Source organism: Cernens ardua (genome assembly GCF_051251085.1).
Lineage (GTDB): Bacteria > Pseudomonadota > Gammaproteobacteria > Pseudomonadales > Halomonadaceae > Cernens > Cernens ardua.
The window spans coordinates 575,017-632,687 of record NZ_JBPCZH010000001.1 but is presented as its reverse complement, the minus strand read 5'-3'; the positions used below and the strand labels follow the sequence as shown (position 1 = coordinate 632,687).

General features: G+C 49.6%; 50 protein-coding genes, 4 tRNA genes and 1 pseudogene (2 of these 55 only partly in view). 27 read left to right on the top strand and 28 right to left on the bottom strand.

From position 1 onward, the window contains the following. Positions 1 to 572, bottom strand: the beginning of a protein-coding gene (locus LMG33818_RS02805; RefSeq protein ID WP_442321826.1) for a cation diffusion facilitator family transporter. Its footprint begins 622 nt before the window's first position; 572 of the gene's 1,194 nt are visible here — the first part of the coding sequence; its start codon is at positions 570 to 572; the stop codon falls past the left edge of the window. Positions 573 to 938: 366 nt separating this feature from the next. Between LMG33818_RS02805 and LMG33818_RS02800 the strand changes: the two genes are divergently transcribed. Then, a complete protein-coding gene (locus LMG33818_RS02800) occupies positions 939 to 2,441 on the top strand; it encodes a TrkH family potassium uptake protein (RefSeq protein WP_442321825.1) in 1,503 nt (500 codons plus the stop codon). A 108-nt stretch (positions 2,442 to 2,549) separates the two neighbouring features. Here the strand turns inward: LMG33818_RS02800 and LMG33818_RS02795 are convergent, their stop codons facing one another. Together LMG33818_RS02795 and LMG33818_RS02790 are read right to left on the bottom strand one after the other, a co-directional pair. Beyond that, positions 2,550 to 3,734: a 1-acyl-sn-glycerol-3-phosphate acyltransferase gene (locus tag LMG33818_RS02795; protein WP_442321824.1), complete on the bottom strand. Its 1,185-nt coding sequence runs from the start codon at positions 3,732 to 3,734 to the stop codon at positions 2,550 to 2,552. A 188-nt stretch (positions 3,735 to 3,922) separates the two neighbouring features. Then, positions 3,923 to 4,855, bottom strand: a complete 933-nt coding sequence (locus tag LMG33818_RS02790; RefSeq protein WP_442321823.1) for a recombination-associated protein RdgC — start codon at positions 4,853 to 4,855, stop codon at positions 3,923 to 3,925. 312 nt (positions 4,856 to 5,167) lie between these two features. Here LMG33818_RS02790 and gyrA point away from each other — a divergent pair, with 312 nt between their 5' ends. The 6 genes from gyrA to rpsA all read left to right on the top strand — a co-directional run bounded on the left by gyrA (position 5,168) and on the right by rpsA (position 15,628). After that, entirely contained in the window at positions 5,168 to 7,978 is a 2,811-nt protein-coding gene (gene gyrA, locus LMG33818_RS02785; RefSeq protein WP_442321822.1) for a DNA gyrase subunit A, read from the top strand. Between the two features lie 436 nt (positions 7,979 to 8,414). Further along, positions 8,415 to 9,494 (top strand): 3-phosphoserine/phosphohydroxythreonine transaminase, encoded by a 1,080-nt coding sequence (gene serC, locus LMG33818_RS02780; protein WP_442321821.1) that lies wholly within the window; start codon positions 8,415 to 8,417, stop codon positions 9,492 to 9,494. 161 nt (positions 9,495 to 9,655) lie between these two features. After that, positions 9,656 to 10,789 (top strand): prephenate dehydratase, encoded by a 1,134-nt coding sequence (gene pheA, locus LMG33818_RS02775; RefSeq protein WP_442321820.1) that lies wholly within the window; start codon positions 9,656 to 9,658, stop codon positions 10,787 to 10,789. Between the two features lie 16 nt (positions 10,790 to 10,805). Beyond that, positions 10,806 to 13,043 (top strand): bifunctional prephenate dehydrogenase/3-phosphoshikimate 1-carboxyvinyltransferase, encoded by a 2,238-nt coding sequence (locus tag LMG33818_RS02770; protein WP_442321819.1) that lies wholly within the window; start codon positions 10,806 to 10,808, stop codon positions 13,041 to 13,043. After that, complete coding sequence (cmk, locus tag LMG33818_RS02765; RefSeq protein WP_442321818.1) at positions 13,040 to 13,717, top strand: (d)CMP kinase; 678 nt, start codon at positions 13,040 to 13,042, stop codon at positions 13,715 to 13,717. The genes LMG33818_RS02770 and cmk overlap by 4 nt, the downstream gene beginning before the upstream one ends. Before the next feature lie 234 nt (positions 13,718 to 13,951). After that, entirely contained in the window at positions 13,952 to 15,628 is a 1,677-nt protein-coding gene (gene rpsA, locus LMG33818_RS02760) for a 30S ribosomal protein S1 (protein WP_442321817.1), read from the top strand. A 135-nt stretch (positions 15,629 to 15,763) separates the two neighbouring features. Here rpsA and LMG33818_RS02755 read toward each other — a convergent pair whose 3' ends face one another. Beyond that, the gene (locus LMG33818_RS02755; protein ID WP_442321816.1) at positions 15,764 to 16,507 is read right to left on the bottom strand and encodes an RNA methyltransferase; all 744 of its coding nucleotides are present in this window, start codon (positions 16,505 to 16,507) and stop codon (positions 15,764 to 15,766) included. A 293-nt stretch (positions 16,508 to 16,800) separates the two neighbouring features. On the opposite strand from LMG33818_RS02755, the gene LMG33818_RS02750 reads away from it, so the two are divergent. Continuing rightward, on the top strand, positions 16,801 to 17,484 hold the full coding sequence (locus LMG33818_RS02750; RefSeq protein ID WP_442321815.1) for a hypothetical protein: 684 nt from the start codon (positions 16,801 to 16,803) through the stop codon (positions 17,482 to 17,484). A 178-nt stretch (positions 17,485 to 17,662) separates the two neighbouring features. Here LMG33818_RS02750 and groL read toward each other — a convergent pair whose 3' ends face one another. From groL to LMG33818_RS02730, 4 genes are all read right to left on the bottom strand, one after another. Continuing rightward, positions 17,663 to 19,300: a chaperonin GroEL gene (gene groL / locus LMG33818_RS02745; RefSeq protein ID WP_442321814.1), complete on the bottom strand. Its 1,638-nt coding sequence runs from the start codon at positions 19,298 to 19,300 to the stop codon at positions 17,663 to 17,665. Positions 19,301 to 19,397: 97 nt separating this feature from the next. Further along, positions 19,398 to 19,691, bottom strand: coding sequence for a co-chaperone GroES (locus LMG33818_RS02740; protein WP_442321813.1), 294 nt, complete (start codon positions 19,689 to 19,691; stop codon positions 19,398 to 19,400). Between the two features lie 334 nt (positions 19,692 to 20,025). Then, positions 20,026 to 20,496, bottom strand: coding sequence for an FxsA family protein (locus LMG33818_RS02735; protein ID WP_442321812.1), 471 nt, complete (start codon positions 20,494 to 20,496; stop codon positions 20,026 to 20,028). A gap of 119 nt (positions 20,497 to 20,615) precedes the next feature. Then, the gene (locus LMG33818_RS02730; protein WP_442321811.1) at positions 20,616 to 21,005 is read right to left on the bottom strand and encodes a ComEA family DNA-binding protein; all 390 of its coding nucleotides are present in this window, start codon (positions 21,003 to 21,005) and stop codon (positions 20,616 to 20,618) included. Positions 21,006 to 21,606: 601 nt separating this feature from the next. Between LMG33818_RS02730 and pyrF the strand changes: the two genes are divergently transcribed. Further along, complete coding sequence (pyrF, locus tag LMG33818_RS02725) at positions 21,607 to 22,305, top strand: orotidine-5'-phosphate decarboxylase (protein ID WP_442321810.1); 699 nt, start codon at positions 21,607 to 21,609, stop codon at positions 22,303 to 22,305. A 258-nt stretch (positions 22,306 to 22,563) separates the two neighbouring features. On the opposite strand, the gene LMG33818_RS02720 is transcribed toward pyrF, so the two are convergent. Beyond that, positions 22,564 to 22,896: a lipopolysaccharide assembly protein LapA domain-containing protein gene (locus LMG33818_RS02720; RefSeq protein ID WP_442321809.1), complete on the bottom strand. Its 333-nt coding sequence runs from the start codon at positions 22,894 to 22,896 to the stop codon at positions 22,564 to 22,566. Between the two features lie 190 nt (positions 22,897 to 23,086). Continuing rightward, complete coding sequence (locus tag LMG33818_RS02715; protein WP_442321808.1) at positions 23,087 to 23,383, bottom strand: integration host factor subunit beta; 297 nt, start codon at positions 23,381 to 23,383, stop codon at positions 23,087 to 23,089. A 213-nt stretch (positions 23,384 to 23,596) separates the two neighbouring features. Here LMG33818_RS02715 and LMG33818_RS02710 point away from each other — a divergent pair, with 213 nt between their 5' ends. Then, positions 23,597 to 23,875, top strand: coding sequence for an FAD assembly factor SdhE (locus LMG33818_RS02710; RefSeq protein ID WP_442321807.1), 279 nt, complete (start codon positions 23,597 to 23,599; stop codon positions 23,873 to 23,875). A gap of 25 nt (positions 23,876 to 23,900) precedes the next feature. Continuing rightward, on the top strand, positions 23,901 to 24,227 hold the full coding sequence (locus LMG33818_RS02705; RefSeq protein WP_442321806.1) for a hypothetical protein: 327 nt from the start codon (positions 23,901 to 23,903) through the stop codon (positions 24,225 to 24,227). 326 nt (positions 24,228 to 24,553) lie between these two features. On the opposite strand, the gene LMG33818_RS02700 is transcribed toward LMG33818_RS02705, so the two are convergent. Further along, entirely contained in the window at positions 24,554 to 25,696 is a 1,143-nt protein-coding gene (locus LMG33818_RS02700) for an FUSC family protein (protein ID WP_442321805.1), read from the bottom strand. 329 nt (positions 25,697 to 26,025) lie between these two features. Then, a complete protein-coding gene (locus LMG33818_RS02695; RefSeq protein ID WP_442321804.1) occupies positions 26,026 to 26,943 on the bottom strand; it encodes an LD-carboxypeptidase in 918 nt (305 codons plus the stop codon). A gap of 225 nt (positions 26,944 to 27,168) precedes the next feature. Here LMG33818_RS02695 and LMG33818_RS02690 point away from each other — a divergent pair, with 225 nt between their 5' ends. Continuing rightward, complete coding sequence (locus LMG33818_RS02690) at positions 27,169 to 27,420, top strand: hypothetical protein (RefSeq protein WP_442321803.1); 252 nt, start codon at positions 27,169 to 27,171, stop codon at positions 27,418 to 27,420. 9 nt (positions 27,421 to 27,429) lie between these two features. Here the strand turns inward: LMG33818_RS02690 and LMG33818_RS02685 are convergent, their stop codons facing one another. Then, the gene (locus LMG33818_RS02685; RefSeq protein ID WP_442321802.1) at positions 27,430 to 27,636 is read right to left on the bottom strand and encodes a hypothetical protein; all 207 of its coding nucleotides are present in this window, start codon (positions 27,634 to 27,636) and stop codon (positions 27,430 to 27,432) included. Between the two features lie 348 nt (positions 27,637 to 27,984). Beyond that, on the bottom strand, positions 27,985 to 28,551 hold the full coding sequence (locus tag LMG33818_RS02680) for an isochorismatase family protein (RefSeq protein ID WP_442321801.1): 567 nt from the start codon (positions 28,549 to 28,551) through the stop codon (positions 27,985 to 27,987). 732 nt (positions 28,552 to 29,283) lie between these two features. On the opposite strand from LMG33818_RS02680, the gene LMG33818_RS02675 reads away from it, so the two are divergent. Then, positions 29,284 to 29,724, top strand: a complete 441-nt coding sequence (locus LMG33818_RS02675) for a GNAT family N-acetyltransferase (RefSeq protein WP_442322172.1) — start codon at positions 29,284 to 29,286, stop codon at positions 29,722 to 29,724. A 587-nt stretch (positions 29,725 to 30,311) separates the two neighbouring features. On the opposite strand, the gene LMG33818_RS02670 is transcribed toward LMG33818_RS02675, so the two are convergent. From LMG33818_RS02670 to uvrC, 5 genes are all read right to left on the bottom strand, one after another. Beyond that, positions 30,312 to 30,398: transfer RNA gene (locus LMG33818_RS02670), tRNA-Leu, on the bottom strand. A gap of 18 nt (positions 30,399 to 30,416) precedes the next feature. Continuing rightward, positions 30,417 to 30,490 (bottom strand) — tRNA-Cys (locus LMG33818_RS02665). A gap of 38 nt (positions 30,491 to 30,528) precedes the next feature. Next, positions 30,529 to 30,604, bottom strand: a tRNA-Gly gene (locus tag LMG33818_RS02660). An 80-nt stretch (positions 30,605 to 30,684) separates the two neighbouring features. Continuing rightward, positions 30,685 to 31,233, bottom strand: a complete 549-nt coding sequence (gene pgsA / locus LMG33818_RS02655) for a CDP-diacylglycerol--glycerol-3-phosphate 3-phosphatidyltransferase (RefSeq protein WP_442321800.1) — start codon at positions 31,231 to 31,233, stop codon at positions 30,685 to 30,687. A 156-nt stretch (positions 31,234 to 31,389) separates the two neighbouring features. Beyond that, a complete protein-coding gene (gene uvrC, locus LMG33818_RS02650; protein WP_442322171.1) occupies positions 31,390 to 33,240 on the bottom strand; it encodes an excinuclease ABC subunit UvrC in 1,851 nt (616 codons plus the stop codon). Positions 33,241 to 33,630: 390 nt separating this feature from the next. On the opposite strand from uvrC, the gene LMG33818_RS02645 reads away from it, so the two are divergent. The 3 genes from LMG33818_RS02645 (at position 33,631) to LMG33818_RS02635 (ending at position 36,530) form a co-directional block, all read left to right on the top strand. Next, entirely contained in the window at positions 33,631 to 34,317 is a 687-nt protein-coding gene (locus LMG33818_RS02645) for a hypothetical protein (RefSeq protein WP_442321799.1), read from the top strand. 467 nt (positions 34,318 to 34,784) lie between these two features. Beyond that, the gene (locus tag LMG33818_RS02640) at positions 34,785 to 36,131 is read left to right on the top strand and encodes a hypothetical protein (protein WP_442321798.1); all 1,347 of its coding nucleotides are present in this window, start codon (positions 34,785 to 34,787) and stop codon (positions 36,129 to 36,131) included. A 323-nt stretch (positions 36,132 to 36,454) separates the two neighbouring features. Next, positions 36,455 to 36,530, top strand: a tRNA-Ala gene (locus LMG33818_RS02635). Positions 36,531 to 36,654: 124 nt separating this feature from the next. Here the strand turns inward: LMG33818_RS02635 and sseA are convergent. Beyond that, on the bottom strand, positions 36,655 to 37,518 hold the full coding sequence (sseA, locus tag LMG33818_RS02630; protein WP_442321797.1) for a 3-mercaptopyruvate sulfurtransferase: 864 nt from the start codon (positions 37,516 to 37,518) through the stop codon (positions 36,655 to 36,657). Between the two features lie 171 nt (positions 37,519 to 37,689). On the opposite strand from sseA, the gene LMG33818_RS02625 reads away from it, so the two are divergent. From LMG33818_RS02625 to grxD, 3 genes are all read left to right on the top strand, one after another. Next, the gene (locus tag LMG33818_RS02625; protein WP_442321796.1) at positions 37,690 to 38,142 is read left to right on the top strand and encodes a LexA family protein; all 453 of its coding nucleotides are present in this window, start codon (positions 37,690 to 37,692) and stop codon (positions 38,140 to 38,142) included. Beyond that, positions 38,142 to 39,428 carry a Y-family DNA polymerase gene (locus LMG33818_RS02620; protein ID WP_442321795.1) on the top strand — a complete coding sequence of 429 codons (1,287 nt, stop codon included), beginning with the start codon at positions 38,142 to 38,144 and terminating at the stop codon, positions 39,426 to 39,428. The genes LMG33818_RS02625 and LMG33818_RS02620 overlap by 1 nt, the downstream gene beginning before the upstream one ends. A 154-nt stretch (positions 39,429 to 39,582) precedes the next feature. Next, positions 39,583 to 39,927: a Grx4 family monothiol glutaredoxin gene (grxD, locus tag LMG33818_RS02615; protein ID WP_442321794.1), complete on the top strand. Its 345-nt coding sequence runs from the start codon at positions 39,583 to 39,585 to the stop codon at positions 39,925 to 39,927. 238 nt (positions 39,928 to 40,165) lie between these two features. Here the strand turns inward: grxD and rnt are convergent, their stop codons facing one another. Further along, complete coding sequence (gene rnt / locus LMG33818_RS02610) at positions 40,166 to 40,843, bottom strand: ribonuclease T (RefSeq protein ID WP_442321793.1); 678 nt, start codon at positions 40,841 to 40,843, stop codon at positions 40,166 to 40,168. Between the two features lie 192 nt (positions 40,844 to 41,035). On the opposite strand from rnt, the gene LMG33818_RS02605 reads away from it, so the two are divergent. Together LMG33818_RS02605 and LMG33818_RS02600 are read left to right on the top strand one after the other, a co-directional pair. After that, a complete protein-coding gene (locus LMG33818_RS02605) occupies positions 41,036 to 41,332 on the top strand; it encodes an HlyU family transcriptional regulator (RefSeq protein ID WP_442321792.1) in 297 nt (98 codons plus the stop codon). Between the two features lie 240 nt (positions 41,333 to 41,572). Further along, a complete protein-coding gene (locus LMG33818_RS02600; protein WP_442321791.1) occupies positions 41,573 to 44,461 on the top strand; it encodes a TonB-dependent receptor in 2,889 nt (962 codons plus the stop codon). Between the two features lie 239 nt (positions 44,462 to 44,700). On the opposite strand, the gene nth is transcribed toward LMG33818_RS02600, so the two are convergent. From nth to LMG33818_RS02580, 4 genes and pseudogenes are all read right to left on the bottom strand, one after another. Next, a complete protein-coding gene (nth, locus tag LMG33818_RS02595; protein WP_442321790.1) occupies positions 44,701 to 45,333 on the bottom strand; it encodes an endonuclease III in 633 nt (210 codons plus the stop codon). Positions 45,334 to 46,016: 683 nt separating this feature from the next. Continuing rightward, positions 46,017 to 46,439: pseudogene (locus LMG33818_RS02590) on the bottom strand (RnfABCDGE type electron transport complex subunit B); the annotation flags it as partial. Further along, the gene (metG, locus tag LMG33818_RS02585; RefSeq protein ID WP_442321789.1) at positions 46,439 to 48,511 is read right to left on the bottom strand and encodes a methionine--tRNA ligase; all 2,073 of its coding nucleotides are present in this window, start codon (positions 48,509 to 48,511) and stop codon (positions 46,439 to 46,441) included. The pseudogene LMG33818_RS02590 and the gene metG, both read right to left, overlap by 1 nt. Before the next feature lie 169 nt (positions 48,512 to 48,680). Beyond that, positions 48,681 to 49,406 carry an HNH endonuclease gene (locus tag LMG33818_RS02580; RefSeq protein ID WP_442321788.1) on the bottom strand — a complete coding sequence of 242 codons (726 nt, stop codon included), beginning with the start codon at positions 49,404 to 49,406 and terminating at the stop codon, positions 48,681 to 48,683. 89 nt (positions 49,407 to 49,495) lie between these two features. On the opposite strand from LMG33818_RS02580, the gene LMG33818_RS02575 reads away from it, so the two are divergent. From LMG33818_RS02575 to dcd, 3 genes are all read left to right on the top strand, one after another. After that, positions 49,496 to 49,897 carry a (deoxy)nucleoside triphosphate pyrophosphohydrolase gene (locus LMG33818_RS02575; protein ID WP_442321787.1) on the top strand — a complete coding sequence of 134 codons (402 nt, stop codon included), beginning with the start codon at positions 49,496 to 49,498 and terminating at the stop codon, positions 49,895 to 49,897. Between the two features lie 206 nt (positions 49,898 to 50,103). Further along, positions 50,104 to 50,904 carry an iron-sulfur cluster carrier protein ApbC gene (gene apbC / locus LMG33818_RS02570; protein WP_442321786.1) on the top strand — a complete coding sequence of 267 codons (801 nt, stop codon included), beginning with the start codon at positions 50,104 to 50,106 and terminating at the stop codon, positions 50,902 to 50,904. 299 nt (positions 50,905 to 51,203) lie between these two features. After that, complete coding sequence (dcd, locus tag LMG33818_RS02565; RefSeq protein ID WP_442321785.1) at positions 51,204 to 51,770, top strand: dCTP deaminase; 567 nt, start codon at positions 51,204 to 51,206, stop codon at positions 51,768 to 51,770. A gap of 178 nt (positions 51,771 to 51,948) precedes the next feature. Here dcd and purN read toward each other — a convergent pair whose 3' ends face one another. Beyond that, positions 51,949 to 52,662 (bottom strand): phosphoribosylglycinamide formyltransferase, encoded by a 714-nt coding sequence (gene purN, locus LMG33818_RS02560; RefSeq protein ID WP_442321784.1) that lies wholly within the window; start codon positions 52,660 to 52,662, stop codon positions 51,949 to 51,951. After that, the gene (gene purM / locus LMG33818_RS02555) at positions 52,659 to 53,726 is read right to left on the bottom strand and encodes a phosphoribosylformylglycinamidine cyclo-ligase (RefSeq protein WP_442321783.1); all 1,068 of its coding nucleotides are present in this window, start codon (positions 53,724 to 53,726) and stop codon (positions 52,659 to 52,661) included. The genes purN and purM overlap by 4 nt, the downstream gene beginning before the upstream one ends. A 516-nt stretch (positions 53,727 to 54,242) precedes the next feature. Between purM and LMG33818_RS02550 the strand changes: the two genes are divergently transcribed. Further along, positions 54,243 to 55,211 carry an MIP/aquaporin family protein gene (locus LMG33818_RS02550; RefSeq protein ID WP_442321782.1) on the top strand — a complete coding sequence of 323 codons (969 nt, stop codon included), beginning with the start codon at positions 54,243 to 54,245 and terminating at the stop codon, positions 55,209 to 55,211. 233 nt (positions 55,212 to 55,444) lie between these two features. Next, positions 55,445 to 56,143 carry a DnaA regulatory inactivator Hda gene (gene hda, locus LMG33818_RS02545; protein ID WP_442321781.1) on the top strand — a complete coding sequence of 233 codons (699 nt, stop codon included), beginning with the start codon at positions 55,445 to 55,447 and terminating at the stop codon, positions 56,141 to 56,143. Positions 56,144 to 56,185: 42 nt separating this feature from the next. On the opposite strand, the gene LMG33818_RS02540 is transcribed toward hda, so the two are convergent. Continuing rightward, positions 56,186 to 56,605 (bottom strand): secondary thiamine-phosphate synthase enzyme YjbQ, encoded by a 420-nt coding sequence (locus LMG33818_RS02540; RefSeq protein ID WP_442321780.1) that lies wholly within the window; start codon positions 56,603 to 56,605, stop codon positions 56,186 to 56,188. A 438-nt stretch (positions 56,606 to 57,043) separates the two neighbouring features. On the opposite strand from LMG33818_RS02540, the gene LMG33818_RS02535 reads away from it, so the two are divergent. Next, positions 57,044 to 57,671, top strand: the beginning of a protein-coding gene (locus LMG33818_RS02535; RefSeq protein WP_442321779.1) for an amino acid permease. The gene runs 746 nt beyond the window's last position; the window shows 628 of its 1,374 coding nt (coding positions 1–628); it begins with the start codon at positions 57,044 to 57,046; the stop codon falls past the right edge of the window.

Genomic DNA, 57,671 nt, shown 5'->3' with positions numbered 1-57,671 from the left:
GCGGCCAGAGGGTCCAGCCATGTCCAGCCGAACCAGGTGCCTACCAGGCCCACCAGGACGATGAGGGAGGAGGCTGAGTCAGTACGCGAATGCCAGGCGCTCGCCTTGAGCAGCGGTGAGTTTTGGCGAATGGCAATATGCATTGTCCAGTGATATAGCCCTTCTTTCACAGCAAGGGCGATCAATGTGATGACAATAGCCCAGATGCTGGCTTCCTGAGCAATATGCCCTTGCAGCAGCTTTTGCAGGCTTTCCCAGATCATGGCGCCGGCAACGACAGCCAATACGACGCCGAGCCACAAGCTTGCCATGGTTTCGATACGACCGTGACCATAAGGGTGGTCCTCGTCCGGAGCGCGTCGACCATAATGCGTGGCAGCCAGTATGATCATATCGGTCAACAGATCTGCCAATGAGTGTACACCATCAGCAATCAGGGCATTTGAGGCAGTCATGATGCCCACGATCAGTTTTGCGATTGCCAACAGGCCATCCGCCAGGGAGACGGTTTTATTGACACGTTGCGCTTCACGCTGGTGTTCGGCGGTATCTATAGTCTGAGTATCGGACATTGCATTCTTCAATTGATAAGGTGAAATAACGTGTACGCTATAAAGTGCTGAAAATCATGCGCATAATGCACTCATTTTAGACTCGATTTTGAACATATTGGCGAATAAATCAAACGCATCGGGAGTTGAGAATCAATCGTGTTATACAGATGGGGTCGCTATCCTGAAACCATTGCCAATATAATGCCGACTGATCGAACAATGCCGTTTGCTTTATCCACACACCGTAAAGTGATGCTCGAAATAAAACAGGAATGGAACGCTACAGCGAATATATCGTGGAGCACTCTTTCCTGAGCACTGAGTGGGCTACTAACGCTATTGTGGTTTAGAATGAACGGTTTTCTACAGTAAGGAATTTTTTTGGTGTCTTTTTCCACGGTCAAATTGCGTCATATGCTGGCGAATGCCTGTGAGCAGGCGGGGATTGGTCCGGTTTTTCGGATACTCGCCATCCTGCTACTAGTGCTCGTGGCGATGATGACAGCGCCTTTGATCTTCCTGATGGTGCAACATGACTCGGATATGAAAGCGTTCGGGTCGTCGATTCTGATCACGTTGTTTGTATCGGGAACGCTGTTGTTTCTTACCCGACATTCGACGATGCACCTTCGTCCCCGGCAGATGTTTGTACTCACCGTTATGAGTTGGGTGGTATTTGCAGCGTTTGCCAGCTTGCCGATGATATTGGGTTCCTCACGCTTGTCAGTAGCCGATGCCATTTTCGAGTCCGTTTCGGGTGTTACCAGCACGGGAGCAACCGTTATTGTCGACCTTAATCATACGTCAGAAGGTATCAAGCTCTGGCGAGCCATCCTTCAATGGGTGGGAGGGGTCGGAATCATCGTGATGGCGATTGCGATTCTTCCTTTTCTCAAGGTAGGGGGAATGCGGCTTTTCAAGACTGAATCTTCGGCATGGAACGAAAAAATTGTTCCCAGAGCGGGGGGCGCGGCCAAATCCATCGCGGTGGTTTATCTTATTCAAAGCTTTATCGCGATGCTGACCTACTGGCTGCTTGGGATGACGCCCTTTGATGCGATCACCCAGGGGATGACCTCCGTTTCGACGGGGGGATTTGCCAATTATAATGAATCATTTGGTGTTTACGACAATCATCCTGCCATTCTCTGGGCTTCGATTGTATTCATGATGAGTGGTGCATTGCCATTCGTTATCTTTTTGCGAATGTTTACCCAGCACAAATTCGATTTATGGCGGGATCAGCAAGTCCGTGGATTCTTCATTATCGTCTTCGTCGTGATTGTGCTGATGTTTTCCGAGAGAATGCTGCATCACCCTGGGCCGTTCTGGAAGAATCTGACAGAGGTCACCTTTAATGTTGTATCGGTAATCACCACGACTGGCTATGCCACCTCGGATTACAATGGATGGGGAACGTTTGCTGTCAGCCTGTTCTTTTATCTGTTGTTCATTGGTGGCTGTTCGGGCTCTACCACGGGAGGCATCAAGGTTTTCCGCTTTCAGGTAGGTTGGCTCATGCTTGTTAACCAGTTACGCCACCTGGTGCATCCATCTGGTGTCTTCGCCCAGCGCTATAATGGTCGCCCCCTACGGGACGATATCACCCGTGCGGTCGTTGCCTTTACATCTTTCTTTTTCTTTACTGTCGCGGCGCTTTCAGTGGCGTTGTCTGCCCTTGGCCTCAACATGGAGACAGCGCTGAGCGCATCAGTCTCCATGTTAGGGAATACTGGCCCCGGGTTAGGGCAAATGATCGGTCCTGCGGGGAATTACCACAGCATGCCTGAAACGGCCAAGATTCTGCTCTCGGTTGCCATGCTGATGGGGCGTTTGGAAATTCTGACGGTCTTGGTGCTCTTTACACCCACCTTTTGGCGGAGTTAACTGTCATATATAAAAAAGCCCTCGCAAGAGCGCGTTGCTCAATACGAGGACTATTTTCTACCGTTCACTGCCATTCAGTCTGTTGGTCAGCGCCAGGGCTATAATGAGTTACTCTTTTTCCAGCAATTCAGGTGCCTTGCAGTTGAGTACAGGGTTCGCATATTCGAGCAACCAATAAGGGCGTAATTCTTCCGGCACATTGGCCAGGCGTTCTTCGAAGCGGTTTCGGTCGGCCTCGGTTATACCGGAGAGATCGACCAGCTCGGGATGCGTTCCCAGTTTTTCCAATGCGAGATAATGGGACGGATAGAGCTGATATCCCGAAAGCACCTGACGATCGATTTCCTGTGCCAGCTCTTCAGCCGAATCAAAATGAAACTCGGTGAGCGGCGTGCCGAAGCGCAGCTTGACACGGCCTTTCTCCCCGACAATGCCAGTCGCAATGGAGTGCATGTCCTCGAATTCAATCTTTTTGTAGCTTTCCCCATTTTCTTTCGCATGCAGCTCGCGAGCCTTGTTCACATCGCAGGGATCATATTCGTAACTGATGGACACCGGTACGATATGCAGCTTGCTGAAAATATCGGAAATGGGTACTTCCTTGTTTTTTGAGCGCTCGGCCATGCTGAGCATTTTGATAATGCCCGGGTCGGTGCGATCAATACCATCCTTGGCTCTGCCCTGACGCTGTGCCAGCCAGATCGGATGGTTCTCATCACAAATCGAGAACTGGATGTACTCCGATAATAACTGAAACGCTTTTAGCATCTCCCGTTTACCCGCGGACGAACGGGGTACGACGAAACTTTTGTTCAGGCGCATCAACGAGGAAACGTAGGGCTTCTCGAGCAGATTATCTCCGATTGCAATCCTTACTGTACTGCGTTTTTTCATGTGCAGCACATAATTGACGAACGCCGGATCGAGCGAAATGTCACGATGGTTGCTGATGAAAAGATATGCTTGATTACGTGGCAATTCATCAAGACCTTCTACTGAAAGATCATCAACCGTACGGCTGATCATATTGCGCATGAAGTCGGCAATATGTTGCTGAAAATCATCAATGGTATGCGTATCTTTCAATTTATGGCGAATACCCATGCCAGCCAGCAAACGCGCAAGGCAGGGAAGGGCCTTGTTCAGACGCGGGAACTGATAGCGTGCAATGGCCGCCTGAAATTCGTTGTCGTGAGAAAGCGCTTTAACGACGCCATCGACCTCACTGTCATAGTAAGGCCGCAAGGATGAAAAACGGTCATTCTCTTGCATGGGGGAGTCAGAAGACTTCATGAAATAATCACAACGCTAATCTAGGTAAACAGAGTAATAAATATACTAACTATATAGGCCAAGGCTGGATTTTAACTGAATAAACGAGCGTTATTCATGTCGCTCAATACCGGCCAGAAGTACTGTGTCGGAGTACTGTATGCTAAATACTATCGTGAAGTACTGTTGCGAAGTACTGTTGCGAAGTACTATGCCTGATCCCAGGGGGCACTGCCCGGTGTTGCCTCGCCGCCCAGCCATGTCAGCAATTGACGGGTAAAAGTGCTTAGGGTGGATGACATCAGCGCAAATTCAGTTTCCATGCGAACCAGTGCATCACCGTCCTGTGTGTCTTCATCGGCATCTTCGATCAAACGATCATCGAATTTGATGTTTTTGATGGCCAGGTCATCCAGTAGTGTGAACGCAAGCTCGCCTTCCACCGCCAGTGACAGTTTGCTGACCAATCGGCCGGACGCCAGTGCACTCTGGATTTCATCACTTTCCGGGTCGATAGCGCGTGCTCTCAGCACACTGTCATCTTCACCCCTTAATTCTACATCAATCCCGATCTCAAGATTATCCGGCCGTGAGGAGGGCTCTTTCAACCATTGTGTCATCGAACGGCTGACAGGCTGACGGGTTGCCAACGGTGTAACCTTGAGTGACCCCAATGCCTCGCGCAACTGATCCAGTACTTCTTCACAACGCTTGCGACTGGAATTGGCCACGCCGATCAATGCGTTTTCGATATCCCACCAGATGTCTACATGAGAATGACGAGTAAAGGCCTGTGGCAAAAGCTCTTCGACAATCTTTTCCTTCATAGCCTGCTTTTCACGGCGTGCAGGGGGGGTGCCATGTGCCGCTTCGTAGGCTTCGCAGCGCTCTTCCAGCTCGTCATTCACGACGGTTGTGGGCAAAATACGCTCCTGACGACGCAAGCGAAGCAGACGATGCCCCATGATTTCATGCACAAGTTGTTCACTATGGCGACCAGCCGGTGCGCTGAAACCAACGCGCCGCGCTTCATGTTTACCTACCGGTATGAAGCGGTGTTCACCCAGAAGTGTTTCCAGTGCATCCGTATCAAGAGTCGGCTGCTGATGTAATCGAAAAAGGTGTAAATGCTTGAACCACATAACTCTGTCCATCTGAAAAGTCGGCGTATTATGGCGAAATGCGGCGTGTGATTCCAGTTGACGCTTAAAGTAATCCTGTTTGTTACCTGGATTTACACTTTATAGTCGATTTATAGGGGGTAGCTCGAATCGAGATATGGTATACTTTATTCCCTTTTCAACAAGTTGCCTGAATGTTCTTTCCGCCAGTGTTTGTGGTTGATGTTCCGCCTCTTCGGGAGTGCTCTTCACGGTTTTCATTTGATGGAGCGCAACGTAGGCGTCAGGTAATACAAGCAACGTTTGTCTAGATCAGATCGGGATTTTTGCTCCATGGGTGATATCGCCAGAGAGATTCTGCCAGTCAATATTGAGGATGAGCTCAAGCAGTCCTACCTCGACTATGCCATGAGCGTCATTATCGGCCGCGCGCTGCCTGATGTACGTGATGGTCTCAAACCGGTTCACCGCCGTGTTCTTTTTGCTCAGAATGAGCTGAACAACGCATGGAATCGCTCTTATCTCAAGTCTGCCCGCGTAGTGGGGGACGTCATCGGTAAATATCACCCTCATGGTGATAGCGCCGTTTACGATACGATCGTGCGCCTGGCACAGGATTTCTCCATGCGCTACCCGTTGATCGACGGGCAGGGTAACTTCGGTTCCATCGATGGCGATAGCGCTGCGGCGATGCGTTACACCGAGGTGCGCATGGCGCGTCTGGCTCATGAGCTGCTGGCTGATCTCGACAAGGATACCGTGGACTGGGTCGATAACTACGACGGCACCCAGCAGATCCCTGAAGTCCTGCCCACCAAAGTGCCCAATTTGCTGGTGAATGGGGCTGCCGGTATCGCGGTAGGGATGGCTACCAACGTGCCGCCTCATAATATGGGGGAGGTGATCGACGCCAGTCTGGCATTGATCGACAATCGTGATCTCACCATTGATGATCTCATGGAGTACATCCCCGGCCCGGATTTCCCGACGTCCGGCATCATCAATGGGCGTGCGGGTATCGTTGAAGCCTATCGTACGGGGCGTGGTCGTATCTATATCCGTGCCCGTCATACGGTTGAACACGATGACAAGAGCGGTCGCGATCACATCATCATCACTGAATTGCCCTATCAGGTGAACAAGGCACGCTTGATCGAAAAAATCGCCGAGCTGGTCAAGGAAAAACGCATCGAGGGCATTGCCGAGCTGCGTGACGAATCCGACAAGGACGGCTTGCGTGTCGTGATCGAGACCAAGCGTGGCGAGTCCGGCGATGTCGTGATCAATAATCTGTTTGCGCAGACTCAGCTCGAAAACGTGTTCGGTATCAATATTGTTGCGCTGGATAATGGTCAACCCCGCACGCTGAACCTCAAGGAAGTGCTGGAAGCCTTCCTGCGCCACCGTCGCGAAGTGGTCACTCGCCGTACCCTGTATGAGCTTAATAAAGCGAAAGAACGTGGCCACGTATTGGAAGGCTTGACGGTTGCCATCTCCAATATTGATGAAGTGATCGAGCTGATCCGCGCCTCCAGCAGTGCACAGCATGCTCGTGAGCGTTTGCTGGATCGTAGCTGGCGCCCCGGGCAGGTCATTGACATGCTGGAGCGCGCAGGTGCCTTCAGTTGCCAGCCGGAAGATGTGGGTGAAGGCTATGGTTTAAGTGAGGACCGCAAGGAGTATCGCCTTACCGAACAGCAGGCACAGGCTATTCTTGACTTGCGCCTGCATCGCCTGACAGGCCTCGAAACCGAAAAGCTGCTGTCCGATTACAACGAAATCCTGGAAAAAATTGCTGAGCTTTCCGCTATTCTGGCCTCGCCCGAGCTGCTGATGGATGTTATTCGCAGTGAGCTCAACCAGATTCGCGAACAATATAATGATGAACGCCGCACCGAAATTCAGGTAAGCCGTCGTGACCTGACGGTCGAAGATTTGATTGCGCCTGAAGAGATGGTCGTCACGATCTCCCGCACCGGATACGCAAAATCACAGCCATTGTCAGATTATCAGGCACAAAAACGTGGTGGTCGTGGTAAATCGGCGACCACCATGAAGGATGAAGATGTCATCGAGCATCTGCTGGTGGCCTCAACGCATGACACCGTGTTGCTGTTCTCTGATCGCGGCAAAGTGTATTGGCTGAAAGTCTACGAAGTGCCAGTGGCGAGCCGTGGTGCGCGCGGGCGTCCGCTGGTCAATCTGATCAATCTGGATGAAGGCGAGTGGGTAACGGCGATTCTGCCGGTCAAAGAGTACCGTGACGACAGCTTTATCTTCTTTGCTACCGCCAACGGAACGGTCAAGCGTACATCACTGGATCAGTTCTCCCGCCCACGTTCAGCCGGCCTGATCGCGCTGGATCTGGATGAAGGCGATCAGTTGGTAGGAGCCGCCATTACACACGGTAATGACCACGCCATTCTCGTATCGTCCAACGGCAAGGCCATTCGTTTCGATGAAACAGTTGTGCGCTCAATGGGGCGTACGGCAAGAGGTGTCCGCGGTATGCGCCTGCTGGATGACTCAAAAGTGATCAGTCTGATCATTCCGCGCACTAAAGTTATCGATGCGGCGGCCGATATTGAAGTGGAAGAGGGCGAAGGTGTTGAAGAAGCCGTTGCGGTGGAAGAGGTAACGGATGAGCAGATCTACATCCTGACATCTTCCCAAAATGGCTATGGTAAACGTACTCGCCTTGAAGAGTTCCCACTGCGTGGTCGTGGTGGTCAGGGTGTTATTGCGATGCAGACGACCGCGCGTAATGGTGATCTTGTTGCCGCCATTCAGGTTTCTGATGCAGATGAAATGATGTTGATTACGGATCGCGGAACTTTGGTACGTACCCGCGTGGAAGAAGTGTCCTGTAGCTCGCGTAATACGCAAGGTGTACGTCTCATCAAGACGGCTGAGGGTGAAACGCTCGTGGCTACCGTGCGTCTTGATGAAGAAGCGATTGCTGGAGATGCTGCGGATAGTGTGGAAGGTGCTGAAGAGGAAAGTGTTGAAGTAGACATTCCAGAATCTGGTGCCGACGCTGATGCTGCTTCCGAGGCAAATGCCAATGCTTCTGAAAGCGATGTTTCTGAAAGCAATGCTTCTGAAGAGGATGGCACTGACGTATCCGGGGATGACGAAGACTAGGTGTCTTGGCGCTGTGGATCCTTGAGTGGCTGCTGGGTCTCAGGGTGAACAGCGCCAATCCATCGTTACTATTTATCGAAACTACACATGTTATCGAATCGCGCCACATTTATATGGCGCTGATTCTTTTTCCTGTTATATGATTTTCTACTCTTCATGAAAAAGAGTGATTTGTTTCATGGATCAGGTGAATGACAACGGTATTATGCTCACATGCATGGGGAGCCGATGCAGCGTCGCCTCTTTAGCCACTCTGCGTCGTTTCTCCTCCACGACATGAGGTTTATGTGGGGTCATATGCGATGTTTTTCACGCTGCCTGTTACAGGTCCAGTCAGCTTGGATTATACAAGAGCAGGTCGGGTCAGTTCAGGCCTGATCAGTTCAGATCTAAAGTCAGTTCAGGTTCAATCAGGATAATAAGGTAAGCTCCTCTCATGCCACGATATTTCAATTTCTGCTCTGGTCCCGCTACTCTTCCGCTCCCCGTACTGGAGCGCGCCCGTGATGAACTTGTGGATTATAACGGCAAGGGGCTTTCCGTCATGGAAATGAGCCACCGTGGCAAGGATTTCGTTGAAATTGCACAGCGTGCCGAACGTAACCTTCGTACGCTGATGAATATTCCTGATCATTATCGCGTATTGTTCATGCAGGGGGGCGCAACCTCCCAGTTTTCTGCTGTTCCGCTGAATCTGCTCGGTAAAGGCGGTACAGGCAACTATCTGGATAGTGGTGTATGGTCGGTCAAGGCGTTTGATGAAGCGAACCGTCTAGGCAAGGCACAGATCATTGCGTCTACAGCGGAAGAAGGATATCGCCGTGTACCTGATATCAGGCATTTGTCACTGACCAGTGATGCCACCTATCTGCACATGACTGATAATGAAACGATCGGTGGAGTGGCTTACCATGAACTGCCTGAGGTGGATGTCCCGTTGGTAAGTGACATGTCATCCTCCATTCTTGGGCATGAAGTGGACGTGAGCCAGTACGGTATCATTTATGCAGGTGCACAGAAGAATATCGGCCCCGCTGGCCTGACGGTCGTGATTATTCGTGAAGACCTGTTGGAACAGGCGGTCGAGCCCGTGCCCACCATGCTGAACTATCAGGTGATGGCGAAGAAAGACTCCATGCTCAACACCCCCCCCACCTATGCCTGGTACCTCTGTGGTCTCGTGTTCGAGTGGCTGCTGGAACAGGGCGGTGTCGCTGCTATCGAAAAAGTCAATCGTCGCAAGGCTGCCAAACTGTATGCTGCCATAGACGAAAGTGATTTTTACACCAACCCGATCGAGGTGGGAAGCCGTTCGATCATGAACATCCCTTTCCGCCTAAAGGATGAAGCATTGAATAGTGCTTTCCTCGAGGAGTCGAAAAAAGCGGGTTTGCTGACACTCAACGGTCACCGTAGCGTCGGTGGTATGCGCGCCAGTATCTACAATGCCATGCCGGAAGAGGGTGTGAATGCATTGATTGACTTCATGCAGGATTTCGCCCAACGCAACGGGTAAGTATCGGTACAGTTTGATAGTAGCGTATTTATCAGTAAGTGACTGGCAGCACATCCGATGTGTATTGCTCGTTAGCAGCATACAGTACGCTTTGGAAACATCGATAAGAATACAGTTGTGGTAACGACAGATTAATTGACAGGCATGATGGATTTTCCCTGATGGCAGATAAAAACAAGCCGCATGTGACAACGTTAAGTGAGGGCATAGGTGAGCTGGAAGACTTGCCTCTGCTCCGTGAGCGCATTGACCAAATTGACGCCGAACTGATTGCGCTGATCAGCGCTCGTGCACAATGCGCCCAGCAAGTAGGTAAAGTGAAGCTTAAGGAAGATCCTGAGGCCGTTTTTTATCGCCCCGAGCGTGAAGCGCAGGTACTGCGTCGCATCATGGCATTGAACAAGGGTCCATTGCCGGATGAAGAAATTGCGCGTCTGTTTCGCGAAGTCATGTCTGCATGTCTGGCCCTTGAGCGTCCCATTCGTGTTGCTTTTCTGGGGCCTGAAGCGACCTTCACACAACAGGCTGCATACAAGCATTTTGGGGATTCTGCCAAAACATCGCCGATGCCATCCATCGATGATGTCTTTCGTGAGGTTGAGGCCGGTTCGGTCGATTATGGTGTTGTGCCGGTTGAAAACTCTACGGAAGGGGTCGTCAATCACACGCTGGATTCCTTTATTCAGTCCAATATCAAAATCTGTGGTGAAGTGGTGTTACGTATCCATCACAACCTGATGGTGGGCGAAAATACCCGGCCCGAGAAAATCTCACGTATCTATTCCCACCCACAATCTTTGGCACAGTGTCGTCAGTGGCTGGATACCCACTTCCCGATGGCCGAGCGTGTTGCGGTCGCGTCCAATGCGGAAGCGGCTCGCATGGTCAAGGGGGAGTGGCATAGTGCCGCCATTGCAGGTGATATGGCCGCCAAGCATTACGGGTTGAATATTCTTTTTGAGAAAATTGAAGACAAACCGGATAACTCCACGCGCTTTCTGATTATCGCCAATAGCGATGTTCCCCCCAGTGGCGATGACAAAACATCGATTGTGGTGTCCATGCGTAACCAACCCGGTGCGCTTTATGCACTGATTGAGCCGTTGGAGCGCTATTCTGTTGACATGACGCGGCTGGAGACACGCCCTTCCCGCAACGGTGTCTGGAATTATGTCTTCTTTATCGATTTGAAAGGGCATCGTGACGACCCGACAATCGCTGAGGCACTTGAGGACGTACGCCAGAAAGCCTCTGACATGAAACTACTGGGTTCCTATCCGGTAGGTGTGCTGTAATGGCAGGTGTATTGTAATGGCGGAAGAGGCGCTTTTACCGACTACGATTGGATTGATCGGTGTTGGACTGATTGGTGGTTCGCTGGTCTCTGGCCTGAAAGAGGCTGGATGGCAAGGGCAGGTACTGGGCTATGATCTAAAACCGGGGGAGCTCAAACAGGCACTTGCTCTGGGCGTCATTGATGAAGCAGTGGATGTTGATCAAATAGCACGTACGGCTGAGCTGATTGTGCTGGCGGTCCCTGTTCAGGCCATAGGGACCGTCATGCGAGAAATGGCCCCCGTTTTACAGCAGCGAAATACCCCCTTTGTGGTGACAGACGTTGCCAGTGTGAAGTGTGCTGTCCAGGATGCGGTAATCGCCGCAATGGGCGACATGCCCCCATGGTTTGTGCCCGGCCATCCAATTGCTGGTGCCGAGCGTAGTGGAGTGGCTGCGTCTCGGCCTGACCTTTATCGCGGGCGTAAAGTGATTCTGACGCCTGAAGAACAGACGTCCCCAGATGCCATCATGCAAGTCAGTGCAGTGTGGGAAAAGGTAGGGGCAGAAATCCTTACCCTTGGGGTAAAGTGTCATGATGAGGTACTGGCACGCACCAGTCATCTACCCCATATGCTGGCATTTTCGCTGGTGGATACGCTGGCACAACAGGATGAGCGTCTCGAAATCTTTCGTTATGCCGCAGGTGGCTTCCGTGATTTTACACGTATTGCTGCCTCTGACCCGATTATGTGGCGGGATATCTTCCTGACCAACAAGGACGCCTTGCTTCATGCCTTTGATGAATTTGAGCAGGGCGCCAAAGCCATGCGCCGGATGATCGAGCAGGGCGATGCCGATGCGATGGTCACCACGTTTTCACGTGCGCAGCATGCACGGCAATATTTTCAATCGTTACTTAATCGTTCCAGTTTTCAAGCGAGTTATCATTCTATGGAACCACGCAACATTCGTTTCAAGGCTGCCCATGGCGGGCAAGTGGTGGGTAAAATCCGTGTTCCTGGCGACAAGTCCATCTCTCATCGTTCCATTATGCTCGGTGCGATTGCAGAAGGTACTACCCATGTCGAAGGGTTTCTGGAAGGTGAAGATAGCCTGGCTACTTTGCAGGCATTCCGCGATATGGGGGTGACAATAGAAGGCCCTAACAGTGGCGAGGTAACGATCCATGGTGTTGGCCTGCATGGGCTGCGGAAGCCGACCAGCGCGCTCTATCTGGGCAATTCCGGTACAGGCATGCGACTATTCAGTGGTCTACTCGCCGGTCAGGCCTTCGATACGGAGCTCACCGGTGATGAATCCCTGAGCAAGCGCCCAATGAACCGTGTAGCCGACCCACTGCGCCTGATGGGAGCGAATATTGAGACTGCTGAAGGCGGTCGGCCTCCGCTGAATATTCATGGCGGTCAGTCGCTCGAAGGGATCGATTACACACTCCCTATGGCCAGTGCGCAGGTGAAGTCCTGCCTATTGTTGGCCGGTCTCTATGCGCGAGGGGAAACCCGAGTCACAGAACCTGCACCGACGCGTGACCACACGGAGCGTATGTTGCAGGGCTTTGGCTATCCAGTAACGCGTGAGGGTGCTGTGGCGTGCCTGAAAGGGGGCGGCAAGCTGGTAGGGACGAATATTGATGTGCCAGCGGATATCTCCTCGGCAGCCTTCTTCCTTGTTGCTGCTTCTATCACTCCGGGGTCAGATCTGGTGCTGGAGCATGTTGGCATTAACCCGACCCGCGTAGGCGTAATCAATATTCTGCAACAGATGGGTGCGAATATTCGAATTGAAAACGAACATGAAGTGGGTGGCGAGCCGGTTGCGGACTTGCATGTGCGTTATGCGCCATTGAAAGGTATTGATATTCCTGAAGATCAGGTGCCCTTGGCCATTGATGAATTCCCTGTTCTCTTTATTGCGGCTGCCAATGCAGAGGGGACGACCCGATTGCGTGGCGCTGCTGAATTACGCGTAAAAGAGTCCGACCGTATTCTGGCCATGGCTAATGGTTTGACGGCATTGGGTGTTGAAAATACCGTTCATGAAGACGGAATCGATATCATTGCCGGTCCTTATGGAGGCGGTGAAGTGGATAGCCTTGGGGATCACCGTATTGCGATGGCGTTCACCGTTGCTGCCTTGCGTGCTTCGGGTGATATTCTGATTGATAACTGTGCCAACGTGGCGACCTCTTTCCCCAACTTTGAAGCACTGGCGAATCAGGTCGGCATGCATGTGGAGAGCGAAACCCTATGAGTAAAGCACCTGTTATCACGATCGATGGCCCCGGTGGGGCTGGAAAAGGGACAGTATCCGCCTTGCTGTGTGAGGGCCTGGGCTGGCATTTGCTGGATTCCGGTGCACTCTATCGCCTCACCGCGCTGGCCGCACAGCGTCACCGTGTCCCCTTCGAAGATGAAGCAGGTGTTGCCGCACTGGCACAAACGTTGCCAGTGGAGTTTCTAGTGACAGAGGGCCAGCCTCGGATCGAGTTGAATGGTGATGTCGTGACCGATGCCATTCGTACGGAAGAGGTGGGCGCCAATGCGTCGATTGTGGCTGCGCATCCCGCTGTGCGCCAAGCACTGCTTAAGCGCCAGCGTGATTTTCTCAAGCCGCCCGGTCTGATCGCGGATGGTCGTGATATGGGCACAGTGGTATTCGAGGATGCGCCACTCAAGATATTCCTGACAGCCAGTGCCGAAGAACGCGCGCAAAGGCGTTATGCCCAGTTGCTTGACAAAGGGATGTCTGCTAACATAAATGACCTTTTAGAAGAGATCAACGCCCGTGACAAACGTGATCAGGAGCGCTCGGTATCGCCGCTAAGGCCTGCCGAGGATGCCATCACGATTGATAGTACAGCGTTGTCGATTGAGGCAGTTGTGGCACATATTCGTTCCCTTGCTGCTGAAAAAAACCTGTTTTAGGCCGGAAGGATCACCTTTTTCCCTACTGTGGGGAGGGGGTTCTTTGGCTTTAACCTGTTTTCAGGGTGCTTCATTCTCGCGTCATGATGCAGATTTGCCGTTATTCAATCAGGCAAGGCAAATTTCATCGAACCAGCGTTAACGCCTTTGAAGCGCATTATATTGGCCCATACTTGCTGGTGGTATGGAGATCGCGGCGATTTTGCCGATTAACGTAGATCACGTAGGAATAACATGAGCGAAAGCTTTGCAGATCTGTTTGAACAGTCCCTTAATGATATCAACATGGAACCGGGTGCGATTGTCACCGCGACTATCGTTGACGTTGATGGTGACTGGATCACCGTAAATGCTGGTCTTAAATCCGAAGGCCAGATTCCCGCTGCTCAGTTCAAGAATGATGCTGGCGAGCTGACTGTTAAGGTTGGTGACGAAGTAAGCGTTGCGCTGGAAGCCGTAGAAGATGGCTTCGGTGAAACTCGCCTGTCTCGCGAAAAAGCGAAACGCGCTGAGGCGTGGAAAGAACTCGAGAAAGCCTTCGAAGATGAAGAAATCGTCAAAGGCGTGATCAACGGCAAGGTCAAGGGTGGCTTTACTGTTGACGTAAATTCCATCCGCGCATTCCTGCCAGGTTCACTGGTAGATGTGCGTCCCGTCCGCGATACGACTCACCTTGAAAACAAGGAACTTGACTTCAAGGTCATCAAGCTGGACGCAAAACGCAACAACGTTGTCGTTTCCCGTCGTGCCGTTCTCGAAGCCGAGAACAGCGCTGAGCGTGAAGCACTGCTGGCTACCCTGCAGGAAGGTCAGCAGGTTAAAGGTATCGTCAAGAACCTTACCGATTACGGCGCGTTCGTCGACCTCGGTGGTGTTGATGGCCTGTTGCACATTACGGACATGGCTTGGAAACGCATCAAGCATCCTTCCGAAATCGTCTCTGTTGGTGATGAAATCAACGTTAAAGTGCTCAAGTTCGACCGCGAGCGCAACCGTGTTTCTCTTGGCCTGAAACAGCTGGGTGAAGATCCGTGGATCAACATCAAGGCACGTTATCCGGAAAACACTGTCGTTAACGCCAAAATCACTAATCTTACCGACTACGGCTGCTTCGCCGAGCTGGAAGAGGGTGTTGAAGGTCTGGTACACGTCTCCGAAATGGACTGGACCAACAAAAACATCCATCCTTCCAAGGTTGTACAGGTAGGTGAAGACGTTAAAGTGATGGTTCTGGATATCGACGAAGATCGTCGTCGTATCTCTCTGGGTATCAAGCAGACAACTGCTAACCCCTGGGAAGAGTTCAGCTCCAACTACAACAAGGGTGACCGCGTTTCCGGTACCATCAAGTCAATCACTGACTTCGGTATCTTCATTGGCCTGAAAGGTGGCATCGACGGTTTGGTTCACCTGTCTGACATCTCCTGGTCTGAGACTGGCGAAGAAGCAGTTCGTCACTATAAGAAAGGTGATGAAGCTGAAGCCGTTATCCTGTCAATTGATCCTGAGCGTGAGCGTATCTCCCTTGGTATCAAACAGCTCGAAAACGATCCGGTTTCCGAATTCCTGGCGGTTAACGACAAGGGCGCGCTCGTTACTGGTCGCGTAACTGAAGTTGATGCCAAGGAAGCACTTGTTGAGCTGGCAACTGACGTCGTTGCTGTACTGAAAGCATCAGAAATCTCTGATGAGCGCGTTGAAGATGCGCGTACAGCCTTGAACGTAGGTGATACTGTTGAAGGTCGCATCGTTGGTGTTGATCGCAAGAATCGTTTGATCAACATCTCTATTCGTGCGAAAGATCAGGCTGATACTCGTCGCGCAATGAAAGATTTGCGTAACGAAGAGCCTGAGTCTGAAGGTCCTACCACTATTGGTGACCTGATCAAACAGCAGCTCGGTCAGGAGTAATCTCCGGCTAACAGGAAGCACTCATGATTGATTGCTTCCTGTAATGAAAAAGCCCCGCAGCCATTATGGCGAGCGGGGCTTTTTTGTATCTTGGCTATTATAGCTGGCGCTCTCACTTGCTTATCACCGTCCACATTATTCTCCGGACAGCGCCTTGACCATTCCAATCAATATCGACAGCTCTCGCTGATTAGGCTCTGCTCTGCGGAAGAGAGCGCGTAAACGTTCTTCAGTACGCGCATGGGGTTGATTAAGAAAACCACTTTTAGTCAATCGGTCATGTAAAAGAGCATCGAAGTATTCCAACTGCTGAACATCCGGATGTTTTTCCCCATCAGACGCTTGTGTTAGTGCGGTAGTATCCATTTTTTGCCAGGCCGTCCTGACATCATAGCAGGCGATCTGTACGGCTTGTGCCAGGTTGAGGATGCCGTATTCAGGATCAGTAGGAAAGCTCAGCTGATGCGTGCAAAGTGCGATTTCTTCATTGGTCAGACCAAAGCGTTCACGTCCGAAAACGAGTGCAATATCTCCCCCTGTGGCAGCTTCTTTTATGACTGCATTGGCCATGGACTCACCCTTATCGAAACAAGGGAGTGCTAATTCACGCAAGCGTGCACTGGCACCGATAACAAGTGAGCAGCCTTTGATGGCTTCGCTCAGGTGAGAATAGGTCTTGGCATTGTCCAATACATCGCTGGAGGCACCCGCTGCCATTTTACTGGCTTCTTCAGAAGGGAAGTCGCGTGGATTGATCAGGCGTAGGTCTTTAATTCCCATTGTGCGCATAGCACGCGCTGAGGCACCAATATTGCCCGGATGAAAGGTGTGTACGAGAACAATTCGAATATGTGAAAGCAAAGAAGTCGTATGTGCCATAAAAACAATAGATAAGATGGGGGGAGCAAGTAGGGTAAATCGTAGTGTACAGCTGGAATTATTGCACGGATATCTTCAGCGGCGTGTACAACATAAAAGATGGTTAGAATACCATTTATTTTTGCATCAGGTTTACATGTTTTAAGGATATATCATTGAGTGCGCTCTCCGGAAAACCTGTTCTCCCATTATTATAAAAATGTGAATCTGGAATCACTGCTGGATAAAGAATGAATACAGCAGGTGAGGGCGATGTCATCCAATAATAGCTATTAAACTGGGCGTGTTATCCAATGAAAAAATTCTTCTCAGTGGTAACGATCATACTGGGGGTTTCCGCGGCTTATAATACATGGGCAGATGATTCATCTACCTGCGGTTATTCATTTACGCACAAGCCTTTTATCAGCCCGATGATTATTGCAGATTTGGAAACATGGGAAAGTGATAATGGAGAACAGATCGTTTCGATCAATCTACCTGAATCCATGGGGACCAATCGGTATTTTGGGGACTATAAAGCCTCAGGAGTAACAAAATTTGATCCTGCTCCTACTGTGACATATGAAGATGATTCATGTACTGAAGATAATGGAGGGTGTATGGCGCCCCCTTATAACTCTTATATGTTACTTGGAAAAACGGCGGATAATGTTTATGCCCTCTATACCTCGGATGGCGGTGGCGGTACCGGTGAATTTGAAAACCTGTTACTGGTCACATTCGAAAAGAGCAGAGGTTTTAAATATGATGCTACTCATCAAACATTCACCAATGATCGACCGCGGTGTCTAATAACACGGTTAAGCGAAATTCCGTTGGGTGACCGTTCTGTGGGTGATATTGCAATGAAGGGGAATATCATCACGATTCATACGACAAAGGACTTTGGTATTTGGGTGTTTTCAACACGTGAAAATGAAGTGACAGAGCATATCCGCGTGCCAGCATTGGATGATCTTCATGGTGGTGAATAATACAATTCTCTGGATTGGATATATTACGCTTACGCTATTCGTATGTTCATTTCAGCATTTTTATTAATAATATATTTGATTATATGAGACCTATATAAAAAGCCCTCCCTGGAGTACCAAGGAGGGCTTTATTTACTCACCTGATATTATCAGATGAAGATAATAGTGCGTATGATGATTACATCATGCCGCCCATTCCACCCATGCCGCCCATGTCAGGTGCAGCAGGAGCCTGTTCTTCAGGATCGTCAGTCACCATAGCTTCAGTGGTGATCATCAGACCACCGATAGAGCCAGCAGACTGAAGTGCAGTACGGGTGACTTTAGCGGGGTCAACAACACCGGCTTCCAGCAAATCGCCGAACTCACCAGTAGCCGCGTTGTAACCGTAGTTACCTTCACCCGCCTTGACCTGGTTAACGATGACAGAAGCTTCTTCACCCGCGTTGGTAACGATCTGACGTAGAGGTGCTTCGAAAGCACGCAGTGCCAGCTGGATACCGTGAGTCTGATCTTCGTTGTCGCCTTTGAGGTCGACAAGTTTGGTCAGCGCACGAATCAGGGCAGTACCGCCACCAGGTACGACACCTTCTTCAACAGCAGCGCGAGTAGAGTGCAGCGCATCTTCAACACGTGCTTTCTTCTCTTTCATCTCGACTTCAGTGGCTGCGCCCACACGGATTACGGCAACACCACCCGCCAGTTTGGCAACACGTTCCTGAAGTTTTTCACGATCGTAATCGGAAGAGGTTTCTTCGATCTGAGCACGGATCTGGCTAACACGTGCTTCGATGTCTGCCTCAACACCAGAACCATCGATGACAGTGGTATTTTCCTTGCTCATGGTCACACGACGAGCATTACCCAGATTTTCAACAGTCGCCTGTTCCAGAGAAAGGCCGACTTCTTCGGAAATTACCGTGCCGCCTGTCAGGATAGCGATATCCTGCAGCATGGCTTTACGGCGGTCACCGAAACCAGGTGCCTTGGCAGCGGCTACCTTGACGATACCACGCATGTTGTTAACAACGAGGGTCGCCAGTGCTTCGCCTTCGATGTCTTCCGCGATGATAACCAGTGGTTTACCTGCTTTGGCAACACCTTCCAATACCGGGAGAAGCTCACGGATATTGGAGATTTTCTTGTCAACCAGAAGAATGTAGGGATCTTCAAGTTCGACAGACATAGTGTCCTGATTGGTGACGAAGTAGGGCGATAGGTAGCCGCGGTCAAACTGCATACCTTCAACAACTTCAAGCTCGTCTTCGAAACCACGGCCTTCATCAACAGTGATAACGCCTTCCTTGCCGACTTTTTCCATTGCTTCCGCAATGATAGAGCCGATAGTGGAATCACCATTCGCAGAGATAGTACCTACCTGAGCGATCGCCTTGGAGTCCTTGGTAGGAACAGCCAGTTTCTTGACTTCTTCAACAGCGGCAGCGATTGCTTTATCGATACCGCGTTTCAGATCCATGGGGTTCATGCCGGCGATAACGCCTTTCAGGCCTTCATTCACGATTGCCTGGGCAAGAACGGTTGCGGTAGTGGTACCGTCACCTGCAACATCAGAGGTTTTGGAAGCCACTTCCTTCACCATCTGCGCGCCCATGTTTTCGAACTTGTCTTTCAGTTCGATTTCCTTGGCGACAGAAACACCATCCTTGGTGACAGTAGGAGCACCAAAGGATTTGTCCAGTACCACGTTACGACCTTTAGGGCCCAGCGTGGTTTTAACTGCGTCAGCCAGAATGTTGACACCACGCGCCATTTGTTTGCGTGCGTCGTCACCGAATTTAATCTGTTTGCCTGCCATTTTTAGCAATACCTCTAGTGAATCTGATATGAGTATTTCAAGAAGTTATCAAGCGTGAAGGGGCCACGACACGATAGGATGTGGCCTGGCTTGCCTGTTACGCTTCGAGCACACCGAGAATGTCGGATTCACTCATGATCAGGACTTCTTCACCATCAATTTTCTGTTTTTCGACGCCGAAACCTTCCTTGAAGATCACCTTGTCGCCAACTTTGACATCGAGAGGACGAACGTCGCCGTTCTCGAGAATACGACCGTTACCCACGGCCAGGATTTCACCATGTGTCGGCTTTTCCTGAGCGTTTCCGGGCAAAACAATGCCGCCCGCTGTCTTTTGTTCCTGCTCCAGACGACGAACGACGACACGTTCGTGCAAGGGACGAATTTTCATTGCTGATTCTCTCCTGAGATTTCTTCGTTCCTGAAATTTATCGAAAATGAAAATTTCATTGATTACTTGGTTTATGTTGCTAGCTATGAGCGCCACCCGCCGGTTGGTCGGCCAGTGGAATGGGCATATTGCCCATGATCAGTCATGTTGCCATTTGTACTTTCTATATGGAGTCGTACGGAAGGTTTTCAAGGGCTTCAAGCCAAATTTTTTTGGCTTATTTTCGGATCTATTGATATCTGATGAGCAGGGGGCAAAAACGCCAGTATGAACAGCATGCTGGCGTTTTTGTCGTCTACTTCTTACATGTTTCATTTCTTGGTTATACGCCCCATCAACGGCGGTCAGGGGTATCGTGCTCAATGACTTCCCCTTCAATCGTCGTACCTTCACGTGAAGTATGGTTTTCATCCCTTGTCGCTGAACTATCAAATGTCCGCGCATTGGGATCGAATCCGGGGTGGTAAGGTTCAACATCATCCTTGCGTACCTTGCGATTCAGCATGGGGATCAGGCAGATCAATCCCAGCAGGTCACTGATTGGCCCGGGAAGAAACAGAAGAAAACCGGAGATCACTGATGAGCTGCCCAGCAATAGCTCACGTTTATTAACTTGGCCCTGCATCATGCTGATCTGAACCTTTCGCAAGGCATGAACCCCCTCTGTCTTGATCAACCTGATACCTGCAATACCGGTAACAAGAATAAGCAGGAGTGTGGGGAGTACACCGACCAGATGCCCCAGTAGAAGCAGGGCGATCAGATCGGCTAAAACATACAGTACAAACAATATAAAAATAGGCATGGAGATTTCCACGGTAAACAATATGAGTAGGTTAGATTGTAACACCTGTCGAAAATTTCAATGTGCCAAATAAAAAAAGTTTGGGCCAGCGTTCAACTTGTCAGGGGTTGAAGGCTATTTCAACGGTTAAAGGATATTTTGCCCTTGAGTTTCTCTGCTGTAGCACGGCCTATGCCTTTTACCCTTTCAAGATCCGATGAATCGATGAAAGGCCCATGCTGATTACGTTCATCGATAATCGCGTGCGCACGGGTTCTACCTATCCCAGGCAATCTCATCAACTCCTCCAGAGACGCGCTATTGACGCTGATTAATGTCTGCCCAATATATGGAGGCTCCGTTGCCAATGGCGATAATTCTGTGGCTTTTGCTTGTGCACCTTCGATATGAAAAGGTATCAAGGCCAGTAATAATACGATGATGCCTTTGTGCAGTCGTTGATTACACTTCTGCTGCCAATGATGTGCAGATACACGCCACCATGGGCACATGGATGGAACGTCCAGCATGTCTTTACCCTCCGGGTTATCTAAAATTGATTTTCAACGTGTTTTAACGGCTACGTAATGGTGTGGAACCCCAGTGGTTTTAAACATGAAGATTTTTAAAACATGGATGTTTTCGGCCGACGACTTCTTTTTTTGAATGTTATTTTCGCCACGATCGCGCCATCTTAAGCAATGCATAAACTTGCTCTATTAAAATGGCATTCTCTTTTAACCCATTGGAGATGCAGTATGCTCGGCTCGCACCGGCGCTTCAGTGCCCCGAGTCGCCGTTGCAAAGGTATTTGCAGACGTAGTCGCAGATAGCGATATGAATATAAACGAATATAAATATAGAAGTGGATGTAGCCGAACCTGCAAAAATGTGGATATAGCCGCTGCCGAACTTGATTTCTCCATGGCGGGGGTGGGAGCAAAACAAACGTGGAGCGGAAGAACGCTGGATAAAATGCGGCAGCGTTCTGTAAAGTGGACGTAGGCGGGCAAAATCATGATGTGTTATAGGGGAAGGTAAACGGGCTTTTTGCCAATTTGTTGATTTTTATCTGCTAACTCACTGATTTATGAAATAATAGAGAGAACATAATAGTCTCAAGGAACATGTATGCACACACCGCTAATTATTGCGCTGGATTACCCTACGCTGGATGAGGCGCTGGCGACTGCTGATTTGTTGGACCCGACCAAGTGTAGGGTCAAGGTGGGCAAAGAGCTATTTACCCGGGAAGGACCACTGGTTCTGAGAGCACTGCACAACCGTGGTTTTGAAGTGTTTCTGGATCTGAAATTTCATGATATTCCAAACACGGTGGCGAATGCTGTTGATGCAGCAGCTGACCAAGGCGTCTGGATGCTGAATGTTCATGCCCTGGGTGGTCGTCGGATGATGGAAGCTGCCGCCCGTGTGATTTCCAAACATCAGTTCGATACTCACCTGATTGCCGTTACTGTGTTGACCAGTCTGGCGGGAAGTGAGCTGGATGAAGTGGGCATTACACCGACGCTGGATGAAGAGGTAGAAAAGCTTTCCCAATTGGCTCAATCCTCTGGTATGGAAGGCGTCGTATGTTCAGCGCGTGAAGCGAAACGTGTAAGGCAAGTGTGTGGTGATGAATTCCTGAAAGTGACTCCGGGTATACGGCCGGCTTTTGCCACTGCAGATGACCAGCAGAGAATTACTACTCCCAGCCAGGCACTTCGAGACGGGAGTACCCACTTGGTAATCGGTCGGCCAGTGACTCAGGCAGAGAACCCTCGGGAGGCTCTGGATGCTATTCTGGATGAAATTAGCCCCTGGCTTTAATCGGTAATGTAAAAGGAAGATAGTGATAACGCTTTCATCTTTTTAAATGGGTAGCATGTGTTTCAGTAGCGCCTCCTTGGGGAGTAAGCAGACACTTTGCATTATATTAGCTGCCCATTATGTGCGAGCGACGTTTGGCTTTATTCTCGTCTTCCTGACAAATCACATAAAAAAAGCGCTGAAATGCATCAGCGCTTTTTTACTACCTGATTACCCGCTTTTATCCAAACGGATTTGGCACAATGTCCGACACGTATTTCAGCGTTGAACGCCTTCATTTGGGGCTGGCTGAACCTGCCTGGAGTCATTGGCCTTGAGTTGATCAATTTCTGACTGTTTGTGCTTGATCTCCTTATTGGCACGGTGAATGCGGGCACGTAGGCGGATATAAAGGCCGCTCATGGCCAGCATGCCAATAATGACACCAATCACCAGACAGGCGAGTAACCAAAGGGCGAGGGAGGCCGCCGGTAGCTTCGTCCAGATAACATCCAGAGGCACGGTTTCCTGATTACGAATGACAAACAGAATGCCGATAACCAGTACAATGATGGCCACGACAATGGAGAACAGTCCTTTGATCAAGCGCATGAGTGACAATATCCTAAGGGCAATATGAAGTGACGGTGGTGGAATTCATGCTTCACACAATGCCGCCAACACGAATGATGCCAATTCTTGTGCATCCTCTATGACCGTATAGCATGAGAACGGTCTTGAATATCAGCAGTGTACCATCATTATGCAACAAATTTGATAGGCTGAAATCAATCCAAAAGGCTCAATATCCCAAAGCACGACTCTCGTTTACCTGTTCTCGCAATTCTTTACCGGGTTTGAAATGTGGAACAAATTTGCCTTCCAATGAGACAGTATCGCCGGTTTTAGGGTTCCGACCAATGCGTGGTTCGCGGTAGTGAAGGGAGAAACTTCCAAACCCCCGGATTTCAACGCGCCCACCGCTCGACAGTGTTTCAGTGATATCATCAAGAATCAGACGTACCGCTGTTTCTACGTCACGCAATGATAAATTGGGGTGCTGCGCAGCAATCTGCTCAATCAACTCGGACTTCGTCATTACAAGGATCTCCAAGCGAGGCTAATTCGTGAAAACCTTCTGTTTATTTGTTGTACAGCATTGATTGTCTTACCTCAGCATAGCGGTGCTGTCTAAGAAAAACAATTATTTAAAAAACAATCGATTAGCCCATAATGTTGAAATTGTAGTAAAAAGATCAGTATAGAGGCCGATATACCTATTGAAACACATTGGAAATGAAGGAATCTGGATATGATGGACGAACGTGCACACAGCCGATTACGCTGGCATTCGCGCCGAGGTATGTGGGAACTCGACATGATGCTGATGCCGTTTTTTGATAACCGTTTTAGTCAGTTGGATGATGCTTCCCAACAGGCTTATCAACGTTTGATTGATTTCGAAGATCAGGATCTTTTCGGATGGTTGATGCGTAGGGAACCCGTAGTTGATCCCTCTTTACAGCCCATTGCAAATCAAATCATCGAGTATGCACGCTATCGTGACGAAGTTAACGTTCGTCCGGTCTAATAGTGCCCTTTGTGCGCACATCCTAATGGCCGCAGTTATCCTTGTGTGTACTGTTCTGTTGGCAGGTATCGAATGGGGCGTACTGGTATTGGCAGCTGTTCTTCCTTTTGTTTGGATGGACGGGCGTACCCGTATTCCTGCGCTATGGTGGGATGCAATATCTGATTGTTGGTATGACGCGGACCAAAATGCGATCAATGTATCGGCATTTCGTTTGGCGCCAGGCATTGTTGGCATGAGGCTGGGAAGCAAAAACAGCGGCGTAAAAAATTACTGGGTATGGCCCGATAGTGCGGATGCCCAAACGTTATGGATGCTTCGCCGTGCACTGATGGGTACTGAGCTTAGGTGATGCCCATCAAAAGCAGGGCATCGGTCAATTATCTATTTGCCTTGTAAACGCCATGGTGCGCTAGCGAGTATAGTGATGCCCCATGCGGCTAGCCCAACATGGCAGATACCCACTCATATGTATAAGTCGATGTGAACCTTTCAAGCGTTGAATATGCCTCCGAAAAGGAATATGGCCTATCCTGATGGGATTGTGTCTTGCTCCATAGTATCTTTTAACGCCTTGTTCTTGAGTGAAGAAAATAGTGGAGAAGTATAGTGATGAAGCCATTCAGGTGAAGCCATGGGCTATCCAACGGCGGTATTGGGGGAACTGCCGCCGTGCTTCTAATCCGGATCATCCGGTTTTTTGTGTTCAATGCGAAGAATGTCACTGATGAGGGATTCATGCTCGGCTTTTTGCCTCAAACGGCGGCTGGGTAGGCGTTGAATATCTCCCAGAATAGCGATCATTTTTTGCGTTTGAAGTGCTAGCTCATGGTTCAACCAGAGGTAGCCGCTCGGGCTGAATAGCCAGCGTCCATCCTTGGCATGCGCATTCATGGCTTTTTCCGCATACTGTTGAAGGGAAAAACGGGCAATCTCCAAATCAATGGTCTGGCCCGTTCGTAGTTGGTAGGCGAGTGTCCCTATTTCAGTACTTAATCGATGCTGTTCTTCATTCAGTCCTTCCAACCCCTCGATAAGCCGATTCCCTTCCCGAGTATCCCAGTGCGTATCCAATAGCAGTTCTGTTGTGGAAATCATCTGGCGCTCAATACCGATCACTTGCATCAACACGGCTCGGCTTATTCTTTTTTCCTGATTGACAGCCTCTACCAGTCCCAACTGCTTGATATATTGCGCACTGATAGTCTTCGTCAGATTCTGCTTCAACACCTCATCCAAATGATCCGCGGTAATATTGGCATTATAAAGACGATTTATCTTGTCGAGATTGTCAGATAGCAGGAAGCGGAATACATCGGTAGATTTTTGAGGAAGAATAACCAGCGTCACCACGATAGCGGTGGTCGTTCCAAAAATAACGTTAATTGAACGCCATAAACCGGTGGAAAGTTCGGGGTTACCGTCCCCGACGACCATTAGAATGGTAATACCGAAAACAAGCGCGCTATACCCGTATCGTGTCCGGAAGGTGGCGTACAAGGCCCATGCAATACCCGCTAGGGTCATCAGATCACTGATAATCAGTGAATGGATAGGCAGGGAGAGTAACAACAGGCCATATATGGCACCTAATATGGTACCGAGCAAACGTTGTGCTCCCTTGATGACGACACCCCCTACGTGAGGTAGCGTCCCCATTACCATCAATGCACTGATCAGTGCCCAACTACCATGGGGAATGCCCAGCACTCCAATGATCAGGAAAATGAGCCCCAGGGACACAATTGAGCGAAGCACATGAATGCGCTGGCGGTGTAAATGAATAAAGTAAGGGTCTCGAAGCGCGGATATCAGACGCATGGGTTCACAGTGTCTAAGATTGGATGATCAGTGCACATGAAAGGCTGAATATAACCATTGGTAAGCGCGGAGCCTACCGAGCATACAATTTATCATACTTTAGTATCATGACTCTCGTTTTATTATCCACCCTCATTTGTATGCCGTGCATCCCTTTGTCATGAGAGGATGTACATGTATGCCTTTTCCTGCCGAGCTTCTTATAGCAACGTATTTTTCTAGCCATGCATCCGAGCACTCGTGGCCTGAAAATCTCTTCCGAGGAAAACAATCATACGCTTATTGGTAATATCTTCCGGATCAACGCTATGTTGCGATGTGCATTCAGATCATGACATCCATCGCAGCATGTTTTGTTCAATCGTCCCGAAAGCACCATAGTGCCAAGCGTGGTTACGTTGCCCATGACCTATAGGTAGCCCCTCAAACATGGGGATATGCGCACCCTTTATCCAATCCGCAAAGAGATCCTTGATGGTCAGCGACTTGTCAGGATCATCACAGCCCACGAATTCCCCCAAGCCAATACCCTTGATCAAGGATTTATCCAGGCTTTCGATAAGTTGAAAGAAAGATCGTTCCAAGTGATAAAAAGCTTCGTTAACATCTTCAATCAGAAGAAAATAGTCTGAAGAGGGCTGTAGCGCTCCTTGAGTCCCACATAGGCTGGCGAGTACGGTTAGATTACCTCCCAATAGGGGAGTGGGTGTGGTGATCTTCAGTGAGTCTCGAGTTGGCAAGATACCCTGGTGCTGATTCAGCACTTCCCCCACTGAAGCCAGTGATTGCCAACCCTCCGACTGAACCAGTGCTTCATCGGAAAGCTCAAAATCCAGTTTGTTGACTTCATTGGCAACGGGGCCATGTATGGCTTTCAACCCATGTTTATGAAATGCAATCAATAGCGCTGTAATATCCGAATAGCCGATAAGGGGAATATCCTTTGCACGTGACAAGCGCTGCCAATCGATGTGTGAAATCAATTGTGCGGAGCCATATCCACCCCGTACACACCAGACGGCATCTATATCATCCCGTTCGAAGGCCGTATAAAGATCTTCCAATCGATCTTCGATACTGCCCGCCAAATAACGACGTTTACGGGCGCCCACATGTGCCGATGGAAATGCGCTGACCCCAAGTTGTTCAAGCCGGTGTAGCGTTTTCTGCAATTTTTCTGGCGGTGTTGCTCCTGCTGGAGAAACAAGCGCTACAGTTTTTGGTGTTTTCCATAAAGACGGCATCATATGTGTTCATATCCTGGGTAATAACGTATGACATGTGTCCATTCTGTAGATGGAATGGATTTATAAATTTGCCTGGCTGTTGAGTACAAGCCTGCTCAGCTACTCATAATCACACTGTATGCTACCTGGTGCGATGTCTACCCTTGTGCCACATCCTTTAGCGTACAAGAAGCCTCACTTTCTGATAATCTTCCGTATATTCATGAAGCGTTTGGTGAACATAAAATGAGTACACAGGATTACGATACAACGGACAGTGCCCGCATTGCAGCTCTTCAGGTCGGGTTTGTTTCTCTACTTGAGCTTTTGGGACAAGAGAGCAATGAAATCAAATTGCGGGTTCGAGAATGCCTCCGACAAACTGCCGAAATGCCTGAAAACGCCCCTTTTCGTAACGGCTTTTTCGAGCTGGAGCACATGATCGAACAGGTATCACAAACGCCAGAAGCACCCGAGGCTACTTCTTCAGATGCATAAAAATTCTGTTTAACTGGCAGCAAAGCGTAGTAATGCAATTCCTCCCAAGGCGGGAATTAACGCAACAAGACACAACAGAAGAAGAGGGCGTCCCTGTAGGGGACGTTTTAACCGAATCTGTTGTATTACCGACAATACTAAAATAGCGAAAGTAGCCGCCAACGGCACAATTACCATTAGCATTCCAAGAGTGTAATAAAAATGTGTCAGGGACATGGGGCATCCGCTAAAAATGACGGTTAATGGATAATGATTGATTTCAGGTTTGCAATAACGTGTTGAACCAATAGCACCGCCAATATAACGATACTGCCTACGCGGCTGCCTGGTCTTATTACATTGAAGGCATCATACCGGGCACCGACATACCAGGGATAATGACATCGGGATGTTATCCTTCAATTACTTCCAGTGTATCCTGTTGTTTTCAAAAAGTATTGTCCAGTGCAGGTGGTGCTTAATGGGCACCCTCCTGCACGGAAGTCTATTAATAAATTACGTCAGGTGAATCCATACACCTCGTCGTAACTCATGTATCACTATTTGACAAAGACTGATGTTTGATCAGTTTTCCTGACCCTCATTGGCTGCCATTGTTTCCAGCAGGGTTTCGGTATCAATGATATGACCGCCATCTGCTTCAATGCAGGACAACGCAATGCCATAAGCCATATCAGCAGAGATACCACGATCATGGAAACCAAAGCCAATCACAGCATCCGATACCACATCTACCTTGTATTCCATATCCATGGCAGTGGGGACAGTGTGCAGGATGGAGGAGTGCAGATCTGAACCAATGAGGAACAGTTCGGATATTCCCTTTTCTTTTAGCAGCTGGTTAATCGCTGTCGAAGAGAAAATGGACGCAGTGTGTTTTACAAAGACATGCTCCTGATCCTCTGCCATGGTGTCCTGAATGGGAGGGTAACCCTCGGCATCGACATGCAGTGGCAAATGAGGAGCCTTGTCTTCATGAAGTACATGGATAACGTCCAACGAGGCTTCGCGGAATGCTTCAATGATTCTTGGCGCATTTGCCATTGCCTTGTGGTGCTTGTAGTCCGCTCCGCCCTGAATACGATTCAAAACATGTTGCTGCATACCGATTACGATCAATGCCTTGGTCATTTCAATTACCTCTATTCAGCCTGATTTCAGGCCTGTTTCATGGAATACCTTCAAAAAGTGCCCCATCCGGGATGCCTGTAATCAATTTTTTGTCGGGAACAAACAGAAATTCTGCTCTATCCCTCCATTCCAGACTCTTTCAGATAACAAGACTCTGTTTGATACAGCACCTTGGGCATAGATGTTATCGGCGGGAAGAAGTAAAAATTTCCTAATTTAAACTTAAAATTACTGATATGAGGTACCACAGTACGGTGTTAGCTGACTTTTAGACGAGCACTTGAAGGGTATTTATAGAAAGGAACCATCGGTCACGTTGTGGCGAGATGGATGAAAAGGAGGAACTCCATTTACTATGTGAAAGGGAAATTGGGAAAGGGATATGATGATGATTAACCACGCAAAAAAATACCCGGCCAAAGCCGGGGTATCAAAATAAGGATCATTGCAAGGGATCACTTTTTAAGAGTCTTGAATCACGGATTAGTTCCTGAAGAAGTGTTTTTCTTATTTACTCTGTTCCTCGGGTATCTTTTTATAGCATGTAAGCTATTGTTTTATTAGGAAATATCTTTGTTAGCCATTGTCTGAAATATTCACGATATGCCTTTTGTGTTCAGGCTTTAAATGCCCATGTATCTGCACTGGTGTCATGAAATAGTGACAAATTGGCTCTTCCTACGTTGATTTTTAGGGTAGAAATAAGAAGAAAGCGTAAGGAGAGTGTCTGTGATGGTATATCAAATACGCCGATTGATGATGCGTGATTATAGTGAATGGCATGCATTGTGGACGGCTTATCTGGATTTTTATTCCACCACTGTTCCAGAAGCCGTATATACCACGACTTTTGGCCGATACCTTGACCCTCATGTTACGGATCAACAAGCATTCGTAGATGAAGAAGAGGAAAGGCTCATAGGTCTGGTCCATATCATTTATCATCCCCACCACTGGCGGATTGAAAAGGTATGCTATCTGCAGGATCTTTTTGTTATACCCGAATCAAGCGGCAAGGGTGTCGCGACTGCGTTGAGAAAAGCTGTATATGAAGCGGCTGATATGAATGGAACACCTTTTGTTTATTGGATGACGCAAGCATTCAATCATACAGCGCGCCGCTTATTTGACAACATAGTGAATCTAGCGCCATTTATTAAATATCAGCGGTAAAAGTTTGTTATGTTTCTATATACTAAATCCGAGAAATTTGCTTCCCGTTTACCGGATAACTTGGTTTATTTAGCGGATTGAATAAGTGCAATATGACTAGCTGTTCACGGGGATAAAATACCCCCTGCCTTTTGCTATGATCTGTATCACATACCCTAACTGCGAGAATCAAAATGATAGCCACACTGAGTTATGGTGGAAGCAAACAAAAGAAGATATACCGAATTGCTATCAGACGGTCAGATAGAGAAGTCTTCAAGGGCTTCGATTACGTCACTATTCGTATTGATGGAATCGCATCTGATTACCGAATCAAGCCGAGCTTTTGGAATAGCTGCAACCATGTTGACGACACATCCAACAATAGGGCCATAGAAGAATGGGGGACAAAAAATGGCCTAATACCATGGAACAAAGGAAAGCCACCCAAAGTAAATCTTGTGCCTGTCGGACATGGCGTATTTGAGCTGTCGTTGCTCTGAAAGATGTAAAGAGAAGCGAGATTATACAATCTTAAGATCGATGCGGATAGATTGCGACCACGACGGGGAGGGGGAAGAGCTAAACGTATAACCCATTGATTTCAATGGTGCCCGAAGCCGGAATCGAACCGGCACGACCTTACGGTCGAGAGATTTTAAGTCTCTTGCGTCTACCTATTCCGCCATTCGGGCTACGGGGAAAATTCTGAGTGGAGGCTGGAGTCGGAATCGAACCGGCGTACACGGAGTTGCAGTCCGCTGCATGACCACTCTGCCATCCAGCCTATAACCAGTCATTGACATCACTTTATCAGATCAATGCTGGAGCGGGAAACGAGGCTCGAACTCGCGACCTCCACCTTGGCAAGGTGGCGCTCTACCAACTGAGCTATTCCCGCTTGAACACGAGGGCGCATTATACTTGGCGCAGGCGTGGTGTCAATTGGAACCTATTGCTTTTTGGGGAAATTTTTACGATTTACATATCCCGAACAAGATCAGGCCACGCTGCACGTAAATATTGAAGCATTGACCATAGCGTCAAAATCGCTGCTGCATAAAGCATGAGCTGAGCGATAAATGCCACGATTGTGCCTGGTATTGCGCCCAACAAAATGAAAATCGACAGCATCTGTAATGCCGTTTTTACCTTCCCGATATAGGAAACGGCCACATTGGCTCGTTTGCCCAGCTCTGCCATCCATTCACGCAATGCCGAGATAACGATTTCACGTCCGATAATGACAAGGGCTGGCAAGGTCATCCATGCGTTGGAGTAACGCTGAATCAGCAGCGCCAGGGCAACAGCCACGATCAATTTATCCGCTACCGGATCGAGAAATGCGCCAAAAGGCGTGCTTTGATTCCAGCGGCGCGCGAGAAAGCCGTCAAACCAGTCTGTAATGGAGGCCAGGCCAAAGAAAATGGCGCAGATGAAATAACCAATATGCGAGGGCAGATAGAAAGCAATAACCAGAAGCGGAATGAAAATAATACGGATCAGCGTCAAAATATTGGGAATGTTCATTGCTCAGGTTGTTCCTTGCTCGTGGGAAAGCACTGGCTTTCTTTAAAGGTACCGCCTGCTTGCGGCCCTACGGGCCTTATTCTAGGCAAAGAGAACGGTGGCGTCGAGACACTTTCATTCAGTAAGAAGAGGAAAAGGTCCTACGTTACCCTATGCCTAGCTGCCATGGAGTGCTGCGTGGATCTGCGAGGCTAGCTGGCGACTGATGCCCGGTACACGCGCCAAATCATCCTGGCTCGCTTCCTTCACACCTTGAAGGCCACCAAAATAACGGAGTAATTCGCGGCGTCGCTTGGGGCCGACACCGTCAATCTCCTGAAGTGTTGAGGTCCGCCTCGCTTTGTCGCGCCGCTGCCGATGCCCGGTAATGGCAAAGCGGTGTGATTCATCACGAATATGTTGAATCAGGTGAAGCGCAGGGGAGGTCGCATCCACTTCAATGCTGTTATCCGTTGTTTCAAGAAAGAGGGTTTCGAGGCCAGCCTTGCGAGTAACCCCCTTGGCGACTCCCATGACTTTTAGCTCGCCAACACCCTCTATTCCTGCCAGCACCTCGCGTGCCATGTTGAGCTGACCTTTCCCTCCATCGATAATCAGCAGATCAGGGCGTTTACCATCTTCATCCACGATACGCTTGTAACGCCGAGTCAGTGCTTGCTGCATGGCGGCGTAATCATCACCGGGAGTAATCCCATTGATGTTGAATATACGATAATCCGATTTGAGTGGGCCATTCTGGTCAAAGACCACGCAAGAGGCAACGGTGGCTTCACCATGACTATGGCTGATGTCGAAACACTCCAATCGTTTGGGGACTTCTTTCAACCCCAATAAATCACGTAGCCCAATGAAACGTTCCATGATGCGTTGGTGATTGGCCAGCTCAGTCGCCAGATGTTGTTCCGCATTGGTGAGCGCCAATTGCTGCCATTGAGCACGGTGTCCTCTGACCTGATGTGTCAAACGAATATTCCGTTGCGCCCGTTCGCTCAGGGCTTGCTGTAGAACATCTGCATCGTCCACCGCTTCAGACGTAATGACTTCATGGGGAATTTCACGTTCGCCCCCAATATAATATTGCGCGATCATGCCCGAGAGCAGCTCTCCCTGCCCGACATCAAGGCCACTTTTGGGCGTAAAGTGCTGTGCTCCCATGACCCGACCTTGCCGGATGGTCAGTAGCGTGATTACAAAACCACCGGGGCGCTGGACATAGGCGAAGACATCGGTATCTCCATGTTGTACTTCCACGTTTTGCTGGCTTTGCAGACTTCGCAACTGCTGAATCTGGTCGCGTAGCCAGCCGGCCTTTTCAAAAGCGAGGTTTGCCGCCGCCTGTTCCATATCCTGACTGAGCTGTAGCGCCACTTCTTCACTTTTACCTTCTAGACACATGACGGCATGGTCGAGGTCGCGCTTATAGTCTTGCTGTGAAATCAGCCCAACGCAGGGCCCACTACAACGGCCGATCTGATACTGCAGGCAGGGGCGAGAGCGATTGGCGAAAACGCTGTTTTCACAGTTGCGTAACCGGAAAATCTTTTGCAGAAGCGATAGCGTTTCCCTTACCGCCAATGAGCTTGTGAATGGGCCAAAGTAACGGCCATCCTTGCGTTTGTAACGTACTCGACGGAATTCCAGTGCGGGGAAGTCATGCGTGTTGCCAACATAGATATAAGGGTAGGACTTGTCGTCCCGCAATAAAATGTTATACGGCGGTTTGCGGGATTTGATCAGCGTCTGTTCAAGAATCAACGCTTCCGTTTCGTTGTTCGTGTAGGTGAGCTCTATCCGATGAATACGGCCGACCAACGCCTGTGTTTTAATATTCAGGCCAGTCTTGCGAAAGTAGCTCGACAATCGCGCACGCAAACGCTTTGCCTTGCCCACATAAATGGTATCGCCTGCCTCGTTATACATAATATAGACGCCCGGCTTCTGCTGTGTATTCTTGAGGAATTCACTGGCATTGAAGGCAGGCGAAGAAGAGGGCGTTGGCTGTGCGATGGAACCGCTTTCAACCCGTGGTGTATCCGATGATGACAAAGTAATGCCCCAGACAGTCCGGATGAATGAATCAACAGACAATAATGTTGAGGATAGTTTAGCAAATATGGTGGCTATGTAACACGGAAGGCGTCTATACCAGCGACAACCCGGGGAAGAAGACCTTGGTGGCCACTAGCAGCCATCATCGATACGCCATTGAATAAAAAATGGATGGTTTTATTCGGAGAGCGTGTTCGCCATGCAGGGTGGCGAAATATTAAGAAAACGTTACAATAACGATAATTTTTCTTAACATTTTCATCCAATCCCATTCAAATCGGCCGCGTTATACGACCTGAGTCGTCTGTTTATGGGCTCGGTAAGATCGTCCGGCCAATAGGTGTTTGTATGTCCTCTCATTACCCCCCCTTGCCGGCTGGTGTCCAACAGCCCCTTATGACTCCGAAACAGTGTCTTTGGCTATTTGTGCGTATTTGCCTTTATGTATTGCTCTACATGGCCTATAACCATGGCATTTTTTGGGATGCCAGCCGCCATACGGATCTACACTGGAAATTTTCCGAGTGGTCATTTACTGAATTCTCTCAGTCGGTGATCCTGCTGCTTGCCACGGCGGGCCTTTTGTATATCCGACGCAAATTCAATATTTTCCCGGTCGGTACGCTGGTGATGGCGTCCTTCACCTTTGTTTCACTGATTCGCGAAAATGATTACTGGACCGATATGGTGTTGCTGCATGCATGGATGGTGGCTGTTTGGGTCATCATCGTGCTGGCATTGGTCTATGCATACAAACATCGGAAGGCATTTCTGGATGAGATGCGTCTCTATTTTACGACGTTACCGTTTGGCTTGTTTCTGGGCGGTTTTCTGACCACCTATGTCTATTCCCGCCTTTTTGGACGTGCCATTCTGTGGGAAACCTCACTGGCGGGGCATTACATACGCACGGCCAAGGATATGGGTGAAGAGTGTACGGAATCCATCGGCTACCTGCTGATTTTACTGTCCGTGATTGAGCTGTACTTCCTGGCCAAACGGTTGCGTGCCTATTATGGTCAGCGTGAGGAATAATCGTTCATTCCCCCACGGTTACACTTCTCTATTTGCCATCTACTCTTGTCTTTGTCGTGTAAGCGTATCTTGCACGGCAGGATACAGCCTTTCCTCGTTCTTCTTCCTCCCTTTAGGCTTGTACTGTCTTCCCTTGTTTGATGCTCTCTTTTGGCAATATCCGCTTCTATCGTTGTCTCTATGTGTGATGGGCCATATGCCAGGTTTCGACATACGTCTTTTAAAACAACAAACGTTCTTCTTGAGGAAGGATGGGGGAAGTGTAGGGAGATTTGCCGTGTTATTAAGTGATTGAAACCGCTTTTTTTCCTGCTTTTAATGCAGGTATGCCCTTTCTTTTTTTGCTACCCTCTGATGAACGATTATAGAGATGAAGCGTAATAACAAGGCGTCCTTGGTACATCCATTCCGGGCGTTTTAAAGAATGGCGCTATCGAATATTCCGCGAGCAAGGAGTGTTTTCGCGAATGAATGAAAAATACAACAACGAGGCATCAGGGGAAGGTGCATCTCAGGAAAAGATGTCACAGGATAGCCACCGAGCTTCGTCGGATCAGCAAGCCTCCAGGTCATTGGTAGTGGGGTTGATTCCTGCACCCGAACTACCTGAAAAGGTGATCTCCCAAATCGAGGGGGAGCTCCCGGATCTTTTCAAATGGCATGTGGATGGCGAAGTCGACTGGGTGGTGGAAACAGTCACTGATCCTTTGGTGGGGGCAGGGGGCGATGTCCACGAAGTCATCGACCGTGCGGCTGCAATGAAGCAGCGATACGGTTGGCATTATATCGTGTGTATTACGGACATACCGTTGGTATTTGAGCGTCATGTTGTCGTGGCCGAGGGAAGTAAAAAACGGGGTGTAGCGGTAATTTCCCAGCCTACTCTGGGTATTTCACCTTTGCGGGCACGTATGCGAGAGGCCGTGATTCATCTCGTCAACGAACTGCATTACGGTTCTGATCCGGCCGAGCGTGATGTACAGCAACAGCGTATGGATGATCAGGAAGACGCACGTAAGCGACACGGCATCCAAACGACCAGCTCCCGGGAACTGATGGGCTCGCGCTTTTCCGAATTATTGGTTCCCATAAAACGTGCCACCTATGGGGATGATGAACTGGACGTCCGTTTCTTCTTCAGTGCACGCATCCGAGGGTATCTCAAACTATTGGGGGGAATGGTTCGTGCCAATCGTCCCTGGACCATGTTACCAGCTTTCCGACGTATCTACGCTGTCGCATTTGCCACGGGTTCTTATGGTCTGATTTTTACCTCTTTGTGGCTGATGAGCGACCATTATTCTGCGCTTCGTTTTGTCATTATGATGTTGGCAGCAATAGGGTCAATGGTGGCGTGGCTCATTATCGACCATAACCTGTGGGAGCCCAGTTCCTATACGTCATCCCGTATTATTTCGCGTTTATATAATGCAGCTACGGTGGGGACACTGTGTGTCGGGATCAGCATCTATTTCTTTACGCTATTCTGCATGTTCTTTGCAGCCGTACTGGTATTTGTACCTTCGGGGTATATGGCATCTACACTACAACATCATGTTGGTGTTGGGACGACGGCATTGCTGGCCTGGTTAACGACATCCGTGGCTACGTTTGCGGGCGCTCTTGGGGCCAGCCTTGAAAGTGAGGAGGTCGTGCGCAATGCGACCTACGGTTATCGTCAGCAATTACGCCACAATAAAGTGGAAAAGCTTGAAGAAGAAGAGCAGGAAAAACAGAAAGAAGAGGAAGAAAAAGAAGCGCCACAGAAGCATGACGATGCTAATCAAACACATCCGGACAAACCCTCATCGTAAACAGAGGCTGTATTTCCAAAGGGGGCGACATGTACGGGGTGTCGTTATGAAAGCAAAACGTTTTTGTGGAAGCGTCGGGATGGAAGCCTTGATATGGAAACGGTAGGCACAAATATAGTGAAACAATCGGGACTGTTGTCATTAAGGCTGAATATGTCGTAAATACGCCTGTTTTCCATTCAAGGGGCTGCCGATCTTTCTTTCCCGTTTGTACCTGCGCCTCTGTTTATGGATGAGGCTCTGAGTATTTTTGTCGTATGGTTTCTCTTTACAAAAAGGCTTGACCATTCAGCAGGTTGTACGTATAGTACGCCCCAAGTTAAGGGGCCTTAGCTCAGCTGGGAGAGCGCAACACTGGCAGTGTTGAGGTCAGCGGTTCGATCCCGCTAGGCTCCACCAAATTTTGACGGGGAAGATCATTTGATATGGTCTTCCCCGTTTTTTATGCGGCTCAATCTGTCGTGGCTATATAACGATTGTTTTTTATCCTCTGTTAGCAGCCGCTTTCTCCTTCTATTCCTTATTATTCGGTTGCAACAGGTAACGTCTGATCGCCGCCCCATTCTGTCCATGACCCGTCATAAATCGCAATATCCGATTTCCCCAGGGTATTGAGTGCAAAAGCCAATACACAGGCAGTGACACCTGATCCACATGAGCTAATCACCGGCCGTTGCCAATCAAGCCCTGTCGATGTAATGACATGGCGAAGTTGTTCGGGAGGTAATAACCGGCCTGTCTCCGCATTACTCAAGCGATCAAAAGGAATGTTGATACTGCCGGGAATATGGCCTGATCTGACTCCGGGGCGTTTCTCAGGCTCGCTTCCCTTGAAACGACCTTCTCCACGCGCATCGACGATTTGTGCATCTGCCCCTTCGCCTGACTCCACGATCTCCAATATCTGTGTTTTAGTGACCACATCCGTTGCAATGTTGGGGGAGGATGAAGCAGGTACGGGCTGCCAAGAGGGTACCTGATCCGTAACAGGGCGCTCTTCTGCCAACCACTTGCGCAGCCCGCCATCCAGAATACGGACATTGCGAATACCAAAATGACGTAGTGTCCACCATGCCCGTGGTGCGGACATCAGCCCGGGGGTATCGTAAATCACCACCTGGCTATCGGCATTAATACCCAGTTCAGCCAACAACGCCATCCCGCGTTCGGCATCGGGTAGCATATGGGGCAGGGGAGCATTCTCTGTGGCAAATGCATCGATATCAAAGAATCTCGCCGTGGGGATATGCCGCGTCCTGTAAAGCGCTGCGGCGGTGGGCGTCACACCGGGGAGCGTAAAAGTGGCATCCAGCAGGACGATATCCTGATGATCAAGGTGTGTTGCCAATTCATCTGTTGATACAAGGAAAGTGCTGAGGGACATCATACTGTTTCCTATTGATCTCATCCGCATATTGTGGCCTCTCCGATCATGTTGCCACACAGGACATGATCGCGGGTATTGGATGGAATGGCTAGACTGTCTTCGATAAATTCATCTTGCTCATTATGTCCATAAACTGTATAAATATACAGTTTTCGTAAAGGTGAGCTTTGGATGTCATCGTATATGGACGTTATAGCCAAACCAATAGGCAGTGTAGAAACCGAGGTAAGAAAGCTGCCATTCGCTGCGGGGGAGGTGCGGGCAGGGTTTCCGTCTCCTTCGGAGGATTATCTCGAAACGCCGCTGAATCTGGTGGACCATATTGTTCAGCACCCCAGCGCCACATTTTTTGTACGTGCCAAGGGCCATTCAATGGAAGGGGATGGTATCTATGATGGGGATATTCTCGTCGTCGATCGCTCACTTGAGCCCGAACCCGATAATGTCATCATTATTGCCGTGGATGGCGAGCTGACCGTCAAACGATATCAGTTATTGGGTGCACGGCCTTACCTGATCGCCGGTAATACGGAATATCCCCCCATTCCCTTGTCGGGGCATGATTGTCATGTATGGGGTGTTGTTACTCATAATGTACATCGCTTGATCAAGGGGAAACTGTAGTGCGTTCCATTATTGGGTTGGTGGATTGCAATAATTTCTATGTGTCCTGCGAACGTACTTTCGCACCGCATCTGATGGGGCAGCCTGTGGGTGTGCTTTCCAATAATGATGGCTGTGTCATTGCGCGTAGTGAAGAGCTGAAGGCGCTTGGCGTTTCCATGGGCATGCCGACACACAAGATCCCGCGTGAAGTGCGTCGGCGTATCACTCTATGTAGCTCCAATTACGCGCTATACGGGGATATGAGTGCGCGTGTCACCAGCCTGCTGCGTCAACATTGCCACGAAGTGGACGTCTATAGTATTGATGAATCCTTCCTGCACTGGCCTTCGGTACAAGAGGAGGACATTGTCGCGCGTTGCCTACAGATGAAGTACGAAATTCATCGCAATACCGGTATTCCGGTGAGTGTTGGACTTTCTACCAGTCGCACATTGGCAAAAGTCGCCAGTCATTTGGTCAAGAAACAACCGGCTTATGAAGGCGTCTGCTATCTGGACCCAGAAGCGGCATCCACACGTCACCTTCTGGAAAACCTCCCGGTTGATAAAATCTGGGGTGTTTCGAGTCGCTTGAAGGAGCGGCTGGTGCTTGCTGGCATTCATACCGCATGGCAACTGCGTGAGGCCGATCCCAAATGGATTCGTGCGCGTTTTTCGGTTGTGCAGGAAAAGCTGGTTTATGAACTGCGGGGTGTGAGCTGTATTCAGGCTGAAAGCCCGGAGCCCAAGCAGAATATCATGACGTCCCGCAGCTTCGGGCGGCAAACCCGCCGTTATGAAGACGTCAGGGAAGCACTTACCCTGCATGCACAGCATGGGGCAGAAAAATTGCGTCGTCAGGGGAGTGTGGCACAGGCGGTGATGCTTTTTCTGAAAACCAATAAACATAACCTGACACAGCCACAGTATTGCCCCACTCATGTTGTCTCACTGGTATCTCCCACCGATGATACACGCCCTATCATTGCCGCTGTGCAACAGGGCTTGTCGGAGATATGGCGGGAGGGTTTCACCTACATGAAATGTGGCTGCATGATGCTGGATCTATTGGACAAGGAACGCGTACACACGGACTTGTTCCATACCCCGGATGCTGCACCTGAGCAGCGGGAAAAGCTGCTGTCGACGGTCGATAAAATCAATCAGACGCTTGGGCGCGACACCATTACTTTCGGCGTGCCGCTGGACGGTAAGCGCGCCGATGCCGTTTGGCACTTGAGAAGCGAGTTTTGCTCTCCACGCTATACCACACGATGGGCCGATATACCTGAGGTGAAGATATAATCATCATAAAGAGACGGTCTATCCCTCGCACTTGCCCGCTACTTTTAATACACTGTAGACAAATAGCTGAGCACCTATTCAAGACTGTGAGCCTTTGACAGGGGGTACTACTTCCCGTTAGATGGCATCACTACTGGCTAAAGGATATATTTCCATGAGTACAACTCTCGATACCATCAAGCAGCAAATCAGTGAAAACCCGATTTTGCTTTATATGAAAGGGTCTCCCCAATTTCCGCAGTGTGGTTTTTCTGCTCAGGCAGTCCAGGCCCTGATTAACTGTGGCGAGCGTTTTGCCTTTGTGAATATTCTGGAAAACCCTGATATTCGAGCAGAATTACCTGTCTATGCCAGCTGGCCAACGTTCCCGCAGCTGTGGGTCAATGGTGAACTGGTGGGTGGGTGTGACATTATTGTTGAAATGTACGAAAACGGCGAGCTTCAGCCCATATTGAAGGAAGCCGCTGCAGCAAGCGAGACCGAAGAGGGCGATAACTGATTATTCGTCTTTTCGCTATGTCGAGCAGAACCTGATGTCATGATGATAGAGCCCCCTCTTGCGATGCGGAGGGGGCTTTTTAATAGGCAGGGTACAGGTTAGGTTATTAGGGGGGCTTTCTATGCAGATGGCTTAAAGCTGCAGAGTTGAAAACGCCAAAGCGAATATCCCCGTTACCAAATATTGCCCAGTATGAGCGGCTATCCAGGTAGAAATAAAAGTAAAAGCCAGGGAATAATTATTCTTCTTCGCCCTCGCGCTCCATTTCCTGTTCACGCAAAGTGAGATCCCACCCGCCAAGATCCCGATATCGATTGACGATTGAGCAAAATAACGTTGCCGTCCGCTCGGCATCATACCCGGCACTGTGTGCATTTTGCTGATCAAAGGGAATTCCCGCAGCGGCACATGCCTTTGCGAGCACGGTCTGACCATAGGCCAGCGCGGAAAGTGATGCGGTATCAAGACTGGAAAACGGATGGAAAGGATTACGCTTGATGTCAGCGCGCTCGTTGGCAGCTCGCATGAAACCATGATCAAAAGCAGCGTTATGTCCGACCAGAATAGCGCGTGTGCAATCCTGTGATTTCATCGAGCGCCGAATCTTTTTATAAAGATCACTCAGCGCTTCCTCTTCACTGACAGCGGCCTCCTGACGTAATGCACTATCAAGACGGATACCCGTAAAATCCAGTGCGGACTGTTCGATGTTTGCTCCTTCGAAGGGCTGAATATGGGCAGACCAGGTTTCATCGATGATCAATTGCCCTTGTTCATCCATACACAGCAGCGTAGCACCTATTTCCAGCAAGGCATCGGTTTCGGAATTAAACCCGCCAGTTTCAACATCGATGATAACGGGGAGGTAGCCACGAAACCTCGCGCTCATGGAGGTGGTCTTGCTTGCGGTGGTCATGCAGTATCCTCTATGCATTGATCAGCTTGCGAACGCCAGCCTGCTGTAGTCGACGAGCGCCTTCGATAAGAGTGTATAGTAACATTCGTGAGGCGTGGCGTCCTGCCTAACCATGGTTTTAAGCCGTTTATCGCTATGTTATCAATGCTATGATAGTGATGATTTTGATTTCGTTAATGGGAACAAGCGGATATGTTGAAAAAACTGTTTGGGTTAGGGCGTGGCAAAGCCTCTTCCGGAAAAGAGAAGGTTATTCAGGGGCCAACCATTGAATACAAGGGATTCACCATTATATCAACGCCCGAACAGGTGAATGGTCAGTTTCGGGTCAGTGGTGTGATTGAGTGGCATGATGCAGAAAAAGGGGGAGAAATATACCGTTTTGAACGCTCGGACACCTTGCCTGATCGGGAGGCTTGTATCGAACTAACGGAACTAAAGGCCCAGCGTTTTATTGATGATATGGACGGTAAGATTTTCGATGCCTGATAGTGTACTGAATGAAGCCTATGACGACGACTGGCACTGTTCCTAAAAAAACAGCTAGTATATGTTATAACAATACGGTATTTATGCCTGAAGCCATCATCCCCTATCCTCGTGCCTGACCACGAGGGCTTCACTCATAAATGAACAATAATACGCACATATCATTATCAAGTTGATCAAGAGTACGCAGAGACTCGTTGAAGTTCCTCCAATAATTAAAATATCAGGGATCACATTGTCATGGTTATCAACACGCCGGGAAATGGGGCGGGCAATACTTTGCCTGAAGGCCACCGTTTTTGTGTGAAAAATCGCATTTTAGCTCATACCCATTATTATTCTCAGAAAAAGCAATCGGGTACGCCTCGTCAGGAGAGAAAAAGCCTGAGCTTGTTGGTACAGGCTAGTATGTTGGCTTCGTCGCTTCTATTGGCAGGTAATGCCTGGGCTGACACCATACCTGCCGCTGCCTCATCCCATCATCGTAATCAAAGCTCGACAAAAGGCGCCACGCATGATGCCGTTGCACCGGCAGCACCGGCAGCACCGGCAGCACCGGCAGCACCGGCAGCACCGGCAGCCGCTGCTAGTGCCTCTACAGCGTCGACGGCTTCTGCACAGCATTTGCAGAATGTGACTGTAACCGGCTCGGCGATTCCACGTGCAGATGAGGAAACAGCTGAGCCCGTCACCGTTTACAACGCGGATCAATTACGTTCGGAAGGGATTACGAGCGTTGATGAACTGATGCGCCGGATTAGCGCAAACGTATCTGACCAAAGTAACTCATTGGGAACGAGCACCTTTGGCAACTATACGGGAGGAACCAGTGGCGCAGATTTACGTGGTCTGGGTTCGGATAAAACGCTCGTACTGTTGAATGGACGTCGTATTGCACCCAGTGCCTATGGCGGCGATTTCACGGATCTTGATGTTATACCTTTCAATGCCATTCAGCGTGTCGAGATTTTAAGGGATGGTGGTTCTGCACTCTATGGCTCTGATGCGATTGCGGGGGTAATCAACTTCATTACCAAAAGTAATCTACAGGGCGGTAACCTGGAATTCCAGGGAGCCACGCCGACCAAAGGGGGTGGAGGCCAAAATCAGGGATACACGGGTAGTTGGGGATATGGCGACCTGGACAAACAGGGCTTCAACATTATGAGTGTCCTTTCCTACAGCAAACAAAATGCGCTACAGCTTCGTCGTCGCCAGTTTTACAACCATGTCAGCAATCCCTATTTCTCACCACCTTTTAGCTCTTACAACTCCCCTGCAAACATTAGTCAGGGGCAAAATATAAGTGCATCCAGCCTGTCCTCATGTGCCGATGGAGTGGCATACGAGGGGCGTTGTGCCTATGACACACGTAGAGTAGGCGATGCTGTTACTCATCGTGAAAATACGACGAGCTATACGGTAGGGACTTTCAAGATAAATAATCATACCACCGGTGCGTTATCCTATTTCTGGGATAGAAGTAAAAACCGAGAGCATTGGACACCCTATGCTGTCGAGACTGGGAATGGAGGTTTGGAAGTTGATCCTTCCTCACCTTTTTATCCAGGCAATAGCGAAGGCCCGGCGGCTCCCTCATGGTTGGATTCAAGTCAGCCAGTGTATGCGCGGTATAGGGAACGTGCGCTAGGATCACGTCGGTTGCTGGATACGAACGATGAAAAAAGGCTAATGTTCGAACTTCGTGGAGATGCCTTGGGTTGGACCTATGATTCTGCACTGGCCTATGGTATTTCACGCTTTCATGAGGATTTTGAAGGCGGTTGGTTGAATGATGATGCGTTACAAAATGCAGTGGATAAAGGAGAATTCAATCCGTTTGAATCCCCGAATTCACGTGATTTAAACGCATTGCGTGCCGCGCAGGTACATGGTTTGGCCCAATACGGCGTAGCCAAGGACTATTCCATCGATGGTAATGCACACAGAACGATAGGTAATTGGTTCGGTGCAGGCCCGGTCGCTGTGGCAGTGGGGGCAGATGCTACGCACGAGAAATATAGTGCGGGCGTTAGCAAAAAAATTGGAGGCGTGCAGGGATCTGGCTTGGACCCTAATCAATCTATGTCTGCGAACCGTACCAATGAAGGTGTGTTTGGCCAGATTGACCTTCCTGTCTTGAATGCTTTGGAATTTACGGGCTCTGTACGTTACGACCATTACTCCAAAGTAGGCAGCTCGGTTAACCCCAAGATATCTTTCCGCTATCAACCGATTGAGTCGCTGGTTTTCCGAGGTTCCTATGGCACAGGATTTGAAGCACCCACGCTGACGGATTTGTACCAGCCTGCCTATTACTCTTATGGTCCGCAGGGAAATGATCCGGAGTTATGTCCAGATGGTAAAGCCGCTGCGGGTACGGATCCCACCGAAGTATGTAAGGTTGGATTCAAACAACGGTATAGTGGTAACAGCAAACTGAAGCCTGCCAAATCTAAAAACTACTCTCTAGGCGTAGTGTTTGAACCCGTTACCGGTTTTGAGACTACAGCGGATTTATGGTGGATCAACATCAAGAATGATTTCGGAGAAGAAGATACACAGTATCTGCTGGATCATAACCCCGATGCTATTCATCGTAGTTCGAAAACCGGTTATATCGATTATCTGGATAATCCGACCCGCAACGTGGCAAAAGAGCGTACCAATGGGGTGGATATAGGGACTAACTATACGTGGCATCTTTATGGCACTTGGAACCTGGGTCTGAATGGCACCTATGTTAACCAGTTCAAGGAGCAGGAAAGTCAGGATGCCCCCTGGCAGAGTGAAGTAGGAACAATTATGGGGCAGGTACCACGTTGGCGACATTCCGCTACGCTGAGCTGGCGGCGTGGTGGTTGGTATGCAGGCGTTACCAACAACTTTTTCAGTAAATTACATGACTATAATCCGGGGGCGGGTGGTAAATACCATAAGGAAGTGGCTTCCTACACCACGTGGGATCTGGCCTTGGGCTACCATTTCCGCAATGGGCTTCGGATAGATGTGGGTTCACATAATGTGTTCAATCGTCATCCACCGTTCTCTGATCTGTATGGGAGTGACCCTATCTTCTATGACATGGTCGGAAGAACCCTCTATACCAATGTGAACTTTGTCTTCTAGCCTGAATCAGGCACATGGCAAGCAACGCTTTGGGAGCCCTTTATGGGCTCCTTTTTTATGGCGTAGTTCCGTGAAAGGGAGGGAATGAGGTAGCCACCCTCCTTCAGGAGACGTGACTCTGGAGAGTGGTTACTCTGTGCATAAGACCTGCGTACTATGGATGTTGTGTTGCTATTCGCTATCGATTCATGAGTGCTGTCAATCAAATGCAGGGCTTGTTGGACAGGGGCAACAGAATATTACGACGTCTTGTCCTTGAACTCGCATAAATCCTCGATAATGCAGCTCATGCATCGGGGTTTGCGCGCTACGCAGGTATAACGCCCATGCAGGATCAGCCAATGGTGGGCATCCTGTTTAAACTCTTTCGGAACGACCTTGATCAGCTTCTGTTCAACATCATCTACCGTTTTCCCCACCGCGATTTTGGTACGATTACAGACACGGAAGATATGCGTATCGACTGCAATTGTCGGATGCCCAAACGCGGTATTCAGAATGACATTGGCGGTTTTTCTGCCAACACCGGGGAGGGCTTCAAGTGCTGTGCGGTCATCCGGTACTTCACCTTCATGCAAGGCCAACAACTGTTCACTCATCGCCACCAGATTTTTGGCCTTGTTATTGAAAAGCCCAATCGTTTTTATATATTCCTTCACGCCCTCAAGACCTAAATCGACGATGCCTTGCGGCGTGTTGGCTACAGGAAAGAGTTTGCGTGTTGCCTTGTTGACACCAACATCTGTGGCCTGCGCAGAAAGTGCCACGGCAGCCAATAACTCGAAGGGGGATGTCCATTCCAACTCAGTGGTAGGGTGAGGATTCGCTTCGCGTAGTCGTTCGAAAATCAACCGTCTTTTTTGATTATTCATGAAAACCTACTGCCAAATGTAGGGGCGCCTTATCCCAGCGCCTCACGTGCCTGTTGTTCGGTTAATTGGGCCTGAGCAAGCTGCTCCTTGGCTGCCTCGATTTCAGCAGGTCCACACTGTCTGATGCAATGTTTCAGGTGGCGCTCTGCCATACGTCGGCGTTGCTCTGCCGCCGCCAGCGCCATCTTGAGTTGGCGACTTTGTTGCGGTGCGGCAGCATCAGCCTCTGCATGTAATGATTGTAGACGTTGCTCGATCTCAGCTCGTTTGGGATCATCTTCAGACATTCGAGACAGTTTGTGGATCAGACGTGCAATCATCGCCGCATCACGCGGGGTATGTCCTTTTGAAGAGGCGCCGTGCACGGCAGAGGCTTTTGCCCCTATAGTGTCCCGACCGGAGGCTCGTGATGATGGTGCCGTTGTAACAGAAGCCGATGTTTCCGCCGGGAAGCGTGTCCTTGTCCCTTCGATACCGTGTTCAGACTTATCATGATGAGTAACGGTTTCAGAGCGGCTGGAAACACGCCGCTTCAAGCGTTCCATCCGGTTGGCCTGAAGCGCCGCTTTACGTGCAGTCATACGGGCATTGTGAGCAGCAAACCGTTGCCGGCCCATTGCCGCGCGTGCATCAAGGTACGCCTGTTGTTGGGACGTGTTGTGCGCCCCTTTCCATACAGGATGATCCACGATGTCGATGCAATCTACCGGGCATGGCGCCACACATAGCTCACATCCGGTACATTCATTTTCCAGCACACCGTGCATCAGCTTGGCAGCCCCCACAATGGCATCCACAGGGCAAGCCTGAATGCATTTGGTGCAGCCAATACACTCGTCTTCACGTATAACTGCCAGCTTGGGTGTTTCAGCCGGTTCTTCCAACTGGCCCAAGGGGCGATGTAGAGCCGTCGCCAATGCTTCAAGCGTACGTTCTCCCCCCGGTGGGCACTTGGTGTGCGACTCGCCCTGGGCCATGGCTTCCGCATAAGGGCGACAGCCGCCATGACCGCATTTACCACATTGTGTCTGCGGCAACAGATGATCCAACTGATCGACCAGCTGGATCGTCTCCAGAGGAAGGGTCTTATTGGCAGAACGGCTCATCAGGTGACACGCTGCCCCGGCTGTGCACCGCTGTCCGGTGAAAGGAGGTAAAGCCCCTCATCATTACCGGTGGCAAGGACCATCCCTTCCGATACACCAAATCGCATCTTGCGGGGCGCCAGGTTAGCGACCATGACCGTCAAACGCCCAATCAGCGCATCCGGTTCGAAGTGCTTGGCAATACCGGAAAATACAGTCCGTGTTTCATTGCCAATATCGAGCGTTAATTTCAGTAGTTTGTTGGAACCCTCAACAGCTTCGGCGTGCTCGATCCGCGCAATACGCAGGTCGACCTTGATGAAATCCTCAAAGCTGATTTCATCAGCCAACGGTTCGATTGCTGTTTCAGTAGAGGATGATGCGTCAGCTGCATCGTTAGTCTGTTGGGAGGTTTCATTTTGGCTACCTGCTTTCAGACGCTCTTCCGCCAAGGCATCGTCTGCAGATGCGTTCATCATCGCTTCAATCTGTTTCGGTTCAACACGTTGCAGCAATGGTTTGAACTTGTTGATTTCATGGCCCAGTAACGGTTGGAGACGGCTGTCCCAATCCAACGTCTCAATATTCAGGAAGGTACGGGCATCTTCAGCCAATTGCGGTGCAATCGGGGCCAAATAGACAATCAATTGACGGAACAGATTGATGCCCAGCGAGCAAATATCCAGTACACGCTGTTCATTGCCCGGTTCCTTGGCCAGTGCCCAGGGAGCCTGCTCGGCAATATAGGTATTGGCTTCATCGGCCAGTTCCATAATGCGGCGCACTGCACGCGCGTATTCCAGATTTTCATAATCCGCCGCAATTTCATCACCTGCCTCTATTGCACTGTCCAACAGGGCATGTTCTGTGAGTTCGCTGGCAAGAGAGCCACCGCTTTTGCGGATAAATCCGGCACACCGGCTTGCAATGTTAACGACCTTACCGACCAGATCAGCATTCACACGGGCTGTGAAATCCTCGAAATTAAGATCAATATCATCAATTCGGCGCGTCAGTTTTGTAGCGTAGTAATAACGGAGATACTCAGTGTTAAGGAAACGTGCATAGGTATCTGCTTTGATAAAGGTGCCACGTGACTTGGACATCTTCGCACCATTCACCATAACCAACCCATGGCAATTGACGCGCGTGGGCTTTCTAAGGCCCGCACCTTCAAGCATCGCGGGCCAGAAAAGGGTGTGAAAGTAAACGATATCCTTACCGATAAAGTGGTGAACTTCGGCGGTTGAATCGGCGCGCCAGTATTCATCAAAATCGATGCCTTCACGCTCACACAAATTCTTGAAACTGGCCAGATAGCCGACAGGGGCATCTACCCATACATAAAAATACTTGCCGGGCGCATCTGGAATTTCAAACCCAAAATAGGGCGCATCTCGTGAAATATCCCACTCATTCAATCCGGCTTCGAACCATTCGCCCAATTTATTGGCGATTTGCGGTTGCACAGTGCCTGAATCCAGCCATTGAGCTAAAAACTCTTCGAATTGGGGCAGCTTGAAGAAATAGTGGGTGGAGTCACGGACTTCCGGTGTCGCACCCGAGATGGCCGAGACAGGATTGATTAGCTCGGCAGGGGTGTAGGTGGCACCACAGACTTCACAGTTATCGCCATACTGATCTTCAGCGTAGCACTTGGGACATGTGCCCTTGATGAAGCGGTCCGCCAGGAACAGGCCCTTTTCCGGATCGTACATCTGCTGAATATCGCGGGTGGCAATGTGGCCGCCTTTCTGCAATGCGTTATAAATATGACCGACCAGCTCACGGTTTTCGGGTGAGTGAGTACTATAGAAGTTGTCGAATTTGATGCCGTAATGGCTGAATGCCTGTTGGTGAGCATCATTGACACGACTGATCAGCGCTTCTGGGGTCACACCTTCCTGTTCGGCGCGCAACATGATGGCAGTACCATGGGCATCGTCTGCACACACGTAGTAACAGCTGTGACCGCGGCTTCTTTGAAAACGTGCCCAGATATCCGTCTGGATATACTCGAGCATGTGCCCAAGGTGAATATCCCCATTGGCGTAGGGCAGGGCACTGGTAACGAGAATCTTGCGTGTGGACATGAGGCCTCGGACAACGTCAAAACAGCCCGCCGCTCCGGTAGTCGGCGCGGGGCTGATAAATGAAGGGGTTATGTTATGGGGTAATTCTAACGCGCTGGCGCGCGAGTAGGTAGAGGTAAATGGCGTTTGGAGCGATAAAGTAGTGATGCCGTAATGGTTTAACCGGCGACTAGTAGGTATTCCGTAGTAAGAGTTTTAGCTCTTCCATACTAAGCCAAGGCTCTCTCGCATGAATCATTCTATGACAATTGGCACATAAAAGAGCGAGGTCAGAAAGCGTCGTCGCATCATTCGACGTTAATTGGCTCACCGGGGAGGTGTGATGGCACTCGATATATCCGTATCCACGTTCACCATAAATTTCATGAAAGTTAAAACCGCACGCTTCACATTCAAGCTTGCCCTTCGCATGCAGTACTGCCTGCTTCTTCTGTTTTATTATGGCACTATTACGTTCATATACTTTATGCAGTAAATATTTGGTGCCACCTTCATATGCAGTGGAGGTTTGATCGAGACTCTCAGCGCTTGATACTCTAGCTCGGCTTATATCTATATGTATCGCGTTTTTAATAGCTGCAGCGGACTGTTTTAACAGAATGGGATTATTTTTGAATTCATCATAAACAATCTTATCTAACTTTCCGCCATTGTGACGTCCTGCCGTTTTATGGGATGCAACAGACCTTATATTTTGAAGTTTGAGGGCCACAGAACTTGCCGAACGATAAGATGCATCGCGATGCTCGCCCTGCTTAAGGGGGAACTTGTTGAGTAATGTACTGAGTCTTTGCACGTGTGGATCAGAGTCATCAAGCTTTGGTTGTGGTTCTTGAAAGTACAGATCGAGCGCTAATATTAACTCATTGCGACTCCATGGCTTATTTCGAGGCATCCTATATCCCTACCCATAAAATTAATATAGAACTAAGTTAACACATACCATGGCGCTTAATAACAAAGATCAAAGAAGAGTAAGTTTAAATGATGCTTAACGTTGTGGCGGCAATTATCCAGCACGAAGGAAAGTTATTTATTGCTCGACGCTCATTGGAGAAATCCATGGGCGGAAAATGGGAGTTTCCCGGAGGAAAGATTGAAAAGGGTGAAACGCAGCGTGCGGCATTAGTGAGAGAGATATATGAAGAACTTGCGTTACATATAAAGGTGGGAAAACGGCTTGGTGAATATATCACTACCATTGATTCCAATTTAACGATCAACTTGAGCTGCTTTTTCGCCAGCGTCGTGGGTGACTTGAATACTCTTACATTGAAAGTACACGAAGAAGGGCGTTGGTGCAGTCTTGATGAACTCGTCGGTATGGATTGGGCTAGTCCTGATCTTCCTGCTGTGAGTGATGTGAGTAAATATCTTAGCGCTTAAACGCTTAATTTTTTAAACACTAAAATGGGATGCCAACACTTATCGTAGTGATAGTCGATTCATCCCTCTTTTTCGCACGATCTCAATCTTAATAATACGCTTTTAGCTTCCCCTATTTTTCGCCCCCCTATGATTTTATGCCCTCTAGGTCATACAATATAAAGATTATTGAGAGTGAATTTTTATCACCAATCGCGGAGTTTACTGTGACCGCTGGTATCAAACACATTATCGCTGTTGCCTCTGGCAAGGGCGGAGTAGGCAAGTCCACTGTTACCGCCAATCTGGCACTGGCCATGGCCGCTCAGGGCAAGAGGGTAGGGGTATTGGACGCGGATATTTACGGACCCAGCCAGGCCCATATGTTGGGCGTTGCGCCGGGTACGCGCCCCAGGGCCATTGATGAAAAAACGATGGTGCCGCTGGAAGCACATGGTATCAAGGTCATGTCGATGGCATTCCTGACTGATATTGAGACAGCGATGGTCTGGCGTGGGCCGATGGTGGCTGGCGCATTCCTGCAGCTTCTTAATCAGACAGACTGGGGGGAGCTGGACTACCTCTTTATCGACATGCCCCCGGGCACGGGGGATATCCAATTGAGCCTCGCCCAGAAGGTTTCAGTCGCGGGGGCAGTCATTGTGACGACACCACAGGATATTGCCCTGCTGGATGCTCGCCGTGGGATCGAAATGTTTCGTAAAGTAAATATTCCTGTGCTGGGCGTTATCGAGAACATGAGCACACATATCTGCTCCCAATGTGGTCATGTGGAGCCCATTTTTGGGGAAGGGGGTGGCGATCGTATTGCAGAGAATTACAAGACGCGCGTCATTGCTCGATTACCTCTGCAGCTATCGATCAGAGAGCAGTCGGATGGAGGCAATCCCTGTGTGATCGCTGACCCGGATGGCGTCGCCGCACATGCGTTTACCGAAGCTGCGCGGCATATCGATGCTGAGGTTTCCAATGCCACTCATACTGGGCCCACTATTGGGTTCAGTTAGTAAGTGGTGATTGATAGCTTTACATGGATAAATGCAGAAGGCTGCGGTGCTGATAAAATAACTATGCATGAGCCGCAATGTGTGACTGAGAGTAGTGGATGACCAGAAGTGCTGATCAGTTCTTGCTGGTTTTCCGCTCCAAGCGATGTATAGCCTACGGAAATAATTAGTGTATTGAGGGCCAAGAGTACTCGCCTCAAACGCTCTATGCCGCTATCATTACATACCAAATCAAGCATGAAATGACTCGGTTGAGTCCTTCCTGCTGTGTCTCTCCAAGTTGAAGGTATTGTGTCGCAATGAGCATCAAAGCTGATAAGTGGATCCGTCGAATGTCCGAGCAGCAGGGCATGATCGAGCCCTTTGAGTCCGGTCAGGTACGTGAAGTGGAAGGGCAACGCGTTATCTCCTACGGGACTTCGAGCTATGGTTATGATGTTCGTTGCGCCGATGAGTTCAAGGTCTTCACCAATATTCATTCGGCCACCGTGGATCCGAAGCATTTTGATGAAAAAAGCTTCGTGGATATCAAAGGGGATGTGTGTGTTATTCCGCCCAACTCCTTCGCGCTGGCACGTACCGTGGAGTACTTCCGTATTCCCCGTAGTGTCCTGACGGTCTGCCTGGGTAAGTCTACCTACGCACGCTGCGGTATTATCGTGAATGTCACGCCGTTAGAGCCAGAATGGGAAGGGCACGTGACGCTGGAATTTTCCAACACAACCAATCTGCCTGCCAAAATCTATGCAAACGAAGGAGTAGCGCAGATGCTTTTCTTCGAGTCGGATGAAGTGTGTGAAACGTCTTATGGAGATCGCGCTGGTAAATATCAGGGCCAACGTGGTGTTACGCTGCCCCGTACCTGATCGTGCGTTCCTGGCGAGTCAATAGACAGAGTTGTTGGGAAACAGGTCAAAAGCATACGTAAAACGTAAAAAGGAGCCTTGAAGGCTCCTTTTTTGTCGGTATCTGTATCATACCTCGTTGCTTTTGCCACGCAGCATATCCTTTAAAGAAGATGCCCCTGTTGGCATGATAAAGTGCTTATTCTTCGTCAATATCGTCGAGTGCATCGGCGTGGGTAAGACGCATGCCTGTTGGCTTGAGCTCATGACCATCAAAGGTGGCTTTGTCACCTGCCAATTTCAGGCGGCCTTCCAGAAACCAGCGTACGGCGATCGGGTAGATAAGATGCTCCCGCTGTTGCACCTTACGCGCAAGCGACTCTTCTGTATCATCCGATTCAACATTGACTTCTGCCTGCATGATGACAGGGCCACCGTCCAGATCATCATTAACAAAATGGACGGTCACGCCATGTAATTTGCCGCCATCTTCCAATACGCGACGATGGGTATGCAGCCCTTTGTAATTGGGCAGAAGGGAGGGATGAATATTGATCAGACGACCATAAAAACGATGGACAAAGACAGGCGTTAAAATACGCATGAAGCCCGCCAATACAACCAGATCAGGTTCATGTCGTTCGATGACCTTAATGAGGGCGCCATCGTAGGTCTCACGGTTCTCATATTCATCCTGTGGCAATACCACCGCAGGGATACCAGCTTCACGAGCACGGGTGAGTCCGTAGGCCTCAGCATTGTTAGAGATGACTGCTGCGATTTCGCCGCCCAGTTCATCATGTTCCTGTGCGTCGATCAGCGCCTGAAGATTAGTGCCGTTGCCGGAGATCAGTACGACAATGCGACGCGGCTCTGCGGGTTCTGCCTCGAATCCTGTGGTCTCTTCGCTCATGACAGGTTCTCCAGCGCGACCTGTTCTTCTTCGCCCTGACGTGCACGGATATCACCGAGACGATAGACATCTTCGCCCTGAGTTTTCAGGTAGTCCATGGCTTGCTGTGCCTGTTCCGCTGGCACAACGACGACCATTCCAATACCGCAGTTCAGAGTGCGATACATTTCCCGTTCGTCGATATTGCCTTCCCGTTGCAGCCAATTGAACAGCTCGGGGCGTTGCCAGGCGTTGACATCAATATGCGCCACTGCGTTGTCAGGCAGTACGCGGGGAATGTTTTCCAACAAACCGCCACCGGTAATGTGAGAGAGCGCGTGCACATGAACACCGCTTTCTTTAATGAGGGAGAGCAAGGGTTTAACATAGATACGGGTCGGTGCCATCAGGGCATCACCGAGGGTAGTATTGCCGATCTTTTCGGAAAGATCAGTATCCGAGCGCTCGATAATCTTGCGGATCAACGAATAGCCATTGGAATGGGCGCCGGAGGAAGCCAAGCCGAGAATGACGTCGCCAACCGCCACGTTCTGACCATCAATGACCTCGTCCTTTTCGACCACACCCACACAGAAGCCTGCCAGATCGTAGTCATCGCCTTCATACATGCCGGGCATCTCAGCAGTTTCACCACCGACAAGTGCACAGCCTGCCTGCTCGCATCCCGCGCCAATGCCTTTCACAACATCGGTAGCCGTTTCTACATCCAAATGGCCCGTGGCATAGTAGTCAAGGAAGAAGAGGGGCTCTGCACCTGCAACGACCAGGTCATTGACACACATGGCGACAAGATCAATACCAATGGTGTCATGGCGCCCCAGCGTCATGGCTACCCGCAGTTTGGTACCTACACCATCCGTTCCCGAGACGAGTACAGGTTTACGATACCCTTGCGGAATTTCGCAAAGTGCGCCGAAACCACCCAGCCCACCGAGGACTTCAGGGCGTGTCGTCCGCTTGACGGTCTCCTTGATGCGATCGACCAGTGCGTTTCCCGCGTCAATGTTGACACCGGCGTCCTTGTAACTGAGTGATGCTTTGGAAGATGAGGAGTCAGAGGTCATGGGGCTCTCTCAAGAGATAGTGGCGATGTCCGGGGCATGTCGTATCGTAACATTCAGCGAATGTGTACGAGCCAATACGTAAGCACCGAGAAAAAGGTAAATGATCTGTATAGAGGTGATGTATTCAGCACTCTATAGCGCGCGTAGTTTATCACTGTTGTTGGCTAATGTCAGAGTCATTAGGGAATGCCGCCATCGTTTTCGCCGGCAATATCCCGCTCCAATGTAGGAAGTATCCAGTCAGGTAGATAATGGCAAAGGGTATTTATTATGGGTGAATACTTGTTTTTGGTCATTTAATCCTTAAGTATTAATAAGGAACACCAAGGTTGGCTTTTCGTTTTATTCATCTGCAGAAATGTTTCCGGGCATTGTCGCGACCTCTTTTTATCAACGATTGAAAATTCACAAGGGGCGGCTCTCTTTACGCTCATGGCTTTGGTTCCGGAATTTTGTTTACCGGGTGAGTGAAGATTTTTCTATCATTTATCAGCATTGACTACGGGAGGGGAATTCGTGAGTAACGACAAGCATGCTCCTGAGACTTACGGTGCGCATCATGTTCAGCACCGCCATATTCGTATTCCCCATGTTCGTTTCCATCATCGGCAATTAGTAGATCGTCCTTTGGCCGGAGAGCCTCATCCGGGTAATCCTCTGCATTGGAAACTCTATGCGTGTGAAGCCATTGCAACGGGTATTCTCATGATCATTGGCATTGTGACGAATACACTGGTGTTGGCACCTTCTTCGCCTGTTTCTTCCTTTCTTATTGGGCATCCCTTGTTACAAACGGCGTTGGCAGGATTTTTCTTCGGCTCGGCGGGTACCGTTGCAGCATTTACGCGTTTTGGCAAAGTGAGTGGCGCTCATTTGAACCCCTCCATTACACTCGCATTCATGCTGAGTAAAAAGATTGTCCCGCTGGACGCTCTGGGATACTTCTTCGCACAGATAGTGGGTGCCTGTGGGGGGACGGCATTGGTTGCCCTTTTGGCGGTATGTTTTCACCCATGGGCCAGGATGGTCAGCTCGGTCAATTATGTAGCAACTCTGCCTACTACACACTTTTCGATCTGGTGGAGTGTATTGGCTGAACTTGTACTGACTCTTCTCCTCGTATTGGCCATCTATTGGTTTGCTGCCCACAAGCGTTTTCGCCTGATTACGCCCTGGTTGGGTGGCCTCTATTTTCTTGTCATGAATCCGATCATGGCGTGGATCACCGGTGACAGTACGAATTTCGTACGCTCACTTGCACCCGATATTTTTTCGGGAAACGTACCGACGTTATGGGTGTATCTCTTGGGACCACTGTTGGGATCTGCACTGGCAGTATTGATTCTGAAAAGTGATATATTGGGCAAATTGCATTTGGTGGAAGCACGTATTGTCAATTTTGGGCATCATGGACGCGTTCCTTCCCTGGATGAACCTGAAGCCGTTGGCCCTGCACCTGAAAAGCAAAAGCCTGCTGATTCATGAAGGGAGTAGAATGTATAAAGCAGAAAGCTATAAACAAATGTATACGGGCAGCGTAATATCGATGAGATGTGGTAGGGTGTTGTATTGATTGACTCACTGATGATTTTCTAGATGAGTCATCACTGTATTATCCATGAAACGTAGTTCAAGGAATTCTCCCTTGGCGTCTTCTATTAGGTAAGCATCATGTTAGGCATGTGGCATTTGACAGGCACCTTCAGGGAAGGGAACGCATGAGTCAACCATTTCAGTTACCGCTGGGAGTGGGACCACGTGATGATGCTACGTTTGATAGCTTCTATGCTGACGCCAATGCTGCTGCCGTGGCAGCGCTAAAGGCTCAGGCGCAAGGAAGCAATGAACCCCTTGTCTACCTCTGGGGAGCAGAAGAGTCTGGCCGAAGCCACCTCCTTCAGGCGGCGTGCCATGAAGCATCTGCCCATGATCTTCGCACGCTTTACCTACCTTTGGCTGAGCTGGGGCATTTTCCACCCCTTGTGCTGGAAGATCTGGAACGTCTCGACTTGCTTGCCATTGATGATGTGGATCAGGTAGTAGGGCGTAAGCGCTGGGAAGAAGGCCTGTTTCACTGTTTCAACCGTATGCGTGATGCGGGTAAACGAATGGTGATTTCCGCGGGTGCTTCGCCACGGCAATTAGGCGTTCAGTTACCTGACCTGGCTTCGCGACTGGGTTGGGGGGCTATCTTTCATCTTCATCCCATGACGGACGAACAGCGAGCACACGCGCTCAAGTTGCGTGCCAGTCAACGTGGTATGGAATTACCCGACAACGTCCTTCGTTATATCCTGCACCGCTGTCCGCGTTCACTGAATGCGCTTTTTCATGCGCTTGATCGGTTGGATCAGGCTTCGCTTTCTGCGCATCGCCGATTAACGATACCCTTCGTCAAGGAAGCCCTGGGGTGGTAGTCATCCCTTTGGGGTAACCGCCTTTCGGCTTATCTCTTTTCGTTACTCGCCCGTCGCGGTAATGACGACACGGCGACTTCCACCATGATTACGGTGTTCGCACAGGTAAATACCCTGCCAGGTTCCCATGTTCAGGCGACCACGTGTAATCGGTATCTGTACACTCGCACCTAAAATGCTGCTTTTCAGGTGTGCCGGCATGTCGTCACTTCCTTCGTAGGTATGGCGATAGTAGGGCTCGTCTTCAGGTACGGCATGGTTGAAAAAGCTTTCGAAATCAACACGTACTGTTGGATCTGCATTTTCGTTGATGGTGAGTGAGGCAGAGGTATGCTGGATAAATACGTGCAGTAGCCCGGTATTAATAGAGCCGATTTCAGGGATGGCACGCTCGATTTCACTGGTGATCAAGTGAAAACCGCGGGGGCGAGGCTGTAGGCGAATCTCTTTCTGAGTCCACATGCAGAAAAGCTCCTTACCAAGTAAGTGCATGGAATCAAATGTATGAACATTTGCTGACAATAGTGTCAGGATAGAACCTTGGGTGCGTGCCTCGCAAGCGCGTATACATCCCTCAAAAGAGGCGCACAACATGTGTGCCCCACCCAACGCTAAAGATTGCATGCGGTTATTAATGTGTTCACGCATTCAATCTAAATCCAGACAACACCTTGTCATTTGTGGTAAAAAGTCCGCCGCTGAATCTATAACCATTCATAAACTGCGCCGGAGCAGTCAGGCGGTATAGCACACTGCAAGCACTCGAATTTATATACCTCAATTGAAATTTACATACACCCATCAGCATCCCAGCGTGATTCGAACCTCACTGCTCAGCCTGACATCTGATTGTTCCGGTGAAGAGGAGGCAAGAATCGGGTGCTGCACAAGCGACAAGCCATGAGCACACATTCCGACGAGCCCAGCCCTTCCAGTTTCAAGCGAAGTCTCACTAACCGACACGTGCAGCTCATAGCATTGGGCGGCGCTGTAGGTACAGGTCTCTTTCTGGGGAGCGCCCACACCATAGAGTTGGCTGGGCCAGCCATTCTTTTAGGTTATGCGGTTACGGGGCTGATTGCTTTCCTGATCATGCGTCAGCTTTCCGAGATGATGGTTGAAGAGCCAGTCGCTGGTTCTTTCAGTCATTTCGCGCATACCTACTGGGGCCCCATGGCGGGTTTTATCTCTGGCTGGAATTATTGGGTTCTCTACATTCTGGTGAGCATGGCTGAGTTAAGCGCCGTGGGCAGTTATGTGCAATATTGGTGGCCTGCTTTGCCTACCTGGGTGTCGACGGCGGTGTGTTTTGTTTTGATTAATGCCATCAACTTTCGCCACGTAAAAATGTTCGGTGAGCTTGAGTTTTGGCTGTCTCTGGTCAAGGTTGCAGCCATCATTGCCATGATTCTATTTGGTGGCTATCTATTGTTAAGTGGGCATGCCGGCCCTCAGGCTCATATCTCTAATCTATGGGCCTTGGGGGGCTTCATGCCACACGGCCTTGGCGGGCTGTTGGCTGCCTCGG

Coding starts and splice junctions, on each gene's coding strand:
- LMG33818_RS02795 (WP_442321824.1), bottom strand. CDS start 3,734: ATGAAGTCTTCTGACTCCCCCATGCAAGAGAATGACCGTTTTTCATCC.
- LMG33818_RS02790 (WP_442321823.1), bottom strand. CDS start 4,855: ATGTGGTTCAAGCATTTACACCTTTTTCGATTACATCAGCAGCCGACT.
- gyrA (WP_442321822.1), top strand. CDS start 5,168: ATGGGTGATATCGCCAGAGAGATTCTGCCAGTCAATATTGAGGATGAG.
- serC (WP_442321821.1), top strand. CDS start 8,415: ATGCCACGATATTTCAATTTCTGCTCTGGTCCCGCTACTCTTCCGCTC.
- pheA (WP_442321820.1), top strand. CDS start 9,656: ATGGCAGATAAAAACAAGCCGCATGTGACAACGTTAAGTGAGGGCATA.
- LMG33818_RS02770 (WP_442321819.1), top strand. CDS start 10,806: ATGGCGGAAGAGGCGCTTTTACCGACTACGATTGGATTGATCGGTGTT.
- cmk (WP_442321818.1), top strand. CDS start 13,040: ATGAGTAAAGCACCTGTTATCACGATCGATGGCCCCGGTGGGGCTGGA.
- rpsA (WP_442321817.1), top strand. CDS start 13,952: ATGAGCGAAAGCTTTGCAGATCTGTTTGAACAGTCCCTTAATGATATC.
- LMG33818_RS02755 (WP_442321816.1), bottom strand. CDS start 16,507: ATGGCACATACGACTTCTTTGCTTTCACATATTCGAATTGTTCTCGTA.
- LMG33818_RS02750 (WP_442321815.1), top strand. CDS start 16,801: ATGAAAAAATTCTTCTCAGTGGTAACGATCATACTGGGGGTTTCCGCG.
- groL (WP_442321814.1), bottom strand. CDS start 19,300: ATGGCAGGCAAACAGATTAAATTCGGTGACGACGCACGCAAACAAATG.
- LMG33818_RS02740 (WP_442321813.1), bottom strand. CDS start 19,691: ATGAAAATTCGTCCCTTGCACGAACGTGTCGTCGTTCGTCGTCTGGAG.
- LMG33818_RS02735 (WP_442321812.1), bottom strand. CDS start 20,496: ATGCCTATTTTTATATTGTTTGTACTGTATGTTTTAGCCGATCTGATC.
- LMG33818_RS02730 (WP_442321811.1), bottom strand. CDS start 21,005: ATGCTGGACGTTCCATCCATGTGCCCATGGTGGCGTGTATCTGCACAT.
- pyrF (WP_442321810.1), top strand. CDS start 21,607: ATGCACACACCGCTAATTATTGCGCTGGATTACCCTACGCTGGATGAG.
- LMG33818_RS02720 (WP_442321809.1), bottom strand. CDS start 22,896: ATGCGCTTGATCAAAGGACTGTTCTCCATTGTCGTGGCCATCATTGTA.
- LMG33818_RS02715 (WP_442321808.1), bottom strand. CDS start 23,383: ATGACGAAGTCCGAGTTGATTGAGCAGATTGCTGCGCAGCACCCCAAT.
- LMG33818_RS02710 (WP_442321807.1), top strand. CDS start 23,597: ATGATGGACGAACGTGCACACAGCCGATTACGCTGGCATTCGCGCCGA.
- LMG33818_RS02705 (WP_442321806.1), top strand. CDS start 23,901: ATGGCCGCAGTTATCCTTGTGTGTACTGTTCTGTTGGCAGGTATCGAA.
- LMG33818_RS02700 (WP_442321805.1), bottom strand. CDS start 25,696: ATGCGTCTGATATCCGCGCTTCGAGACCCTTACTTTATTCATTTACAC.
- LMG33818_RS02695 (WP_442321804.1), bottom strand. CDS start 26,943: ATGATGCCGTCTTTATGGAAAACACCAAAAACTGTAGCGCTTGTTTCT.
- LMG33818_RS02690 (WP_442321803.1), top strand. CDS start 27,169: ATGAGTACACAGGATTACGATACAACGGACAGTGCCCGCATTGCAGCT.
- LMG33818_RS02685 (WP_442321802.1), bottom strand. CDS start 27,636: ATGTCCCTGACACATTTTTATTACACTCTTGGAATGCTAATGGTAATT.
- LMG33818_RS02680 (WP_442321801.1), bottom strand. CDS start 28,551: ATGACCAAGGCATTGATCGTAATCGGTATGCAGCAACATGTTTTGAAT.
- LMG33818_RS02675 (WP_442322172.1), top strand. CDS start 29,284: ATGGTATATCAAATACGCCGATTGATGATGCGTGATTATAGTGAATGG.
- pgsA (WP_442321800.1), bottom strand. CDS start 31,233: ATGAACATTCCCAATATTTTGACGCTGATCCGTATTATTTTCATTCCG.
- LMG33818_RS02645 (WP_442321799.1), top strand. CDS start 33,631: ATGTCCTCTCATTACCCCCCCTTGCCGGCTGGTGTCCAACAGCCCCTT.
- LMG33818_RS02640 (WP_442321798.1), top strand. CDS start 34,785: ATGAATGAAAAATACAACAACGAGGCATCAGGGGAAGGTGCATCTCAG.
- sseA (WP_442321797.1), bottom strand. CDS start 37,518: ATGATGTCCCTCAGCACTTTCCTTGTATCAACAGATGAATTGGCAACA.
- LMG33818_RS02625 (WP_442321796.1), top strand. CDS start 37,690: ATGTCATCGTATATGGACGTTATAGCCAAACCAATAGGCAGTGTAGAA.
- grxD (WP_442321794.1), top strand. CDS start 39,583: ATGAGTACAACTCTCGATACCATCAAGCAGCAAATCAGTGAAAACCCG.
- rnt (WP_442321793.1), bottom strand. CDS start 40,843: ATGACCACCGCAAGCAAGACCACCTCCATGAGCGCGAGGTTTCGTGGC.
- LMG33818_RS02605 (WP_442321792.1), top strand. CDS start 41,036: ATGTTGAAAAAACTGTTTGGGTTAGGGCGTGGCAAAGCCTCTTCCGGA.
- LMG33818_RS02600 (WP_442321791.1), top strand. CDS start 41,573: ATGGTTATCAACACGCCGGGAAATGGGGCGGGCAATACTTTGCCTGAA.
- nth (WP_442321790.1), bottom strand. CDS start 45,333: ATGAATAATCAAAAAAGACGGTTGATTTTCGAACGACTACGCGAAGCG.
- metG (WP_442321789.1), bottom strand. CDS start 48,511: ATGTCCACACGCAAGATTCTCGTTACCAGTGCCCTGCCCTACGCCAAT.
- LMG33818_RS02580 (WP_442321788.1), bottom strand. CDS start 49,406: ATGCCTCGAAATAAGCCATGGAGTCGCAATGAGTTAATATTAGCGCTC.
- LMG33818_RS02575 (WP_442321787.1), top strand. CDS start 49,496: ATGATGCTTAACGTTGTGGCGGCAATTATCCAGCACGAAGGAAAGTTA.
- dcd (WP_442321785.1), top strand. CDS start 51,204: ATGAGCATCAAAGCTGATAAGTGGATCCGTCGAATGTCCGAGCAGCAG.
- purN (WP_442321784.1), bottom strand. CDS start 52,662: ATGAGCGAAGAGACCACAGGATTCGAGGCAGAACCCGCAGAGCCGCGT.
- purM (WP_442321783.1), bottom strand. CDS start 53,726: ATGACCTCTGACTCCTCATCTTCCAAAGCATCACTCAGTTACAAGGAC.
- hda (WP_442321781.1), top strand. CDS start 55,445: ATGAGTCAACCATTTCAGTTACCGCTGGGAGTGGGACCACGTGATGAT.
- LMG33818_RS02540 (WP_442321780.1), bottom strand. CDS start 56,605: ATGTGGACTCAGAAAGAGATTCGCCTACAGCCTCGCCCCCGCGGTTTT.